General features: G+C 71.5%; 42 protein-coding genes and 1 pseudogene (1 of these 43 running past the window's edge). 12 read left to right on the top strand and 31 right to left on the bottom strand.

Features of this window, described 5'->3' with window-relative positions; all coding sequences use genetic code 11:
* The 3 genes from KUA19_RS39900 to KUA19_RS39890 form a co-directional block, all read right to left on the bottom strand.
* Positions 1 to 671: the 5' portion of a carbohydrate ABC transporter permease gene (locus KUA19_RS39900; protein WP_308167916.1), read on the bottom strand. The gene continues 292 nt to the left of window position 1, outside the view; 671 of the gene's 963 nt are visible here — the first part of the coding sequence; it begins with the start codon at positions 669 to 671; its stop codon lies off the left edge, out of view.
* Positions 672 to 674: 3 nt separating this feature from the next.
* Positions 675 to 1,937 carry an ABC transporter substrate-binding protein gene (locus KUA19_RS39895; RefSeq protein WP_217404845.1) on the bottom strand — a complete coding sequence of 421 codons (1,263 nt, stop codon included), beginning with the start codon at positions 1,935 to 1,937 and terminating at the stop codon, positions 675 to 677.
* 169 nt (positions 1,938 to 2,106) lie between these two features.
* The gene (locus KUA19_RS39890) at positions 2,107 to 2,604 is read right to left on the bottom strand and encodes a glycoside hydrolase family 6 protein (RefSeq protein ID WP_254550861.1); all 498 of its coding nucleotides are present in this window, start codon (positions 2,602 to 2,604) and stop codon (positions 2,107 to 2,109) included.
* A 130-nt stretch (positions 2,605 to 2,734) separates the two neighbouring features.
* On the opposite strand from KUA19_RS39890, the gene KUA19_RS39885 reads away from it, so the two are divergent.
* The gene (locus KUA19_RS39885; protein WP_217404842.1) at positions 2,735 to 3,733 is read left to right on the top strand and encodes an RNA polymerase subunit sigma-70; all 999 of its coding nucleotides are present in this window, start codon (positions 2,735 to 2,737) and stop codon (positions 3,731 to 3,733) included.
* Between the two features lie 50 nt (positions 3,734 to 3,783).
* On the opposite strand, the gene KUA19_RS39880 is transcribed toward KUA19_RS39885, so the two are convergent.
* The 3 genes from KUA19_RS39880 to KUA19_RS39870 all read right to left on the bottom strand — a co-directional run bounded on the left by KUA19_RS39880 (position 3,784) and on the right by KUA19_RS39870 (position 6,169).
* Entirely contained in the window at positions 3,784 to 4,533 is a 750-nt protein-coding gene (locus KUA19_RS39880) for an SDR family oxidoreductase (RefSeq protein ID WP_217404840.1), read from the bottom strand.
* A gap of 168 nt (positions 4,534 to 4,701) precedes the next feature.
* Complete coding sequence (locus KUA19_RS39875) at positions 4,702 to 5,607, bottom strand: NmrA family NAD(P)-binding protein (RefSeq protein WP_217404838.1); 906 nt, start codon at positions 5,605 to 5,607, stop codon at positions 4,702 to 4,704.
* Between the two features lie 91 nt (positions 5,608 to 5,698).
* Positions 5,699 to 6,169: a VOC family protein gene (locus KUA19_RS39870; protein WP_217404836.1), complete on the bottom strand. Its 471-nt coding sequence runs from the start codon at positions 6,167 to 6,169 to the stop codon at positions 5,699 to 5,701.
* 298 nt (positions 6,170 to 6,467) lie between these two features.
* On the opposite strand from KUA19_RS39870, the gene KUA19_RS39865 reads away from it, so the two are divergent.
* The 3 genes from KUA19_RS39865 (at position 6,468) to KUA19_RS39855 (ending at position 8,546) form a co-directional block, all read left to right on the top strand.
* Positions 6,468 to 6,917: a MarR family winged helix-turn-helix transcriptional regulator gene (locus KUA19_RS39865; protein WP_217404834.1), complete on the top strand. Its 450-nt coding sequence runs from the start codon at positions 6,468 to 6,470 to the stop codon at positions 6,915 to 6,917.
* A gap of 168 nt (positions 6,918 to 7,085) precedes the next feature.
* The gene (locus KUA19_RS39860; protein ID WP_217404832.1) at positions 7,086 to 7,610 is read left to right on the top strand and encodes a class I SAM-dependent methyltransferase; all 525 of its coding nucleotides are present in this window, start codon (positions 7,086 to 7,088) and stop codon (positions 7,608 to 7,610) included.
* A 99-nt stretch (positions 7,611 to 7,709) separates the two neighbouring features.
* Entirely contained in the window at positions 7,710 to 8,546 is an 837-nt protein-coding gene (locus KUA19_RS39855; protein WP_217404830.1) for a maleylpyruvate isomerase N-terminal domain-containing protein, read from the top strand.
* Between the two features lie 27 nt (positions 8,547 to 8,573).
* Here KUA19_RS39855 and KUA19_RS39850 read toward each other — a convergent pair whose 3' ends face one another.
* Genes KUA19_RS39850 through KUA19_RS39840 form a run of 3 tightly spaced genes read right to left on the bottom strand, consistent with a single transcriptional unit; the run spans position 8,574 to position 17,058 of the window.
* On the bottom strand, positions 8,574 to 12,299 hold the full coding sequence (locus KUA19_RS39850; protein ID WP_217404828.1) for a beta propeller repeat protein: 3,726 nt from the start codon (positions 12,297 to 12,299) through the stop codon (positions 8,574 to 8,576).
* Positions 12,296 to 16,093 (bottom strand): hypothetical protein, encoded by a 3,798-nt coding sequence (locus KUA19_RS39845; protein WP_217404826.1) that lies wholly within the window; start codon positions 16,091 to 16,093, stop codon positions 12,296 to 12,298. Before KUA19_RS39845 ends, KUA19_RS39850 begins: the two co-directional genes overlap by 4 nt.
* Entirely contained in the window at positions 16,093 to 17,058 is a 966-nt protein-coding gene (locus KUA19_RS39840) for a hypothetical protein (RefSeq protein WP_217404824.1), read from the bottom strand. Before KUA19_RS39840 ends, KUA19_RS39845 begins: the two co-directional genes overlap by 1 nt.
* 134 nt (positions 17,059 to 17,192) lie before the next feature.
* Here KUA19_RS39840 and KUA19_RS39835 point away from each other — a divergent pair, with 134 nt between their 5' ends.
* The gene (locus KUA19_RS39835; RefSeq protein ID WP_217404822.1) at positions 17,193 to 17,708 is read left to right on the top strand and encodes an RNA-guided endonuclease InsQ/TnpB family protein; all 516 of its coding nucleotides are present in this window, start codon (positions 17,193 to 17,195) and stop codon (positions 17,706 to 17,708) included.
* A gap of 9 nt (positions 17,709 to 17,717) precedes the next feature.
* Positions 17,718 to 18,212, top strand: a complete 495-nt coding sequence (locus KUA19_RS39830) for an RNA-guided endonuclease TnpB family protein (RefSeq protein ID WP_308167920.1) — start codon at positions 17,718 to 17,720, stop codon at positions 18,210 to 18,212.
* 38 nt (positions 18,213 to 18,250) lie between these two features.
* Here the strand turns inward: KUA19_RS39830 and KUA19_RS39825 are convergent, their stop codons facing one another.
* The 3 genes from KUA19_RS39825 to KUA19_RS39815 are packed head-to-tail and all read right to left on the bottom strand — an operon-like array spanning position 18,251 to position 31,069.
* The gene (locus KUA19_RS39825) at positions 18,251 to 20,200 is read right to left on the bottom strand and encodes a hypothetical protein (protein WP_217404818.1); all 1,950 of its coding nucleotides are present in this window, start codon (positions 20,198 to 20,200) and stop codon (positions 18,251 to 18,253) included.
* Positions 20,187 to 30,425, bottom strand: a complete 10,239-nt coding sequence (locus tag KUA19_RS39820) for a DUF6603 domain-containing protein (protein WP_217404816.1) — start codon at positions 30,423 to 30,425, stop codon at positions 20,187 to 20,189. The genes KUA19_RS39825 and KUA19_RS39820 overlap by 14 nt, the downstream gene beginning before the upstream one ends.
* Entirely contained in the window at positions 30,422 to 31,069 is a 648-nt protein-coding gene (locus KUA19_RS39815) for a hypothetical protein (protein ID WP_217404814.1), read from the bottom strand. The genes KUA19_RS39820 and KUA19_RS39815 overlap by 4 nt, the downstream gene beginning before the upstream one ends.
* A gap of 174 nt (positions 31,070 to 31,243) precedes the next feature.
* On the opposite strand from KUA19_RS39815, the gene KUA19_RS39810 reads away from it, so the two are divergent.
* Together KUA19_RS39810 and KUA19_RS39805 are read left to right on the top strand one after the other, a co-directional pair.
* Complete coding sequence (locus tag KUA19_RS39810; protein ID WP_217404812.1) at positions 31,244 to 31,477, top strand: DUF202 domain-containing protein; 234 nt, start codon at positions 31,244 to 31,246, stop codon at positions 31,475 to 31,477.
* A gap of 199 nt (positions 31,478 to 31,676) precedes the next feature.
* Positions 31,677 to 33,518, top strand: coding sequence for a DnaJ C-terminal domain-containing protein (locus tag KUA19_RS39805; RefSeq protein ID WP_217404810.1), 1,842 nt, complete (start codon positions 31,677 to 31,679; stop codon positions 33,516 to 33,518).
* Positions 33,519 to 33,638: 120 nt separating this feature from the next.
* On the opposite strand, the gene KUA19_RS39800 is transcribed toward KUA19_RS39805, so the two are convergent.
* Together KUA19_RS39800 and KUA19_RS39795 are read right to left on the bottom strand one after the other, a co-directional pair.
* Complete coding sequence (locus tag KUA19_RS39800; protein ID WP_217404808.1) at positions 33,639 to 34,763, bottom strand: trypsin-like serine peptidase; 1,125 nt, start codon at positions 34,761 to 34,763, stop codon at positions 33,639 to 33,641.
* An 885-nt stretch (positions 34,764 to 35,648) separates the two neighbouring features.
* Positions 35,649 to 35,996, bottom strand: a complete 348-nt coding sequence (locus KUA19_RS39795; RefSeq protein WP_217404806.1) for an ArsR/SmtB family transcription factor — start codon at positions 35,994 to 35,996, stop codon at positions 35,649 to 35,651.
* 195 nt (positions 35,997 to 36,191) lie between these two features.
* Between KUA19_RS39795 and KUA19_RS39790 the strand changes: the two genes are divergently transcribed.
* Complete coding sequence (locus KUA19_RS39790; protein ID WP_372452018.1) at positions 36,192 to 38,018, top strand: phosphoenolpyruvate carboxykinase (GTP); 1,827 nt, start codon at positions 36,192 to 36,194, stop codon at positions 38,016 to 38,018.
* Positions 38,019 to 38,109: 91 nt separating this feature from the next.
* Positions 38,110 to 38,316 carry a DUF2795 domain-containing protein gene (locus KUA19_RS39785; protein ID WP_217404804.1) on the top strand — a complete coding sequence of 69 codons (207 nt, stop codon included), beginning with the start codon at positions 38,110 to 38,112 and terminating at the stop codon, positions 38,314 to 38,316.
* A 142-nt stretch (positions 38,317 to 38,458) separates the two neighbouring features.
* Here the strand turns inward: KUA19_RS39785 and KUA19_RS39780 are convergent, their stop codons facing one another.
* The 5 genes from KUA19_RS39780 to KUA19_RS39760 all read right to left on the bottom strand — a co-directional run bounded on the left by KUA19_RS39780 (position 38,459) and on the right by KUA19_RS39760 (position 42,635).
* Positions 38,459 to 38,797 (bottom strand): hypothetical protein, encoded by a 339-nt coding sequence (locus KUA19_RS39780; protein ID WP_217404802.1) that lies wholly within the window; start codon positions 38,795 to 38,797, stop codon positions 38,459 to 38,461.
* A 6-nt stretch (positions 38,798 to 38,803) separates the two neighbouring features.
* Entirely contained in the window at positions 38,804 to 39,133 is a 330-nt protein-coding gene (locus tag KUA19_RS39775) for a hypothetical protein (protein ID WP_217404800.1), read from the bottom strand.
* Between the two features lie 7 nt (positions 39,134 to 39,140).
* Positions 39,141 to 40,847, bottom strand: a complete 1,707-nt coding sequence (locus tag KUA19_RS39770) for a SulP family inorganic anion transporter (protein WP_217404798.1) — start codon at positions 40,845 to 40,847, stop codon at positions 39,141 to 39,143.
* Entirely contained in the window at positions 40,844 to 41,203 is a 360-nt protein-coding gene (locus KUA19_RS39765; protein ID WP_217404796.1) for an ArsR/SmtB family transcription factor, read from the bottom strand. Before KUA19_RS39765 ends, KUA19_RS39770 begins: the two co-directional genes overlap by 4 nt.
* Before the next feature lie 745 nt (positions 41,204 to 41,948).
* A complete protein-coding gene (locus KUA19_RS39760; RefSeq protein WP_217404794.1) occupies positions 41,949 to 42,635 on the bottom strand; it encodes an alpha/beta fold hydrolase in 687 nt (228 codons plus the stop codon).
* A 181-nt stretch (positions 42,636 to 42,816) separates the two neighbouring features.
* Here KUA19_RS39760 and KUA19_RS39755 point away from each other — a divergent pair, with 181 nt between their 5' ends.
* Positions 42,817 to 43,548 carry a DUF899 family protein gene (locus KUA19_RS39755; protein WP_217404792.1) on the top strand — a complete coding sequence of 244 codons (732 nt, stop codon included), beginning with the start codon at positions 42,817 to 42,819 and terminating at the stop codon, positions 43,546 to 43,548.
* Between the two features lie 442 nt (positions 43,549 to 43,990).
* On the opposite strand, the gene KUA19_RS39750 is transcribed toward KUA19_RS39755, so the two are convergent.
* Both KUA19_RS39750 and KUA19_RS39745 read right to left on the bottom strand, forming a co-directional pair.
* On the bottom strand, positions 43,991 to 45,793 hold the full coding sequence (locus tag KUA19_RS39750) for a cellulase family glycosylhydrolase (RefSeq protein ID WP_217404790.1): 1,803 nt from the start codon (positions 45,791 to 45,793) through the stop codon (positions 43,991 to 43,993).
* A 908-nt stretch (positions 45,794 to 46,701) separates the two neighbouring features.
* The gene (locus KUA19_RS39745; RefSeq protein WP_217404788.1) at positions 46,702 to 46,938 is read right to left on the bottom strand and encodes a hypothetical protein; all 237 of its coding nucleotides are present in this window, start codon (positions 46,936 to 46,938) and stop codon (positions 46,702 to 46,704) included.
* 126 nt (positions 46,939 to 47,064) lie between these two features.
* Between KUA19_RS39745 and KUA19_RS39740 the strand changes: the two genes are divergently transcribed.
* A complete protein-coding gene (locus KUA19_RS39740; RefSeq protein WP_217404786.1) occupies positions 47,065 to 47,265 on the top strand; it encodes a hypothetical protein in 201 nt (66 codons plus the stop codon).
* Between the two features lie 142 nt (positions 47,266 to 47,407).
* Here the strand turns inward: KUA19_RS39740 and KUA19_RS39735 are convergent, their stop codons facing one another.
* The 10 genes and pseudogenes from KUA19_RS39735 to KUA19_RS43580 all read right to left on the bottom strand — a co-directional run.
* Entirely contained in the window at positions 47,408 to 48,109 is a 702-nt protein-coding gene (locus KUA19_RS39735; RefSeq protein ID WP_217404784.1) for a response regulator, read from the bottom strand.
* The gene (locus tag KUA19_RS39730; RefSeq protein ID WP_217404782.1) at positions 48,106 to 50,682 is read right to left on the bottom strand and encodes a sensor histidine kinase; all 2,577 of its coding nucleotides are present in this window, start codon (positions 50,680 to 50,682) and stop codon (positions 48,106 to 48,108) included. Before KUA19_RS39730 ends, KUA19_RS39735 begins: the two co-directional genes overlap by 4 nt.
* Before the next feature lie 92 nt (positions 50,683 to 50,774).
* Positions 50,775 to 51,653 (bottom strand): potassium-transporting ATPase subunit C, encoded by an 879-nt coding sequence (locus KUA19_RS39725; protein WP_217404780.1) that lies wholly within the window; start codon positions 51,651 to 51,653, stop codon positions 50,775 to 50,777.
* Positions 51,653 to 53,812, bottom strand: a complete 2,160-nt coding sequence (kdpB, locus tag KUA19_RS39720) for a potassium-transporting ATPase subunit KdpB (protein ID WP_217404778.1) — start codon at positions 53,810 to 53,812, stop codon at positions 51,653 to 51,655. Before kdpB ends, KUA19_RS39725 begins: the two co-directional genes overlap by 1 nt.
* A 32-nt stretch (positions 53,813 to 53,844) precedes the next feature.
* Positions 53,845 to 55,521, bottom strand: a complete 1,677-nt coding sequence (gene kdpA / locus KUA19_RS39715; RefSeq protein WP_217404776.1) for a potassium-transporting ATPase subunit KdpA — start codon at positions 55,519 to 55,521, stop codon at positions 53,845 to 53,847.
* 22 nt (positions 55,522 to 55,543) lie between these two features.
* Positions 55,544 to 55,630: a K(+)-transporting ATPase subunit F gene (gene kdpF, locus KUA19_RS45160; RefSeq protein WP_217404867.1), complete on the bottom strand. Its 87-nt coding sequence runs from the start codon at positions 55,628 to 55,630 to the stop codon at positions 55,544 to 55,546.
* 283 nt (positions 55,631 to 55,913) lie between these two features.
* A complete protein-coding gene (locus tag KUA19_RS39705; protein ID WP_217404774.1) occupies positions 55,914 to 56,204 on the bottom strand; it encodes a hypothetical protein in 291 nt (96 codons plus the stop codon).
* A gap of 291 nt (positions 56,205 to 56,495) precedes the next feature.
* Entirely contained in the window at positions 56,496 to 56,780 is a 285-nt protein-coding gene (locus tag KUA19_RS39700) for a hypothetical protein (protein WP_217404772.1), read from the bottom strand.
* Between the two features lie 135 nt (positions 56,781 to 56,915).
* Positions 56,916 to 57,473 (bottom strand): alpha/beta fold hydrolase, encoded by a 558-nt coding sequence (locus KUA19_RS39695; RefSeq protein ID WP_302563799.1) that lies wholly within the window; start codon positions 57,471 to 57,473, stop codon positions 56,916 to 56,918.
* A gap of 72 nt (positions 57,474 to 57,545) precedes the next feature.
* Positions 57,546 to 57,671 (bottom strand): annotated as a pseudogene (locus KUA19_RS43580) (ABC transporter permease); the annotation flags it as partial.

The raw sequence follows: 57,671 nt of genomic DNA, 5'->3' as shown, positions 1-57,671 counted from the left end.
AGGGTCGCGCCGTCCGACCTGGCGGCGTCGAGCAGGGCCGGGTCGAGTGTCGCGAACCCGGACAGGAACACCACCAGCGCCATGCCGAAGGTCGCCCAGACATGGACGCCGACCACGGTGAACATCGCGACGTGCGAGTCGCCCAGCCAATCGACCGGGCCGGCGCTCAGCACGCCCAGGACACGGTTGAGCGGGCCGTCGAACGACAGCAGGAGGTTGAAGATGGAGCCGACGATGACCGGGGAGAGCACCGCGGGGAAGAAGTAGACACTGCGGTAGAACCGGTGGCCGGGCACCCGCAGATAGATGAAGGTCGCCAGGATGCCGGGGATCGCCACCGCGACGGGCAGCAGCAGCACCAGCCATCCGACGTTGCGCAGCGCGCCGAGAAACAGCGGATCGGCGAACAGCTCGACGTAATTGTCCAGGCCGACGGCGACTCCGTTGCGGTCGCCGTCTCCGGTCAGCGAGAAGTTGACTCCCAGCAGCAGCGGCCACAGCCTGAACAGCACGATGACGAGGATGGCGGGGGCCATCAGCACGAACGGGGACAGTCGCTCGCCCGACAGCAGACCGGCCCGTCGAGTCTTGCGATGCGCGTGCCCTGCTCCATCGGCCCGCCCCAGCGGGGTGGGACGGGCCGACAGCGGCGGAGATTCACCGAGCTGCACGTGTCAGCTCCGGTCCGATTCACCGAGCTGCTTGAGCGCGTCGTCGACGCTGACCGTGCCCTCGAGGATCTGCTGGGACAGCCGACCCATCAGCTCGATGGTCTTCGACGACAGTGCGACGTGCAGGGCCGGCTTACCGGTCTTGAGGTCGGCCACGATGGCGCTGATCGCCGCTCCGCCGTTGGAGGTCTGCACGGTGGTGTCGGAGACCACCGCGCCGGCGTCGGCGTAGAACGCGGTGAGGGCCTCGGTTGAGGTCAGCGAGCGGACGAGGTCGGCGGCCAGGGCCGGGTCCTTGGTCCACTTGGCGACGGCGTAGCCGATGCCGCCGTCGAACGGCAGGCTGGGAGTGGTGCCGTCGGTGATGACCGGGGATTTCAGGACACCGACGTTGTCGGGCCCAAGGAACTCGTTGAAGTCCTTCCAGTGCCCGATGTCGGACATCAGGCCGATGATGTTGGTGGCCTTGCCCGACTGGAAGATGCCGAAGGCGTCGGTGAACAGCGTGGTCGAGTTGCCGCCTTTGCTGTTCAGGCCGCGGTCGTCGACGTCCTTCCAGAGCTGGAAGACCTGCTTGACGTGCGGGGAGGTCCAGTCACGCTGTCCGGCGATCCAGCTGTCGTACTCCTGGGGGGTGAGGATGCCCGACCCGAACGCCGACAGGAAGAACTGGATGCCGATGCCCTCCTTGTTGCCCAGGGCGAAGCAGCTGGCCTTGGTGGCCTTGGTGATGGTGGCACAGTCGGCGGTGAACCCGTCCCAGGTGGTGGCCGGACGCTCAGGGTCGAGCCCGGCGTTCTTGTACAGGGTCTTGTTGAAGTAGATGGGGTACCCCTGCAGCGTGACGGGTGCGCCGTAGGTCTTGCCGTCCTTGGCGAACGCGTCCCATCCGGTGAGGCGTTGCTTGTCCGAGGCGACGAACCCGTCCAGGGGCACGAGGGCGTCCACCCGGTCGCGGATCTGGCCACCACCGTTGAACATCATGACGTCCGGGCCCTTGCCTGCCTGGATCGCTGCGCCCAGCAGCGTGTAGTACTGATCGAACGGCTGGGCGACGAATTCGACGGTCACCCCGGGGTGCTTCTTGACGAAGTCGGCCTTCGCCTTCTCGACGTACGCGGTCGCGGTCTTGTCACCGGACTTCCAGTCCCACACGACGAGCTTGCCGCTCGCGCTGTTGGCGGAGTCTGTGCCAGTGGCACTGCCGCAGCCGGCCAAGGCCAACGTCGCCGCCACGGCGACCGACCAAAGTGCTCGCTGCTTCATCGATGCTCACTTCTCGGGAAGGGGCCGACGGGCCCGGCCCTCGCTGAATGCAGCCAAAGCTAAGTCATATGATGTGTGATGTCAACGAACTTCAAGGTCCGCCCACCGGTCCGTCGATGAGCCGTCGGCGGCGCGACCCTCTGTCCCTATTGGTGATATCGACCTCAATCTATTCTTGTGTCGACCTCCACGAACGGCGATCCATGACGCGGTGGCGGGACGCCCTGGGGCGTCCCCCCCCCCCCCCCGCTGTCCCGGGGGGGGGGGCGGGCCCCGCCGGGGCCCCCCCCCCCACCGCGTCATGGCGGCAGGTCGGGTTTAAGGTGAGGGTGGGTGCGGCGTTCTTGGCCAGCCAGTGGGCCATGTCGGGCCACCAGGCACCGGCAGCGGGGTCGATGGTGCCGTATTCGGGGTCGGCGGGTCCGGGAGTTCCGCGCTTGCAGCTGCCGTCGGATTCGCCGATGGTCTTGATCCACAGGAAGGCGTCGGTCAGTGACAGGTCGGTCTTGGCCGTCGGCCGCCGCACCTCCCGTCCACGGCGTACCGCTGCCCGCGGTCGCCTCCAGCAATGGAGTAGGCCGCCATCGGCGGCAGCTTCGCCGACAACTTCAACTCCCTCAACACCAGCCGCTGGTACAAGTCCGACGGCTGGGGCCAACGGCAGCATGTTCAACGTCGGCTGGCGCGCCTGCCGGTCGAGATCCCGTCCACCGCTGCGGCGGGGTATGTGGTGATGAGTTGTCGCGCCCGCTCCCGTCATACCTACGACGGGACACGACGAGCGGAAGGACGACGTGATGAGTGCGGACACATGGCTGGAGGAGCTGGGCGTGGGCGGGCTGGGCGAGATCGACGAGCTGGCGTTCTCTGGGCTGGCGGAGCGGCACCGGCGGGAGCTGCACGTGCACTGCTACCGGATGCTCGGGTCGTTCGATGACGCCGAGGACACCGTGCAGGAGACGTTCCTCCGTGCCTGGCGGCGGCGGGAGACCTTCGAGGGGCGGTCCACGTTCCGGGCCTGGCTGTACCGGATCGCGACCAATGCCTGCCTGGACCTGCTCGCCAAGTGCCGCCCGGAGCCTGCGACCGGCGGCGAGGTGCTGTGGCTGCAGCCCTACCCGGACCGGCTGCTCGACGAGCTGCCCGCCGGCCACGCGGACGAGCCGGAGACCGTCGCCGTCGCGCGGGAGACGATCGAGTTGGCGTACCTGGTCGCAGTGCAGCACCTCGCGCCGCGCCCGCGGGCCGTGCTGATCCTGCGGGACGTGCTCGGCTGGCCGGCGAAGGACGTCGCGGAGCTGCTCGGGGACTCCGTCAACTCCGTGAACAGCGCGCTGCAGCGGGCCCGCGCGGGCATGCGGGAGCACCTGCCCGCCGAGCGGCAGGACTGGACCGGCGGCGAGCAGAACGCAGGGACGCGCGAGCTGGTGCGCCGCTATACCGACGCCAGCGTGGCCACCGACATCGCCGGGCTCGCCGCACTGCTGCGCGACGACGTCCGCTGCTCGATGCCGCCCACGCCGGGCCTGCACGTCGGCCGTGACACGGTGGTCGGCGACTGGGTCGAGAGCGGCTTCGAGGGCATGAAGGGCCTGCGCACCGTCCTCACCTCCGTGAACCGGCAGCCCGCTGTCGCCTTCTACCAGTGGCAGCAGCAGGAAGGCGCGTACCTGCCGCTGACGATCGACGTCCTGCGCGTCACCGGCGGGGCGATCAGCGAGATCGTCACGTTCCACAACGACCGGTTCCCGCGGCTCGGGCTGCCGGTGTGCCTGCCTGCGGACGGCATGGAGTAGGCCCGGTGTGGCACGGCCGGTCCTGGCAATCCCGCCCCCTTCGGGTTCGCTCATCGCTGCTGGCTGGCCAGCCACTGGTCGAAGGGGGTGGGTGCTATCTCCGCATCGGCCGCGGGTAGCAGGACGTCACCGGCCGCGGTCTCGTCGAAGATGCCGCCGTGCCAGGTGGGCACGAGCCGGATGTTCTTGCCCTGGGCGGTGAGCGTGCGCCGGGCCATGTCGATCATGTCCTGCGGCTCGGGTCCGGCGATGTCGCGGTGGCGGCCCTGTGGGCTGCCGACGGCGACCCGGGCGAGGATGTCGGCGACGTCGGAGGGCGCGATCGGCTGCATCAGCAGCGGTGGCAGCTGCGCTACCCCGTCGCGTTCCATCCAACCGGCGACCATCGCGGGAAAGTCGTGGAACTGTGTCGCGGGCACGATGGTGTACGGGATCGGCCCGGCCTCCACCGCGGCCTCCTGTGCACGCTTGCCCGCCATGTGGGCGTTGCCGGGGACGGTGCGCACCCCCGTGATGGACAGCACGACATGGTGGCCGACCCCGGCGCGCTGTTCGGCGGCGAGCAGGTTGGCGGTGGCGGTGGTGAAGAAGCTGACGGCCTCGGTCGCTGACGTGGTTTCGGTGCTGGTGGTGTCGACGACCGCGTCCACTCCGGCCAGGGCTTCGCCGAGGCCGGTGCCCGCGACGACGTCTACGCCGTGGGACCGGCTGATGGGCACGACGTCGTGCCCATCGCGTTGCATGGCGGCGACGGTGAGGGAGCCGATCCGTCCGCTCGCTCCGACCACTGCTATTCGCATTTCGTAACTCCTTGCGTATTTGCCGGGTATTTGCCGAGGTCAGGGAACAAGGTTTCGCGTGGTCGGTCTGTCCGACCGTATGGTTGCTCCGGCCGCCGATGCCCACACGTTCTGTCTGCGTCCTGCGCGTGAGCACGTGCGAGGTCGGCGAATGTCCGCCGTTGCGTCTCAGCCGAGGTAGAGCTGCCTGCGGGCCGCCACGAAGGCTTCGATCGACTGGGCAGGCAGGCCGGTGACGCGTTCGACGTCGGCGGAGGTTCGGTCGTAGCGGTTCTCGTGGTGCAGCCGGGCCATGGTGGCGATGTGCTGTTCGGTGTGCGGGGGCAGGCCGGCCTTGGCGAGCACCTCGGTCCGCCACCAGGCGAGGGGGACGTCGGTGTAGGTCACCGGTCGACCGAGTGCCCGGGAGAACTGCTCGGCCAGTTCGGTCATGTCCACCGAACGCGGCCCGGTCAGCTCGTAGACGTGGCCGACGTGGCTGGTGGGGTCGCGAAGCACGGTGGCGACCACTCTGGCGACGTCGTCCACGGCGACCGGCGATGTGCGGCCGGTCCCGAACGGCAGGGCGATCGTGCCGTTCCGCCTGATCGACCGCGCGGCCAGCGTGGTGAACAGCGGGTTGTCGAGGAACGACGTCGGCCGGACGTGGACCACGGGCAGGCCCGACCAGTTGAACACCTGTTCGGCGAGCCAGTGCAGTCGCTGTTGGTGCGACTCGGTGGTGCTGGTGGCGGTCATCTGGGACACCGTCATCTGCGACATGTCCACGAGGCAGTCCAGGCGGCCGTATTCGCGCGCGACGCTGGCCACGACGGCCGCGGCCAGCAGGTGGTCGGGTGAGACGGGCATGGCGAAGTAGACACGTCCGGCGCCCTCGATCGCGGCCGCGACGGTCTCGGGCCGGGTCAGGTCGCCGAGTACCACCTCCGCGCCGAGCGTCCGCAGCTCGGCGGCCCGGTCGTCGTCGCGGCGGACCATCACGCGCACCGGCACGTCCTGTGCACGCAGTCGTTCGAGAACCGTGCGACCTACGCCGCCGGCGTTGGCGATGAGAACGAGTTCGCTGGCAACCATCAGTTGATCTCCTAGGTCAACGGTAGTCGAGCCGCCACGGACGTACAGGCTGTCGCGCAGGTTGGGCGCCTGCCCGTCCGAACAGGCGGTGTCAGCGGCCGGGGGCGCGCTTCTTGACCTCCTGGAGCACCCAGCCGTTGCCGTCGGGGTCACTGAACGTGCTGAAGGAGCCGTAGTCGGCACGGTCAGGGTGCGGCCCGGCGACCCTCGCCTGGCCGGCGCGGTGGACGACGTCTGCGCCGTCGTGGCCGTGGTAGAACAGCCCGCCGGCATCGTGGAACACCTCGCTCACCTCGATGCCGCGCTCGATGAGCTCCGCGCGGGCCCGCTCGATGTCGGGGACGACGAGGTACAGGCCCTGGGCCGAGCCTGGTAGGGCGGAGGTGAGGCCCCTGCCGAACATGATCGAGCATGTCGACCCGGGCGGGGTGAGGTGAACCGCGCGCCAGTCGTCACCTGCCGTCCTGTCGAGGTCCAGGCGGAATCCCACCGCTTCGTAGAAGGTCTTGGCCCGATCGACGTCGGACACGGGCAGCACGATGAGTTCGAGCTTCAGATTCATGGGGTCCTTCTTCCTTGCGCCGGCCACCCAGCGGTCCGGTCTGCTGATGTCATTCGGGACGACGCCCTCGCCGTCGCGGCCACTCCTCCGTCGCGAGGAACCGGCCCAGCCGTACCGCCTGGGCCCCCCGTGTACTGCGGGGATGCCCGGCCGAGGCGATACGAGCATATGCTCGTATATCGAGGTCGACAAGGGTGGGGCCGGTCACGTTCGGCCAGGTCATCCTGGGTATGAATCGCGCCTGCGTACTTCGGCGCGGGTGCTCCTACCCTTGAACCGGGACGCGGAGGAGGCGAAGATGACCGAGGCGGCGGCAGACGTCGAACTGTGCAACAACCTGGCGCTACGCAAGGCGGCCCGCTATCTCGGCTCGACCTACGACAAGGCGCTCGCGCCGGTGGGCCTTCGCGCCACGCAGTTCAGCATCCTGCAGAAGCTCAGCGCGCACGAAGAGATGACCATCAGCGGACTCGCCGACATGATCGCCATGGACCGTACGACCATGGCCACGAACCTCAAGCCGCTCGCGCGGGAGGGCCTGGTGACCATCGAGTCGTCCGCCGCCGACCGCCGCGCCCGCAGCGTGAAGATCACCCCGGACGGCCTCGCCCGGATGAAGGCGGGTCTGCCACTGTGGCAGGAGGTTCAGGCACGGTTCGAGGGCGCCTTCGGCGCCGGCGACGCGGCGCGGTTGCGCACGTCCCTCGAAGCCGTCCTGCGCACAGGCTTCGAGCCTTGGGCCGAGTGACCCACCGATCCAGGCGGCCGGATCACGCGACTGCGCTCAGCTCGTCGTACCGGACGAGCCCAGCCACGGTGCCCATGCCACCTCACCGCCGGCGACTCCGAGCAGAGTGATCTGATGGTCGACGAAGGCAGGAGACGCTCACATGACCGAGATCTCACGGCGTACGCCGTGACCCGGCACCGGTTCCACGGCGACGAGGCCCGCTTCGACGTGCTCGCCGAGTTCATTACGGCACGATTCCCGCAGGCCCGGTACGTCGCCGACGTGGCCGGCGGGCAAGGGATGCTGACCCGGCTGCTGCGCAAACGGTTCGGCCTGGAGGCCGAGGTCGTCGACCCCCGCGGCTGGACGCTCAAGGGCGTTCCGGCCCGGGCAGAGCCCTACTTGGCGACGCTGGCCGACTACTACGACCTGATCGTGGGCCTGCACCCGGACGAGGCGCTACGCGAGGTGGTCGACTCGGCCCGGATACGACCCGTGCTGGTCGTACCCTGCTGCAACTTCTGGGACCGGGACCGCAAGCTCGGCCGTGACGAGCTGCTGGCCGCGATCACCGCCCAGCACCGTGCCCTGGGCGGCCAGGTCGAGCATGTCGAGCTGGCGTTTCGCGGCCCGAAGAACCGAGCCCTGGTCCTGCTGCCGCCGGTCCGCAGTTTCGCCTGTCCAGCGGCATCTGGGAGCCGGATGTCCTGACCGACAGGCATGCGTCGTTCGGTTCAACGGGATAGCAGCGTCGTAGGCTGCGGCGGCGGAATCCCGGCGGCGGGCTACTTCGCAGTAGCATGCCGCGTCATGACCCCACTCGACCGTGACTCCGTTGTACTCGAACTGCGCGGGCAGTTCGCGGGACTGGCGGACGTGATCTGCGCCGGCCGGTCACTGGAGCGGCCCGTCCCGGGGCTCGCCTGGACGGTCGGGCAGGTCGCGATGCACCTGTTCACCGTCTACGGCGTCTTCGCCGCCGCCCTGCGCGACGAGGACGTCAGTAGCCTGTTCACCGAGATCGGCGTACACGACACGCTCCCGCAGCAGGTCGCCGCGACGAACGCGAACGTGGTCAGTCAGTATGCGTTCGCCTCGGCGACCGAGGCCGCCGAACAGCTGACCCTGGCGGGTGAGGCGCTGCTGTCAGCCATCTCGGCGGCCGACCTCGACCGGTCCGTCCCCGCGCCCTGGTACGGGCCCTCGGTCATGCACGCGGGCGCGACTCTCGCGGCGCTCATCGGATCCGAGACACTGGTACACAGCGGCGACATACACCGGGGGCTGGGCGTCGCGTACCGGCCGAACCGGCGCCTCGCGGCGCTGATCACGCCGACGGTGATGATGCGGATGCTGCCGCTGGTGGTGGACCAGAAAGCGGCGGCGACCATATATGCCGTCTACGACGTCAGGTTGCGCGGCGCCGGCAGGTTCACGATGGCCTTCGCCGACGGCGACGTCCGTGTCGGCGAACCCGGACAGTTCGGGCGCAGCGACTGCGCGCTCTCGTTGACACCGGTGGCCGCGTTGATGATCGCGTTCGGCCGGGCACCGGTCTGGCGCATGATCGCCACCGGGCAGGCGCTGTCCTATGGGCGGCGACCCTGGCTGGCGCTCAGGTTTCCCCGGCTCTTCCTCAGGCCGTGAATGGTGGACGCGACGCATCCTCGGCGGCTACGGGGTGCCGGTCGGGCGGTCGTGGACCCGGACGATCCGCATCGCCGCGTACGGCCAGCGCTGGACCAGGTCGGCGACGCTGCCGCCGGCGGGCAGCGCGGGGAACGGCGCGACGGTCGCCGGGTCGACCGGCGAGAACGTCACCGCCACGAACATCACGTAGTCGTACAGGCGCTCGGTCGTCAGGTTCACGTCGACCGACACCGCGCGGGGCATCCGGGCGCTCAGCTCCACATTCAGCGGGTGCGTCACCGGGCCGACGGACGGTTCGACCCGCCAGCCGGCCGGTACGGCGGGCGTGCCGCCGGAGATCACCGACGCGATGTAGCCGGGGATCCACGACCCGTCCGCGCTCAGCAGCGCCGCCGACGTCGACGCGGACAGCCGGAACAGCACCACCTTCGCGGCCCCGATGCCCAGCGGCACCGTGTCGCGGTGGTGCACCAGCACGTCGACGACGCTGGGTTCGCGGTAGACGCGCCAGATCCGGTCGGCGGTCACCGGCCGGATCGGGTGTACGTGGTCCATCAGGTCGAGTTCGGTGCCGAGCGCGTCCATGGCGCCGGGAGAGTGCCAGGGCGCCCGGTACACCGCGAGCGGGTCGCCGGGGCTGCTGCTGAGCGCCCCGGTCGAGGTGAGCCGGGTGCCGCCGACGACGAGGTCCCACAGCTGCCGGTTGATGCGGGTGCCGGCGCCGAGGCCGTTGTTGGCGCGGTGCAGGCTGATCAGTTCGGCCAGCGCGTCGTTCCAGACCCCGTCGGCGGTGACCGATGGGAAGTGCCACCGGAACGCCGTCTGGAACGTCCACAACTCGTACACGGGGACGTTGTGGACGGCGGCCCAGTTGCTGGTGGCGGTGATGACGCCGGTGCCGAACTGCCAGCGCGGGGCGGTGGCAGGCACCTGGGGCCGTACGGTGATGTCGGGGCTCTCGACGACCTTCAGCGGATCCAGCAGCGGGCTGATCCGCGGGTTGGCCATCGGGGTCGGCAGCTTGCGCCGGTTGTCGAACGAGTGCACCCGCAGGTAGGTCCGCATCGGCTCCTGGTCTGCGGCGAGGTCGACCTCCCAGACGCCGCGCGACTGCAGCCCGGCCCGCAGCAGCCGCGGGCTGTCCGGGTCGCTGCTGGTCCACACCGACAGGTCCTGCACCACGGCCTGCGGCAGGTTGCTGACCATCGGGAGCCAGGTGACGGTCGCCCCGGCGCGTTCGCCGTGCCAGACGCCGGTGATGGTGCCGACGTATACGTGGGCCGCGTCGGTGGGGTCGACGGTGACGGCCTGGGCGGGATCGATCGGGCCGATGCTGGCGCCGGGCGGCGGGGGCAGCTGAGTGCGCAGTCGTGTCGGCACGAACGTGCGGGTGGCGTTGTCGAACCGGTAGCAGGTGTCACCCGGCGGGGTCGCGGTGTCGCCGGAGCAGGTCAGGTAGAAGTCCTGGCTCTCGGGGATGGGCGCGATGTCGGTCAGCGTCGTGACGCTGACGTCCAGGCGCGGCTGCGGCGGACCGGGCGGGGCGGGTGGCAGCGGCGCAGGGGTCAGCAGCGGGTCGGCGGTCCACTGCCCGGCCGGGTTCTGCTTCCAGCGCACGACGCCCTTCTCGAACAGGGCCAGCAGCTCGGTGGGCGAGGCCCACTTGACGGTGAGCACGGGCCCGAACGGGCCGACGCCGCCGGTGATCGGGCCGAGCACGCCGCCGCCGGGCACTCCGAAGGCGGGCATGAGGTCGGCGCCGGCGGGGCGCGGGTCGACGTCGGGCGCGGGGGCGGCGGTCGCGAACGGCAGCACCCGCCAGTTGTTGTACGGCATCGCCGCCAGGTTGTCGGTGATCCACACCCGGTTGGTGCCCAGCGCGATCCGCCCCGAGGTGGCGTTGCGTTTGACCGCCGACGGTCCGGAGTAGAACGCCGACGCGTCGTTCTCCCGGTCACGCGGCGGCAACTGCGGCCAGAACCACCTGGTCAGCGGGTCGGCGTAGCCGGCGAGCGGGCGGCAGTCCCAGGACCCGAAGACGTACTGCGCCATGATGTACTGCGACTGCACCGGGTGGAACACCACACCGCCGCCGTCGCCGCCGAAGGTGTCCTCCCACACCATCTCGCCGACGCGCATCAGCCGCCCGTTGTCCTGCACCCCGGCCGCGCCGAAGTGGCTGCTGGTCGGGTGCTGCACCAGGAAGTTGACCTCGAACGCGGCCAGGCCGGTCACCCGGGGCCCGAAGCTGTTGGCCCGCCCGGCCTGTGGGGACACGAAGACGCCGCCGTCGCAGCCGACCCACACCTGCCGCACGCCGTCGACGGTGGCCAGACGCAGGCAGTGCACGTCGGCGTGCACGTTGTCGCCGATCAGCCCGGCGGGCCGGTGCGGGGTGCCCGCCCGGGAGATGTTCGGCGCGGGCTGCAGCGCGGAGCCGTTGACGTCCAGGCACCACAGCGACGACGCCAGGCCGTCCGGTGAGGTGGTGGGCGGCAGCTCGACGTAGGCGCCGCCGAGGTAGAGCCGGTCGATGTCGGGGTTGGGCGGGTTGCTGACCACGTCCACGACGATCGCCTGGTCGTAGTCGCGCTGGCTGCGGTGGCCCGGGTCGGTGATCCACACCGGCGGGACGGCGCTGAGCGTGGTCGCGGCGGGGCTGGCCGCGGCGATGTCGGGGATGCGCCAGATCGTGTTGACGTTGTTGGCGCTGGCGCTGGGCACGATGTCGCCGAGCACGTACACGCGGCCCCCGGCGGCGGTGGCCAGGCTCATCCGGCCCTGGATAGCCGGGGCGGCGGCCGAGGAGGCCAGCCCGCCGACCCACTGGAACGTGGCGCCGAGGTCGTCGCTGAACGCCACACCGCTGCCCAGCGGCGCGGCGGCGGCCGGGGTCTCCAGGCCCAGCGCGAGGGCCACGACGATGCGTCCGTTCGGGTTCGGGCCGGGCACCCACAGCACGTCGGTGACGACCGGGCGCGGGTTGGCGGCGTACAGGTTGCTCGGCAGCGGCACCAGGGCCCAGGTGAATCCGGACGGGCCACGGGTGCCCAGGAACAGGCCCGAGGTCGTGGCGGCGGCCACCCGGTCCTGGCTGGGTCCCGATGCCGCGCCGGGGGTCGCGGCGGGGTGGCGGGCCAGCCGGAACGCGCTGACGCCCTCCATCACCGCCAGCCCGGACTCGGTGTCCCACGGGTCCGGCAGGCTGCTGTCGGCCGGGCCGCGGGCGGCCAGCACGCCGAGCCCGGCCAGCGCCGGGCGGCCGGGGCGGCTGAACATCATCGACTCGCCGGTGCCGACCATCACGAAGTCGTCGGCGGCGGTGGCACCGAACGCGACCAGGATGCTGCCGCACGCCTTGGCGGAGTTGGGGCCGCCGGTGTTCGCCGAGCGGGCCGCCGCGTCGCCGACCGGCCGCCAGAACTGGCCCGCGTCCTCGGTGTACCACAGACCGCCCTTGCCGGTGCCCGCGTACGCGCGCCGCCCGTCGGGGCTGACCGCCAGGTCCCGGACGCGGCCGGTGGTACGCACATAGTTCGACTGCCCGCTGCTGCGCGCCACGGACGGCCCGATCGGCACCCACCGCCGTACGTGTCGGCTGACCGGCGGCAGGCTCGCCAGCAGCTGCCCCATCGCGGCGGCCAGCAGACCGGCGTCGAAGTCGCCCAGGCGCGCCGACGCGAAGCCTTCGCGCCGGGCGGCCATGCCGCGGCGGCGGGCCCGGCGGTCCTCGCGGCTCTCCCCGCTCACGCTGTCTCCCCCTCGTCGTCGGGCGTCACCCGGATCCAGCCCTCCTGCGCCTCGTGCGGCAGCCGGGGCAGGTACGCGGTCTGCGTCGCCGCGACGATCGGGTCGTCGCGCCAGGTCAGCGGGCCGGTGCGCCGGGTGAACGTCTGCTTGTCGCCCAGCAGGTTGACCAGCGGCAGCCGGATCTCGGCCGGGTCGACCAGCACCGGCCCGACCCGCACCGACGGCACGAGGCGCCGCAGCCCCGGCGTCACCCAGTGGTCGGACAGGGCCAGGTGCTTACGCGGCAGGATTCCGGACGTCAGGTGCACCCGTCCCAGCGGCAGCATCAGCAGCGTCAGCCGCACCGTCTGCCCCGGCCGCACCCGGATCCGCCCGTCGGGCACCAGGTACGGGTGCGCCAGCGGGTCCAGTCCTGGCGTCGTCACCGCGCCCAGCAGCCCCAGGTGCCCGCGCAGCCGCCCGCTCTCGCGTGCTTGCGCGGCGACCACCCGGTCGACCAGGTGCAGCCGCGAGTAGTCGTCGTCGACGTAGAAGCCGAGCAGCGCGTCGTCGGTTCGGGTCAGCTCCCCGAGGCTCACCTCGAACCGCTGCCCGGCCAGCTTCGCGAACGCGTCCCGGCGCGCCTGCGCGCCGCCCGCCTCGGTCACCTCGACCTCGGCGGTGTCGTCGGGGGCGTCCAGCCGCAGCACCGCCCGCACCACCGCGATCGGCCGCCCCACCAGCCCGGCCACCGTCGGCGACCCGACCGCCGCATAGGTGTCGACCGTCCACAGTGTCGTGTCGACGGCCCTTAGCAGCGCCGACAGGGCACTGTCGGCCGGGGCGGGGCTGAGCGCGCGGGCCCGCGCGTCGGCGACGACCAGCCCGGCGGCGATCTCACCGGTGATCCGCGCCGCCGACGGCAGGTCGGCCAGCGGGCCCGCGTCCGGCGGCACCGGCCGGCCCGGCGCGGGTTCCCACGTCACGGCACCGGTGACCGGGTCGTGACCGAGCTGCCCGATCGCCTGCCCGCCGACCGTGAACGCCTCGAGCTCCTCGTCGATGTGGTCGGGCAGCAGGAACCCGGCGACCGGGTTGACCCCGCCGGCCGGATCGAGCTGGTCGACGTATGCCTCGTGCAGGTCGTCAGGGTCGGTCGCGGCGGGCTGCGCCGGGTCGACCAGCCGGAACAGCCAGCGGGCGCTGTGCTGCAGCCGCGGCCGCAGGCACATCCCGCCGGGCAGGTCCACGGCCAGGTCCAGGGTGGTCGCGGCGGCCGCGATCGCCTCGGCGGGGATGTCGAGGGTACGCCCGAACGCGTCCACCAGCCGCAGCCGCTCCACCTGCACCGTGCCCCCGAACAGTGGCACCGGCAGCCCCGACGCCTGCGGCCGCCCGTCCGGGCCCCGGTGCACCACGCCCACGTAGTCGATGCCCAGCAGCTGCTCGCGCAGCCCGTCCAGCGACGCCGACACCAGGTCCATCGGCGCGACGAGGTCACCGAGGCGCTGCAGCGCCTGCTCGTCGGCGCTGGACAGGGTCGACGCGCCGCCGGTCGCCTCCCGCTGGTGTTCGGTGTCGATCCAGCGCCGGATGCCCTCCCGCAGCGCCGTCGCCGCGCCCTGCCCGATCGGGGCACGCCCGGCGCAGGTCAGCCGCACCGGGTTGCCCGGCTCGGGCGGCGCGTCGGCGTCGGGCTGCAGGTCCAGGTCGGACAGGTGCCAGCCCGATACGCTGTCGTGGCCGTCGGCGCTGGCACGCCACTCCAGCCACAGCGGCACCCACGGCTGGCGCCACGTGGTGACCGCGATCGGGCTCGGCGGGGTCCCGACGTACAGGGAGTGGCGGGCCAGTTCCTGGGCGATCTGCCGGTCCACGAGCTGGTCGCGGCTGGACGCCCAGGTGCCGGCCGCCGGCTTGGCCGGGGCGGCGGCGGTGTTCGTGGGAGACAGGGACAGGCCGCTCAGGCCGTCGTAGCGGCCGTCGGCGCCGTACAGCCGGACCATCTCGGCGGCCAGGCGGGTGCGGTACGGCCCCGTCGCGCCCGTCGGCGGCGCCCCGGCCTCGGCCAGCCACCGGTACGCGTACGGGTTGAGCAGCACCGCCTCGCGCACCACGGTCAGCACCTCGTCGGGCACCGCCCCCGACCCCAGCGACGGCACCACGGCCGCGCCAGCCACCACGCCCTCGATCGCGGTGACGGCCTCGCTCGGATACCGGCAGCGCAGCCGCCCACCGTCGTCGAACTGCCCGTCGTGGTGGTGCCGGTGGCTCGGCCGGGCCCCGCGCAGCGCCAGCATCGGCGCCTGCGGCCGGAAGTAGCGCGGCGCGGGCCGCACCACCTCCCGCGCATCGGCCCGGTCCCGCCCACCGCCGGCCAGGCGCACCTCCTCGGTACGCACCGACCGCGCCTTCTCTGCCCGACCACCCAGCAGCATGTCCGACTTCAGCGACCAGCCGAGCTTCGTGCCCAGCCGTGGCGACGGCGCTGCGGCCCGGCCCTTGCGGCCCACGGTCAGCGGACCCGCCGACGCGCTGTCCTCACCGTGCAGCCGGTCCGGCTTCGCCGCGGCCAGCGGCGCACCCGGCAGCGCCCAGAACCCGTCGCCGTGCTCCCGCTCGGCCAGGTCCGTCAGCCCGTCCGGGCTGCCCAGCTGCTCGATCAGCCCGCTGGTGAACGCCGCGACCAGCGTCTCGGCCTCGCGCCGGTGCTCGGCGTCCAGGCCCAGCACCGCCGCGCCGAACGCGGCGACGACGTCGTCGAGGTCCAGCCCCAGCGCCACCCCGAGCGCCGCCGGGTCGGGCCGGTCGTCGGCGCCCGGCAGCGGCCCGGCCACCGGCACCCCCAGCACGCAGCCGTGCAGCAGCGTCGCGTACCGGGCCAGCGCGGTGGTCACGATGACCTGCTCGACGGCGGCGACCGGCAGCGCACCCAGCATGGCGACCCCGTCCAGGCGCCCGGTCAGCACGGCCCCGTCGGCCGCCGCGACCGACGCCGGCGGGTCGTCGACCGGGGCCGCCAGTCCCGCGGCCTCGCGCACCTGCGCCAGCCGCGGGTCGGCGACCAGCACCGAGGTGTCGTCATCGTCGTGGACCAGCCGCCAGCCCTTCGCCGCCAGCGCCGCGTCCAGCCGCGCCGGGCCCGCCGCACCGGCCAGCGGATCGGCGCCCAGGTCGCTCCACCAGCCCGCGACCGTGTACACGGCCTGGTCGGCGTGCAGGTCCGGGGTCAGGTCCGCGAGCGGGTCGTGGAACGCGAACCGGTCCGCGCTGGCCGTGTACGAGGCCGTCCACATCAGGGACCCGCCCGCGGCCGCGTCCAGTGGATCGAGCACCGGCCCGGCCGCCGCACCGGGCGTGCCCGGGTACGACTCCAGCGGCGTCACCGTCGCGGTCGCGGCGTCGATCACCCAGCCGCGCAGCAGCGCCTGCCGGGCCCCCTGCGGCGCCAGCGCCCGCACCACCACCCACCGGTCGGGCAGCCGCGGCAGCACCAACTGCCCCGTCTGCGTGTCGTGCCGCCCGGCCAGCAGCGCATCGGGCAGCGCCCAGTGCAGGTGCACCCCGTCCGGGCGGTGCTCCCCGTCCGCGAACGGCGCGGGGTCCTTCGGCCCGCCGGTGACCGCCACCGTCTCCTCGCCGCCCGGCACCACCACGTACGCCTGGACGTCGACGGGGACGAGGATGCGGGTGCGCCGCGACAGCTGCGGGTCCCAGGTGTGGAACGTGGCCGCGTCCACTCCGGACCGGACCAGGTCGGCGTAGCGGGCGTCGAAGACCGCCTTGGACGCCAGCTTCGGGTCGATCGCCGCCATCAGCCACCTACCCGGAACACGCTGGTCACCATGGTCTCGTACGAGATCGTCGGCCGGAACACGTGCGTCACCGGCGTCGCGGCCGGGTCTCCGAACACCTGCCGGAACGGGAACCGCACGAGCTGCAGCGCGTATTCGGAGCTGTCCAGGCCGTCGGCCGCGCCGCTGCCCACCTTCGGCTTCAGGGACCGTTCCAGCTGCTGGATGTCGACCACGCCCGGCGCCCCGGCTCGGAACGGCACGTCGACCGGCGGTCCGGGCAGGTACTCGAACGTGGTCGCGTCGCGCGGCCGCAGGGTCGCCCGCACCTGGTCGTCCTCGCCTGTCGCCTCGAACCCGAACTGCACTCCCTGGCGCGGCTCCTCCACGTGCACCACCTTCGGCACCCCGTCGAACAGGCACAGCAGCACCGCCGGGGCCAGCCGCTCCAGCCGCAGCAGCCGCATCCGGCCCGGACCGTCTTGCGGGATGCGGGCGGTGTCGCCGCCGTCGGGCTCGATGCTGAACGCCCGCACGTGCAGCGCCGGCCAGCCCGACACCGCCCGCGAACGCAGCAGGAACCCGCTGATCGGCCCGGCCGCCCCGGCGTAGCGCCGGGTGCCCTCGCGCCGTCGCAGGTTGCGCTCCTCCTGGTCCAGCTCGTCGCGCACCCCCGGGTACTGGGCGGTCAGCTGCGTGCGGTCGTCGCTGTTGACCGTGCCCACCGCCAGCGCTCCCTGCACCAGCGCGTCGGTCCAGCGCCGGTCCACGTAGAACCAGCGGATCGACTCCGGCGGCAGCAGCTCGCTGTCGGCCACCAGGTAGGCGAACGGCACGCCGTCGAGCAGCCGCAGCCGCACCAGCCACTCGCGCAGCTCGGCCGGGATCGCCCCGTCGCCGTCGTCGGTGTCGGCCAGCACCACCGGCGGCTGCACGGCCAGCGCCAGCGGCAGCTCGGCCAACAGGGCCTGCTTGTCCAGGTTCATCGCGAACCTCCGGGGAGATCCCAGCCTTCAGGCCGGGAAGGAATCGGACTGCCCGCGTAGCGGGACAGGGAAAGGCGATTCGCCTGCCGGGCGGGCCGCCGTCGGCTGTCAGATCCGGCCGCTAGGTTGCGACCATGACGACCAGGCACGTGAAGCGGGCGTTCAAATACCGCTTCTATCCGACGGATGCGCAGGCAGCAGAGCTGTCGCGCACGTTCGGGTGCGTGCGGAAGGTCTACAACCTCGCGCTGGCGGCACGTACCCAGGCGTGGCAGCAGCGGGCCGAGCGAATCAACTACAACCAGACCTCGGCCATGTTGACGGCGTGGAAGAAGACCGAGGAACTGGCGTACCTGCGCGAGGTCTCCTCGGTGCCGCTCCAGCAAGCTCTTCGGCACCTCCAAACGGCGTTCACCAACTTCTTCGCCAAGCGGGCCGAACACCCGCGGTTCAAGTCGCGGAAGAAGTCGCGGCGCTCGGCGGAGTACACGACCAGCGCGTTCCGGTTCCGCGACGGCGAGCTGACCCTGGCAAAGATTGCGGATCCGCTCGACATCGTGTGGTCCCGGCCGTTGCCCGAGGGTGCGTCGCCGTCCACGGTGACCGTGTCGCAGGATCCGGCCGGGCGGTGGTTCGTGTCCCTGCTGTAGGTCGCTAGGATTTATGCGCGTATCGCTGATCGGCGACGCGACAACCTGCACAAATTGTCCGCGCGACTCGTCCGCGAAAACCAAGTGGTCGTAGTCGAAGGACTGGCCGTGTCCAACATGCTCAAGAACCACAGACTCGCCAGGGCTGTCTCCGATGCGGCGTGGGGCGAGTTCCGGAGCATGCTGGAGTACAAGTGCGACTGGTACGGGCGAACGTTCATCCCGCTGGACCGCTGGTTTCCCAGCTCGAAGCTGTGTTCCACCCCGGGGTGCGGCTACGCCAACGAGAAGATGCCGTTGAACGTCCGCGAGTGGACGTGCCCGCGATGTGGCACCACCCATGATCGGGACGTCAACGCTGCCAGGAACATTTTGGCCGCCGGGCTGGCGGTGTCTGCCTGTGGAGCTGGTGTAAGACCTCAACGGGAGTCCTCCCGGACAGGGCGGTCGGCTGTGAAGCAGGAAGTTGTCCCGACCGCACGCTCGCGTGCGGCTCAGCCGTGAGGCTGAGGGGAATCCCCCGCTTCCGGCGGGGGAGGAAGTCAACGCGGCGCCTCTCCCGGGTGGACGTCGACGCGGGGACTGAGCGTGTCGGTGATCAGGGCATCGCGGCGCCGCGCCAGCGTGTCGGCCAGCGCCGTACGTATCGCCGCCGGTGCGGCAAGGTGCACGTCGGCGGTCAGTACCGGCTGCTCGCGCAGCTGGCTCAGCACCGTGTGCGGCTCGCCGGTCAGCAGCTGGGCGGCCAGCCCGAATCCGGCGGCCAGCACTGTCTGCGGTTCGGCGTCGAGCACCAGCGGGCGGCCCGCGTCGACCAGCGGGCGCGGGTCGCCGAGGAAGTCGTGCGGCCGCTGGGCGACCGCCCCGGCCAGTGCCCGTCCGAGCGTGGTGCCGATCCGGGCGTCGACGGCCCCGCCGACGCCGAGGCCGCTCAGGAACGGGGCGAGCTGCGCCCAGGCGGCGCCGCGCCGGTGGAACTGGTAGCCGCTCTGCCGCCAGCGCAGCAGCGCGGCGACCATCGACGGCCGGGCCAGGGCGAGCAGCCGTCCGATCTCGAACGCGGCCGCCAGCGAGATGTCCTCGCGGCCGTCGGGGACGATGATGCGCAGCTGGTCGGCGGCGTGCGCCAGTGCGAGGCGGCCCTCGGGCGGGTCGGCGGTGGGGTGCGGCACCAGTGGGCCGCGATACCAGGAGCGCACCTCGTCGCCGCGGCGCAGCTTGTGGGCCAGGCCGGTGTGGCCGGTCTCGACGACCTCCAGCGGCGGGCGCCCGACCGGTGCGGCCGGGGTGTCGGTGACCGTGCCGAGCAGCCCCGAGTCCAGGCCCTCCATCAGGCTACGGAACGTGGTGGCGCCGTATGACGTGAAGCTCCAGTGCAGCAGCACCGGGAACCGCAGTGACGGGTCCAGCGGCAGTGCGACGCTCACGTCGACGGCGGTGTGGCCGAAGTCGGCGGCCATCTCGGCGTACACGTCTGCGTGCGAACGTGCCGCCGAGGCCGTGCCCCAGGTCGGGGCCGCGCTGTAGGGCGCCGCGGCCGCGCTCGGCGTCGCGATGACCGCCCCGGTGGCCGGATGCGATGTGGCGGCCGAGGCCGCGGCGGCACCGGTTACGGCGCCCAGGAACAGGGTCGGTTCGGTGCCGAACGCCGTCGCCACCGGCTCGGCGGCCACGTGGGCGCCCGCGGCGGAGGCGGGGGACGCAGTGGTGCCCATCCGCAGGTGGTCCCACGCCGCCCCGTTGACCGCCGTGGCCGCCACTGACAGCGGGGCCATCGTGAACGGCCGTGGCGGCGGCGCCTGCGGCAGCAGTCTCGTGAACTGGCCCTCCAGGTTCACCAGGCAGGCCAGGTACTTCACCGGCACCGCCTCGCCGTGCTCGTCGCGGCCGGGCAGCGGCAGCCGGTTGGCGATGACGACCGCCAGGAACCCGTCGTCGTCGCCCATCATCAGCTCGGTGTCGTGGATGTCGACCTCGCGGGCGTGCGCGAGCAGCGGCACGTCCTTCTGGGTCGGGAAGATCCGGTCCACCATCGACTTGCGGATCAGCAGGTAGTTGCCCAGTTCCGCCTCGGCCTTGCCCTCAAGGTGCACGCCTGGGGTCACGCACTGGGCGGTCGGCTGGTTCAGTTTCAGTTCGGCTTCGCCCTCGGCGATGAGCACCAGCGCCAGCCACGGCGTGGCCCGGGGCACCCCGGTCTCGACCAGCCGCTCCCACGGCAGCGTACGGCGGCGGATCACCACCTGAGGCAGCCGCGACCCGTACGAGCCCTCCCCGCCCGCGGGCGGGAACGTGGACAGCACCTGGTCGGGCGGCAGCCCGTACCGGGGCGAGCGGACCGTGACGTAGGTCGGCAGGTCGTCGACGGGCAGGTCGTCGGCGTCGTGGCCGGTCGCGGTCAGCGTCTGGCTCGCCGTGAACCGGTAGTCGCCGGCCTGCAGCGGCGGTTCGATGCGCGAGTACAGCACGAACTTGCCCTCACCGACGGTCATGCGACGCCTCCTGCTGCTGGTCGAGGGCGGTCCAGGTGATCCGGCAGCCGTCGCCGCCGGTGGTGAGCAGCCGCGCGGTGGCCGCGACCAGCCCGTGCCGGACCAGGATCGCGGCGATGGCGGCGGGGGCGCGGCCGCTGCCGAGCACCCCGGTGACCCGCCAGTCGCCGCCCGCACGCACCCGCACCCCGACCGGCCCCGAGCCGGGCTCGACGGCGTAGAGCAGCACTGACTGGCCGCCGCTGTGCACGACCGTCGGCGGCAGCTCGCCGCGCGCGTCGCGGGCCCGCAGGGCGCCGGTCAGCTGCAGGGCCAGGCCGTCGAGCCGCTCGGCGTCCGCGGCCTCGACGGCGATCGCGACGGTGCGCACCGGACCGGAGAACCGGGTCAGCGAGGCGGCCGTGCCGTCGAGCAGGTCGGCGGCGGTGCTCCAGCGGATGCCGCTGCCGGTGGGCAGGCCGTCGCTGGTCAGTACGCACCCGGCGGCCAGGGCCGCGTGGCCGCCGAGCGCGCACAGCCGCGACCGCGAGTGCCAGCCGGCGAGCCCTTCGGCGACGGTGGTGGTGCCGTCGGCCTGCACCGCGACCAGCGCCGCCGTTGCCGGAACCGGTACCGGGCCGTGGGCGTCCGCGTCGGCGAGCACGTCGCCGCCGCCGTTGAGGATCGCGACCCGGGCCCGGCCGCTGACGTTCAGCGTCCCGCCACCGGTGGCCGTCGACGCGTCCGGAAACGTCAGCACGACCAGGTCACCGGACCCGATGACCTGCCCGCCGGCCTGCGCCTGCGCGGGCGGCGACTCTCGGCCGGCCGGCTGGGCGGGCACGTGCGGTACGGCCGCGTGCGCCGAAACCCGGCCCAGCGGCAGCGCCGCGGCCCGCGCGCTCGTGCCGGGCTCGCCGTGCGTCTCCACCCGGGCACCGGGCTGGGCGCCGAACCGGTCGGCGGGCGCCGCCCTGTCGCCGCCGTGCGGGTCGTGCGCATTGCCGGGTCGGTCGTCGCGCGTCCCGTGCGGATCGCGCGCCTTGCCGGGCGGACTGTCGGGCCTGCCCGGCAGGTCGTGGGGCTTGCCGTGCGTGTGGTCGGGCTTGCCGGGCAGGTCGTGCGACTTGCCGGGCTGGGTCGGCGGGACGTGGGTGAGCGGACCTGGGTCGGGCAGGGACGTGCCGGGCGGAGTCTGCGGAGCGCGGGGGTCCGGGACCGGTTTCGTGGCGGACAGGCCGCCGACCAGCGCGGACAGGCCGGCGGTGCCGTAGCCGTACGAGCGGGTGGTGCCGGGCACGACCGTACGCGGCACCGACGCGGCCACCAGGGTGCCCTCGCGGGGCACCGACGGTGCCGCGGCCAGGTGCAGCTCGACGGGCAGCTGGGTGGCCAGCCGCACCCGGGCCGCGTCCAGGGTCGGCGCGACCCGGCGCGGCGGTTCCCGGTCGGCCACCGTGGTGATCGCCGCGCGGGCGGCGGCACCGGGACCGGCGGTGAGATACCCGGCCACGATCGGCGCCCGGTCGACCCGGGCCGCGGGCGGGGGCGGCGGCGCGACCCGGGCCGCGGCCGCGTCGGCGCCGTTGGCGACGGCCAGGCCGTCGGCGAGCGTGCCGAACAGCGGCGGCGCCGCGACCTCGCCCCGGTATGACGCTCGGGCCAGGGCGCTGCGCGCCCCGGTCGGCAGCAGCCCGTCGGCGGTGGCCGCCGGGGCGGCGAACAGTTGCGCCTGCGCCGCGTCGAGGGCCTGCGCCACGCTGGCCACGGTCGGGGACACCACGGTCGCGGCCTCGCTGAGCAGCACGCCCCGGTCGGGGCCGGAAGCCTGCAGCGGCAGCGGCCGCCGCGACGCCTCCACCCGGTAGTAGTCGATCTCGGGGCCCCGGTGCAGCGACTGCGCCTCGGCGACCAGTTTCACCTGGTTGCCCGCGTTGATGACATCGCCCTGCGGCAGGGCGGCCGGGGCGGTGCCCGACAGCTCCGGCTGGCCCCAGGCGCCGATCGGGAACGCGTCGCGGCTGAGGTTGCTGCCGTGCTCGGTCGGCGCCGAGGCGGCCAGGTTCGCGCCGAGTTGCCGCAGCGGCTCGTCCAGCGGCACCCAGCCGCCGGAGGTGTGCTGCTCCAGCCGGATCGCCAGCACGGAGGCAAGGTCGGCGGCCTTCATCGGCTTGAGGCCCAGCGGCACCACCGCCCCGTCGGAGCGGGTCACCCGCACCGGGACCTGCCCGGACGGCAGGCCGACGTCGACGGCCGTGGTGGGCACGGTGGTGACGACGGTGAGTTCGAACTCGGCGTACACCTCGAACGGGCGCTCGCTGCTGCCGTCGGGTGTCGGCGCGGCGCGGTCCCCGCCGGTGGCCGCGGGCAGCGACCCGGCTCCGGTGATCGCCGACAGCGCCCGCGCCCGGCCGCCGCCGGCGTCCTCCAGGTACTTCGCGACGAACTCGTCCCAGTGCAGGGTGCGCGGCTCGACGCGGTGCTCGCTGCCGAACCCGACGGTGAAGCTGCACGGCCCGACCTCGAGGGTGGCCTCGCCGGAGAAGTCCGGTCCCCAGACCTTGACCTGCGCGCCGAGGGAGATGCTGAAGCTGATCGTGCCCAGGAATGTGTCGATCTTTATACCGGCGGAGATGCGGGCGTACGCCATGACCTCGAACCAGAACGGGTCGAAGTAGACGATGCCGTGCGCGCCGAACGCGATGCGCGCCCACGCCCAGCCGAAGTCGGCGCTGACTTCGACGTCCACGCCCGCCATCAGCGCCTCGGACGTCAGCGCGAAGTACGACCCGCCCTTGATCACGATCTCGTCGGTGATGCGCCACATCAGCCCGAGCCGCGCCACCTCCGGGTAGCCGTCGCGGTGGAAGTCCGGGTGGTAGCCGCCCAGCGTCAGCACGAACTGGCCCGACAGCGGCCCCTTCCACCAGGTCGCGAACGCGAACCCGCCGGTCAGGCGCACCTCCGGGTACAGCAGCCACGAGTTTTCGGTCAGGGCCGCCCGGATGATGAACAGGCCCTCGCGGGTGGAGAACCGGGCCAGCAGCCCCAGTTCGATCGAGACCAGGGCCGCCTGTGGGCGCGGCAGTGCCATGCGCGCCAGGCCCAGCAGGTCGATCTCCAGCCCGTCGCCGAACGACACCGCGATCACCGCGATGCCGTCGACCAGGCTGAACGAGTTGAAGCTGATCCCGGCCGCGAACCAGAAGTTGCCGCGCTGCGGCGGGAAGTAGTCGGTCAGCCGCCGCAGCTCCGCCATCGGGTCGGCGGGCGGCTGCGCCGCCGGGTCGAGCGCCTGGATGAACGGGAACTCGGCGAACCGGGTGACGTCGTCGGGGATGCGCAGGCCGCGGTTGATGCCCAGGCCGCCGCCGATGCCGGTGAGGAAGAACGCCGGCGGCCCGCCGATCGGGCCGTTGAGCGCGCCGAACACGAAGAACGACGGGTTGCCGGAGTCGTCGGTGTAGCCGCCGAACACCGACAGGCCGTACACGCCGAAGCGACCCAGCAGCATGCCGACGTACGACACCGGCCCGTTCTCGGGCGGGCCGACGGTCTTGAGCATGCCGCCGGCCAGCGACACCCCGGACAGGTCCGCCGACACGGCCAGGCCCATCAGGTCCGCGGCCCAGCTGTGGATGTCCAGTACGTCGCCGCCGAGCCAGCTCAGCGACAGCCGGTCCACCGCCGCGGTCAACCCGAAGATCGACACCCGGCCGTCGAACATCAGCGAGATCCGGCTGACCGTGCCGCCGGTCTCCACCGTGTCGAACCCGATCCGCTCCAGGTACAGCGGCCCCAGCTGGCGCTGCACCACCAGCCACCACGGCCCCGGCGGCGGCCCGGCGCGCAGCGAGAACTCCAGGCTGTGGCCCGGCCGCTGCTGGATGGCCAGCGCGGGCGAGAACGCCGGGCGGCTGCCCTGGCCGGCACTGCCCGAGTCGGACAGGATGCCGTTGGCGACCCCGTTGCCGCCGCCCGCCCCGGCCGGCGAGATCGCCAGCCCGGCCAGCTCGACCTGCACACCGCCGCCGATCCCGGCCGCGGCGGCCTCGCCGTAGACGTGCACCGCGATGCCGTCCAGCGACACCGCGCCCATCGACAGCAGCGGGCCGGTCGTCTTGGTGAACCGCAGCCCGAGGCCGGACACCGACACCGCCGGAGCGATCTGCAGCGCGGCCGCGGACGTGCCCGACAGCACGTACACGGTCAGGCCGGGTGCGACGGTCGCGTGCACCCACGACGCGTCGACCTCCAGCTCCACCTTGGTGTCGCCGTCGGCGATGGTGAACCGGCGGCCGGGCGCGAGCGAGATGTTGACGCCCAGGGCGCGGACGCTGCCGCTGTCGCTGCCGGTGATCCCGACCGTGACGATCCCGTCGATGGTCAGCACCAGGCCCGGACCGGCGGCCGCGTTCCACAGCAGCCGCTTGAGCCGGCCCAGCAGCGCCTCTGGTTCCAGCAGGTCCAGGGCCAAGCCCGGGTCGATCTGGGTGGAGCCGTCGGTGTCGGTGAAAACGACGCCCTGCAGGCACGCGATCGCGCGCGGCGTCAGCATGGTGCGCAGCTCGTGCACGGCGACCCCACCGGCCAGCGACACCGCCTGCGCCAGCAGCCACAGCGCCGCCTGCGCGGCGTCACCGACCGTCTCTCCGGACGGGCCCGCCGTCACCGCGGCCAGCGCCGGGGCGGAGGCGTCCAGTGCCCAGCGGACCTGCACGCTGCGCGTACCGGCGTCGTCGAGCGCCAGCCCGAGCGCGGCCAGGCGGGTGCCGCCCGCGGCCGATCCGGCCCGCACCAGCAGCAGCGGCCGGAGCGCGAACGGGCCCACGTCCGCGAGGATCGGTCCGATCCGGACCGCGACGTCCACCCCTGCCGTCGACAGCCGCAGCCGCTCCACCACGAAGTGGCCCACCCCGGCGACCGCTACGTCGGCGCGCAGCTCGACGGCGGGCACCGGCCCGCTCGCGTCCAAAGTCAGGTGCACCGGCTGGCCGGTGCCGAACCCGAGCGTCACCACACTGCCGACCGGACCGGACACGGTGACCAGGGTGTGTCCGGGGTCGAGGGCGTTGGCGAGGCTCGCCACGGCGGCGGTGATCAGCTGCGGCAGCCGGGCGGTCAGCGCCGCCGCCGGGTCGGCCGCGAACGCCTCGATCCGCGCCCCGCTGAACGCGGTCCCCTGGCGCAGGTCGAGGGCACCGCCGAGGTCGTAGACGGCATGGCCGACGTCGCGCAGCACCGACGCGGTGAGGTCACCGCGGTGGGCGGCCAGCGCGTCGAGCACCGGCGGCAGCACCGTGCCGCCGATCGCCGACAGGGCCTGCCCCAGGCCGGGCCCGTCCGGGTACAGCGTCAGCGCGGCCGCCGGCGCCGGGCGCAGCAGTTCCAGGCGCACCCCCGGATCCACCGACAGCCGCAGCCCGCGCCCGTCGATGTCCACACTGCCCGACACCGCCGGCTGCGGCAGCCCGTCGGCGCCGATCAGCAGCCCGCCCGACAGGTGCGTCGTCACGGTCGTGCCGCCCGCGGCGGTGTGCAGCGCCACGTCGAGCATCAGCCGCAACCGGTCCCCGGCCGCGACTCCGTACGACACGGTCACCCCGTCTGCCAGCGGCCACCCCGCCGCCGACCCGCGCCCCGGCACCACCAGCGGCGCCAGCGCGTCCAGCAGCGCGACCGCGCTCGCCGCCGGGCTGCTGCGCCACCCGGCGCTCGCCTGCCGCAGCCACCCGCCCGGATCGGCCACCAACCCGACCGGCACCACCACGTCCCGGCCACCGGAGGCATCCGCCGGGGTCAGCAGACCGACCGCGTCCAGGGCCAGGTCCAGCGCCGGCCGGGCCTCGGCCGACACCGCCCGCCGCAGCGCCGTCAGCAGCGCCTGCGCGGTGACCGCAGGCACCGCGACCGTCGCCAGCTCGCGCAGCCCCGCCGCGTCCGGCACCGGTAGCAGCGCGACCGTGCGCGTCGCCGCGTTCGGGGCGGCCCATTGCACCTCGACCGCCGCGCCCGGCGCGGTCCGCCCCACCAGCCGCAGCCCGCCGGTGTGCGGGTCCAGCTCGCCCAGCGACACTGTCGCCGACGCGCCCGCACCGGTCAGCGCGACCGCCGCCTCGATCAGCGGCACGCCCGGCTCGGCCAGCCGCCACGTGATGTCCAGACCGCCCGCGGCCAGGTCGAACCCGACGGTGGCCGGTCCGATCGTCCAGTCCAGCGCAGCACCGGTTCCGGTGCACCCGGGCACCAGCGCCCGCAGGTGCGCCGCCACGTCGGCCGGCGCGGCCGCGACCGCGGCCCGCACCGTCGCGGCGGTGTCGTGCAGCAGCCGGTCCAGGCCGTCAGGGTCCAGGCCGCCCGCGCGGACCACCCCGAGCAGGTCCAGCAGCGCCGCCAGGTCCGCCGACGCGGCCCGCAGCCGCGCCAGCACCCCGCCGACCAGCACCCGCACCTCGGGCACCGCGCCGGTGACCTGGTCGGCGGTGACGTCGAACGCCGCCCCGGCCGGGTCGGCGCGGACCACCCACCGTTCCCGGTCGATCCCCAGTCCGCGAGCCTCGTGCAGCACCAGCTCCGCGTCGCCGGGCCGCCCGTCGAGCGGCACCTCGACCCGGGCCGACATCCATCGCACCTCGGGGTCGCCGGACGTGCCCGGCCCGCCCAGCAGCCACCCGTCGTGCACCCCCAGGTGCACGTCCACGATCACGCCGCGTACCAGTTGCGCGGACAGGCCGCCGCCGGCCCGGCCGATCCGGCACAGCTCCACGGTCGCGCCGACGCCGACGAGCAGTCCGCCGATGTTCAGGTCGATCACCGGCAGGTCCACCCCGGCGTGCAGCGCCGTCACCGGACCGGCGGTGAACTCTGCCGCCGCGGCCGCCTCCAGCCGTGCCGAGATCCCGTCGGCGACGTACGCGCCCAGGCCGTGGGCCAGCGACTCGGCGTCGGTCGCCCCGAACACCGCGCGCACCGACAGGTCCGACCGGCGGGCCTCGGCGGCCGCCGACGGCAGGTCCAGCGGCGCGGCCGACCGCTCGACCAGCCCCGCGACCCGCATCCCGGCCGTCATCTGGTGCGCCAGCATCACCTCCGGCCACCCCGGCGCATCGGTACGGCGCAACCGGTGCAGCAGCCGCAGCGCGTCCCCGCCCAACCCGGTCTGCAGGCTGTCCACGGCCACCGCCGACCACGGCGCCCCGACCGTGATCACCTCGTGCACCATGGCGATGCCCGCGGCGGCCCGGATCGCGGCCGCGCCGCAGGCCCCGTACGCCACCACGGTCACCGACTCGGTGCGCCCGGCCAGCACCGCCGCCAGGCGCGCCGCCTGCTCGCCGACCCCGCCCCGGTCCGGCCGGGCCGCCGCGGCCGCCGCCGGGGCGGGCAGCCGCACGAACCACGTCCCGTCGCCGGTCGCCGGGATGCTCCCGGTCTGCGGCGCGTCGGCGGCCGACCGGTCGAACACGGTGCCGTCGGGCCGCCCCTCGGTCCAGCTCTGTTCGCAGCCGACGTGCACCACCGCCTGCGGCACCGGGCTCACCACCTCGGCGACCAGCAGCCCGGCCCCGCCCGCGGCGACCAGCTCGGCATAGCCCAACCCGTCCAGCACGGTGCCGGTGACCCCGTCGGGCAGGGCCGAGGGCTGCCCGACCAAGCCGTCGGTGCCCGCCCAGCGGGCCGTCAACAGGTCGAACCCGGAGGCCAGCGAGTCGCGGCCCACCAGCAGGTCGGCGACGTCGGGCAGGTTGTACGCCGCGTCGTGCAGCACCGACACCACGGTCGCCGACTCCGGCGCCAGCCCCGACGTCAGGTGCCCCACGCCCGGGGTCACCCCGACCACCGGGGCGCAGCCCGGATCCAGCCACACCGCCAGGCCGGGGGCCCGCGGCTCGCCCGCGACCGGGCACCGGTACGGGCTGCGCGCCGTGCCGCTGCCGTACGGCGCGGTGATCCGCCACCCGCTCAGCAGCGCCGCGACCGGCCCGAGCGCCGCCCGCACCCGCCCGCAGTCCAGGATCAGATCGGCCAGCCACGCCTCGACGGCCGCGGTCGGGTCCGCGCCGAGCAGCCCGCCCAGCGACAGGTGCGCCCCGCGCCCGTTCCAGCCCAGCAGCCCGACGATCGCGTCCACGGCGGGCAGGCGCAGCTCGGCCAACAGCGCGGCCAACACCCGCTCCACCACGTCCCAGTCCGGCGCGGGCAGCACCAGCCGCCCGTCGCCGCCGATCGTCGGCAGCGCGAACGGCACGCGCAGGCCCTGGCCGCGTTCGAGCACGACCGCGAGCCCGTCAGCGGCCAGCACCCCGCGCAGGCCCCTGCCCGCAGCCCAGCTCACCGTCGCGGCGAGCCGGTCGAGCTCCAGGCTCAGCCCGGCCAGGTCCAGCCGGGCGGTGTGCGCGTCGGCGCGGGCCAGGCTCAGCGTGCCGCGCACCTCGGCGGCGAACACGACCGTCCGGGCGGCCAGGTCCAGCCGCAGCAGGCTCAGCCCGACGCTCGCGGCGGCCTCGAAGTCGGTGAGCACCTGGGTGCGCACCGACCCGGCCAGGTCGACAGCCAGCACGTCGCCGGTGCGCGACAGCAGCAGGTCGATCCCGGCTGCCAGCTGCATCCGCCACGGGTCGGCGCCGGTCCCCGCACCGAGCACGGCCGCGACCGGGGCGCCGGTGATCAGGTGGCGCAGGTGCCCGAGCACGTCGGTGATCGCGGCCGGGGCCGCGGTGAGGTCGCGCCAGTAGCGCATCACCTCGGCGAGCGGGTCGGCCAGCAGCGCCGTCACGTCCAGACCGGTGACCCCGGCGGGCGGGTCCAGGCCCAGCAGCCGGTTGACTGCCGCGCCGAACGGGCCCAGCGCCGCGATCGCCGACGCGATGGCGCCCTCGACGACGTCCTCGGCGGCCTCCACCGCCGCCTGCGGCGACGACAGGTCCAGCAGCGCGTGGGTTCGCCCGGCCACGGTCACGTCGTGCAGGGTGAGGGTGAACGCCGGGCGGCCGGTCGCGTCCAGGCGTACGCCGGTGTGCAGGCTGCCGACGTGCGGGTCGGTGCCCGGCAGCAGCGCCGTACCGCCCGCGTCGGCGCCGAACACGGCCTCCAGCCGCGCGTCGGGCAGCGCCGTCACCGCACCGGTGCCGGTATCGGCGCGCAGCAGGTCAGCGGCGAGTCTGGCCCGTACCCCCGTCTGGGTCTGCAGCGCCAGCTCCACCCACGGCACCAGCACCGGATGCCCGCCGGTGCCCGGCTGCACCCGCACCCCGATCGAGAACAGCGCCGGCCCGAACGCCTTGGTCACCGCGTCACCGGCGCCGTTGACCCCGCCGTCGATCAGCAGCGCCAACTGCCCCAGCCACGCCCGCCGCCGCGCCTCCTCGGAAAGCACGTCCTCGACCCAGCCGACCAGCGCGCCGATCCCCGCCGTCGGCAGGTCGGCCAGCGGCAGCCCCGGCAGGCCCGGTACGTCGCGCAACCCGGCCAGACCCGCCACGGCCGCGAACGCCCGCAGCTCCGGCCGACTCAGGTCCAGCGCGTCCGCCTGCGCGCGCACCAGCCCGACGACCAGCTCGAACACGTCCGAGCCCAGCTCGTCGAGACTGTGCGCGTCCAGCGTGAACGTCCGCGGCGCGCCCGCCCCCGGCAGCTGCAGGTCACGCAGCTCGACCGCGACCGACAGGTCGTCACCGGTCGCCGTCGGCACCCCCAGGGTCAGCGACAGCCCGCCCAGCGACGCGGCCCGCGGCGGTGGCGCGGCCTCGGTGAACACCGCCTCCACCCCGACCGAGATCCGGCCCCCGGGACGGCCCAGCACCAGCCAGCCCGGCAGGCTGTCGTCGGGCACCACGGTGCCGCCATCGCGCACGAACCGGAACATCGGCACGTGCACCCGCGTCGCAACCCGGGGCGCGCCGCCGCTGGTGTCGTGCTCCAACCCGGCGCCGAGCACGACATACCCGGCGAACTCCTCGACCACCGCGAACACCGTCACGTGCGGGTCGGCCTCGGCGAACAGCGGCACCCACGTCTGGCCGCCCCGCGTTGCCTTTTCCGGCGGCCCCAGGATCTCGTCGACGAACCCGAGCAATGCCCGCCGCTGGTCGTCGTCGGCCATCAGGTCGCGCAGCCCGTGCTCGTTGCCCGAGCCGCCCACCGGATCGCCGAACCACGACGCGTTGGCGCTGCCATCCGGCGCCACGATGCCCAGCGCCTTGGCCAGGTCGCCGAACGAGCCGAGCGTGTCGGAGCCGACGGTCACCGCAGTCCTCGCTTCACTGGATCCGGCGTGCGGTGCCGGGCCATCGGCTGCAGCAGCAGCACGTCCCGCGCCGCACCGATCGCCCCGGGAATCAGCGGGTCGCCCGCCGTGTCGTTGCCCGTCGCCGCGCACAGCGACTGCGCCAGATGCACCAGCGCCTCCCACGCGAACGCGGTCACCGGCCCGGCCCACCCGTCCACCACCACCGCCGGACCGGCCGGCCGCGTCAGCGCGGACATCACCAGACCGGCCGGCAGTTGCTCACTGCCGACCGCGAACGGCACCGCGATCACGGCACCCTTGGGCAGCTGATCGCAGCCGACCGGCACGCCGACCGTGACCACACCGGACTCGCAGGTCAGCTCCAGCGCCGCCGACCGCACCCGCAGCTCGCTTACCCCGGCCGTCCACACCACGTCGCCGTTGCCCTTGGGCGGGGCGTCGGCCACCGTCCGCGCGGTCTGCCGCAGCAGCCGCTGCGCGTCGCCCACCGGCACCTTCAGCCGCTCGGGCGCGGGACGGCCCGCGACCAGGTACACCCCGCGGTCCAAAGCGTGGAACCAGTCCGCGTGCGCCACCGCGATCCCCAGGACCTGTGCCCCGGCCTGGTCGGGATGGTGCTGTGGCCGTGCGGCCTCCGTCATGACGACTCGACCCTCCTGCCCCGTCGCGGCCGGACCGATGCCCCGTCCATGTTCGACCACGTATCGAGGCAGGGAAAGAGCCGAATAGACCTTCGGGTGTCCGCTACCCGTCAGCGCCACCCGTACGCTGGACGACTAATCTGCGACCTGTCACCGAGCCGAGGGAGATCGTCGATGGCGCGTATCCGCATGTGGCTGGAGGCTGGACTCGCCGCGGCCGCCGCGGGGCTGGCCGTGCTGACACTGTTCATCCCGGACTGGATCGAACGGTTCTTCGACGCCAAACCCGACAGCGGCGAAGGCGAGGTCGAATGGCTGCTCGCGGCCTTGTTCGCCGCCGCGGCGGCGGTGCTGGCGCTGCTTGCCCGCCGCGACTGGCGCCGGCTGCACGCCGCCGCCGACCACTGACCACCGACAGCCCGAGAGTGGCGGCGGACCGGTCCCGGTCCGCCGCCTGCGCCCGCATGGAGCTTCCCGTAGCTGGCACCGTCATCGACGGGCTCTACTCGGCCGGAACCAACTCGGCATCGGTGCCGGGCCACAAGATCGCTCGCAGCGTCGCGAACCCGACAGGCAGCCCGCTTATCGGCGGCCCCATCATGTGTTGGTGCTCACAGACGGCTCCGAAGAGGACGGTCTTCCCGTCGTCGACCTGTACCCGTGGCAGGCACGCATCGGCACGGTGAAGCCCATCGTGGCGCGGGTGGGCGACCGGGAGCGGACCGTGCGGGTCCGCATCCCGGCCGGGGTGACCAACCGCGCCAAGCTGCGCCTGCCCGGCCAGGGACTGCCGGATGCGACCACCGGACGCCCCGGCGACCTGACGGTGCGGGTCCGAATCAACACCCGCCGGCCGGTGGCGCACCTGATCGTCGCGGCGGTGGTGCTGGCCGGGACGTCCAGCAACGCGCAGCTGGTCTCGCTGCTGCTGGGCACGATCTGGGTCCTGATCACCCTGGCCGCGGGATATCTGCGGGCCACCGCGGGCCAGACCCGGGCCAAGCCGTCGTTCACCCAGGACCTGCGCCACAACATCTGCGCCTTCGGCATCCGGTACCTGGCGCCGGTGGGCGCCGCGCTCGCGTTCTTCGTACTGCTGGCGATCTATCTCACCCTGTTCGGGGACTCGCTGAGCCTGTCCTGGCTGCGCGACATGGAGCGGCTGTTCAACGACGTCTCCGCGTTCTTCTCCGACGAGCTCCAGCTCAGCGAGGCGGGCGTGCTGCTGGTGCTCGGCGCGGTGTACCTCGTCAGCGTTTGGCTGCTGTCGACCTGGTCGCGGTGGCGGCTGCGGCTGGCCCGGATCCTGCGGCGCGTTGTCGACGCGTACTGCGACTGGAGCGGGCCGCTCGGGGCTGGACTGGCGACCCTGGCGGCGCTGACCTTCTTCGGCGTGCACCTGGGCCAACCAGCGGCGGACGTGCAGCTGCGCATCGACGCGACGCAGGACGGGTATGCCGCCGTGGCGCAGCGGGCGCAGGCTGAGCTGTCCCAGCGCGTCACCGAGCAGCTGCTGTCCAAGGCCAAGGACTCGCTGCCGCCGCCCTACCGCGACGCGCTGAACCTGCCGCCGCATGTCAGCACGGCGGTCGCCGGGATCGCGGCGCATCCGCAATACCGGCTGAGAACCAGCAGCGCGCAAAACATGTTCATACGGGAGTCGACCCGGGCGCAGCAGGCCGAGCAGGTGCCGGAGACGCTGCGGGTCGAGGAACCGGCCACAACGCCATACATTCCGCCGGACACGACACCGGGCGAGGTGAGAACGGCGCGGGAGGCCTTCGGCCAGGTCTCGCACCGTGCGGGCACCGACCTGATCGACTCGGGTCGCAAGAAGTTCGTGCTCCAGGTGCAGAAGCTCGTCTCCGAGCAATTGCGCGCCGTCACCCGCCCGCTGACCGACGCGTACCCGATCCTCGACCCGCTGATCCAGGTGGTCACCGAAGCCGTCGACCAGTCGGTGCAGGACCGGCTCGGCGTCTCCTACGACCGGATCATGGACACGGCGCTGCACGACCCGGATCAGCTCGGTTCGATGGTGAGCTCGGAGGCGGAAGCCATCGTCTCCGCGACCGACCTGAGCGGTCCGCTGAGCCGGGCCGGCCCCTACGCCGAGCAGACCAGCACCGACCTGCGCAACACCCTGAACACGCTGCAGGCTGGCCAGGCGGACATCGAGCGGCGGGCACAGGCCGACAGCGCCCTCATGGACCGGCTTATCCCCCAGCTCGGCGCCCCCAGCGAGTACACCCGTGTCTGGGCGTTGGACCAGCTGCTGGACCTGGGCCCCCGGGTCGATGCCACGCACCTCGGGCAGCTGGTGACGAACATGCGGGGCTTCGGGCTGGATCACCAGTACGCGGCCTACGTCGTCGGCCACCTGGACTCGCCGCTGGTCGACGCCGCGCTGCGCGGCGAGGCGAGGCGAATCTGCGGCTGCGCCCACTGACCGACGTGGGTTCGCGGCGAGTGCGCGGTGGACGCGGACAGGGCACGGTCACCTCGCTGAGCGAGGCGACCCCGTCGACGGGACCAAGCGCGAGGCCATCGAGGTGATGGCTGCGCGCTGCTATGGATGGTCGCTTCGAGCCCGGATGGCGAGATCGACGAGGTCACCGCCACCGCTTGCCCCGTTGCTGTCGGTGTCTTGCCACGACTGGACCGCTACCGCTCTGGGACCGACGTCGCCCGCCCAGAACCCGAACATGGGTCCGCCTGACTGACCTGGGAAGACGTCGGCCTGGTGGTAGAGCACCTGATGGGCGTCGTCTTGCTCGTCATCACCGTTCATGGTGAATCCGCGCTGGTAGGTCGGCCGGGAGACGCTGGTCAGATCTTGTGGGTAACCGATGTGCCACCAGTTCGGGTTCGTGTCCCAAGCGTCGGTGTAGCGGCGAGTTCCCAGCCACCCTGTGCGGTCTCCGATCCTGTCGTTGAGGACCAGGACCGTGTAGTCGTACTGGCCCTCGTCGCCGTTGCTGAACCCGTCGTTGTCGTCCCGCTTCACTGAATACACGTGGGTGGCATAGGTCGCTCCGAATGGAGCGTCACCGTCGTAGTACGAAGGCGTGAAGGTGAGCCAGTCGGCTGCGAAGCCGGGAGGTGGGGTCCAGTCGATGCCGTGGTTGCAGGTCAGTAGGTGCCGTGGGCCGACCATGACACCGCTGAACGGACCGAGGTTGGTCTCGCACCGACCGAAGGCGCTCCAGGGGTAACTCGTGTCCCGGAACACGCGCCGGTCTTCGTCTCCGAAACTCGTCGTGTTGTACCGGAGGTCGGGGTCGAGCCGCCTCGGAATGCGATTGCGTGCCTGGATGAGCTGCCGCGGCTCGACGTCGAACCCGAGATGATCAGGGATGTGGGCGTCCATGAGGTCGCGGTACCGCTCCTCGTCCAGCCGCTCCCGGACCTCGACGACCTCGATACCCGGAGGGGAAGCACGCAGGCCGAGACGCGTCCCGCCCACCTCGAGCCGGATCTCGTAGATCTGCGCGTCCTCGGTCTCGTGTCGCCGCTCTACCGGGATCACCCTGGCCTCGACGGTCAGGCCCTCGGGACCTCCGGTCACGAAGAGGGATCTCGACAGCGTCCCCAGGTCGCTCAGTCGCGCCGGTCGACCGGGAAAGTGACTGGACAGCTCCTCGTAAGGAAGAGGCTCCGTCATCGCGTCTTCGCGAGGAAGAGGCTCGATCATCGCGCGTCTCCATCCGCCCGAGGTCCCGGTTGGACCTGCGCCAAGGTCGCCCGCATCTGGCCACTGATCAGGCCAGATCCTGCTCAGACCGAGCGTAGGCGAACTCGATTGCGGCGCGCGCGGTTTCGTCCAGCACGGCACCGCCGCGCTGCCCGTCCTGGCGTGAGGGTTGGCTGCTAACCTGCGGCAGCGCCGGGACGGCCGTCAGCCGCCTGTGCGGCGCCGGCCGCTGCGGAGCCAAGGCTACGTACCGCACGGGCGAGCGGGAACGCCAGCAGCAGCAATGCTGAGGCGATCGCGAGTTGGACCACGCTCAGCCGCTGCCAGCCCGTGGTGTCCAAGGGCGCGGACCAGTGCAGTATCGCGGGAATGTCCGGACCGGGCAGGACGTCGAAGAGATGCCACCAGACGGTCTCGTACGCGGCGGTACCCAGGCACGCCGACTGATGTCGAGGATCAGGGCAGCCAAGCACAGCAGTATCAGCACCAGCACGCCCATGCCCGTTCCGGTGCAGGCCAGAAATGAGTACTCGGACACGAGCCCAACGATGGCGGTGACCGACGGCTTTGATTGACCGGAGAGTCCCGCCGCTAGCGTGATCGACGCGGCACCGAAGACGATCAGCAGTGCCGATGCCGTCCATGCCGAACCGGCCCCACCACCCGAACACCGGTTTGTCGGCCAGTCATGTGCCTGCCGGGCCGCGCGGATCACTTACGGTGAGCAGGGCGGTGGTCAGCAGCCCGGTTGCCCGGCGGCTCCGGCGAATGCCGGTATCACTCGCCGCCGGGCGGGGTGTGCCGGGCGGGTACGAGAGATGGGAGCCCCACCCGGCATCCCCGTCCTGCCTGACACGGCGCGGCGCGGCTGCTCGCCCGCTGCGGCTACCGGCGAGCGGTGGCCTGCTGCGCCTCGCGTAGGTCGTCCAGCAGCCCCACCTGGTTGGCCAGCACCTCGGTCAGGATCGTGCGGGCGACCGCGAGCAGTTCGGCGACGTGTGGGCTGACCAGCGAGTAGTAGACGTTGGAGCCTTCTTTGCGGGTGACGACCAGGTTCATCTTGCGCAGCACCGACAGTTGCTGCGACAGATGTGCAGGTTCGAGACCGACCTCGGGCAGCATCTCCGAGACGGCGTGCTCGCGTTCTGATAGCAGTTCGAGTACCCGAATCCGGGCCGGATGGGCCAGTGCTTTGAAGAAGTCCGCCTTGGCCTGATACAGCGGTTTGCTCACCGGTCCACCCCCTTCGCCGCCCGAAACCGTACCCGACTGCGGCCGCGCCCCCGCTGGCGTCGTTCACCGCATGCCTGACTGTGATGTTGTCGCACCACCCGCCAACTTTACCAGACATCATCACTTGCTAAAGTTAGCAACTTATTGAGGGCTGTGGGTAGAGACACACCCCTCGCACAGAAAGGCATGCAGCTGATGACTGTGGCAACGACGCCCGGCCTGAACTCGGCCCCGACCACCCACCCCCGGCTGCTGGCCTGGGTGCGGGAGGTAGCCGAACTGACCACTCCCACGCAGGTCGTCTGGTGCGACGGCTCCGACGACGAATGGCAGCGGCTGACCGGCCAACTGGTTGACGCCGGAACTCTGGTGCGGCTCAATCCCGAGCGCAAGCCGAACTCGTTCTGGGCCCGCACCGACCCCTCCGACGTGGCGCGGGTCGAGGAGCGCACCTTCATCTGCTCGGCCGATCCCGACGGCGCCGGTCCGACCAACAACTGGATGGCCCCGGCCGAGATGAAGCAGCTCATGACCGAGCTGTACCGCGGTTGCATGCGCGGCCGGACCATGTACGTGATCCCGTTCTGCATGGGGCCCCTCGACGCGGACGACCCCAAGTTCGGCGTCGAGATCACCGACTCGGCCTATGTCGCCGCCAGCATGAAGATCATGACCCGGATGGGCACCCCGGTCCTGGACGTCATGGGCGAGGACGCGGACTTCGTCCCGGCGCTGCACTCGGTCGGCGCCCCGCTCGGCGAGGGCCAGGCCGATGTCAGGTGGCCGTGCAACGACGCCAAGTACATCGCCCACTTCCCCGACACCCGCGAGATCTGGTCCTTCGGGTCGGGCTACGGCGGCAACTCGCTGCTGGGCAAGAAGTGCTACAGCCTGCGCATCGCCAGCGTGATGGCCCGCGACGAGGGCTGGCTGGCCGAGCACATGCTCATCCTCAAGCTCACCAACCCGACCGGCAAGGTCCACTACGTGGCGGCGGCGTTCCCGTCGGCGTGCGGCAAGACCAACCTCGCCATGCTCGAGCCGACCATCGACGGCTGGAAGGTCGAGACCCTGGGTGACGACATCGCCTGGATGCGTTTCGGCTCCGACGGCCGCCTGTACGCGGTCAACCCCGAGTACGGGTTCTTCGGCGTCGCGCCGGGCACCGACTGGACGACCAACCCCAACGCGATGCGCACGCTCGAACGCGGCAACTCGCTGTTCACCAACGTCGCGTTGACCGATGACGGCGACGTGTGGTGGGAGGGCATGGGGACCCCGCCCGCGCACCTGACCGACTGGCACGGCAACGACTGGACCCCGGACACCGGCCGTCCGTCCAGCCACCCGAACTCCCGCTTCTGCACCCCGATCAGCCAGTGCCCGATCCTGGCCCCCGAGTACGACGGCCCCCAGGGTGTGCCGATCTCGGCGATCCTGTTCGGCGGCCGCCGCAAAACCACCATCCCCCTCGTCGCGCAGTCCCGCGACTGGAACCACGGCGTGTTCATGGGCGCCACCCTGTCGTCGGAGACCACCGCCGCCGCCGTCGGGCAGGTCGGCGTCGTGCGCCGCGACCCGATGGCGATGCTGCCGTTCATCGGATACCACGCCGCGGACTACCTCACCCACTGGACGAACATCGGCAAGAACGCCCCGGACGCGGACAAGCTGCCGAAGATCTTCCAGGTGAACTGGTTCCGCCGCGGCGCCGACGGCCGGTTCCTGTGGCCCGGCTACGGCGAGAACTCCCGCGTCCTCAAATGGATCATCGACCGGCTCGACGGCGGCGCCGACGCCGTCGACACCCCGATCGGCTACGTGCCTGCCCCCGGCACGATCGACACCACCGGCCTGGACGTCACCGGCGACGACCTGACCGCGGCGCTGCGCGTCGACCCGGACGAGTGGGCCGCGGAGATCCCGCAGATCGACGAATGGTTCACCAGGTTCGGCGACAAACTGCCCGCGCAACTGCGCACCGAACTGGACACGCTACAGACCCGCCTCCACGCGGTGTAGCAGCGCACAGACCGGCGTGGCCCGCCGTTTCGCCTTCCCTCGGGCGGCGGGTCACGCCCACCATCCACCACACGCGAAGCCAGGAGAACCGGTGACTGTCACCCGCACCGAACTCGCCAACCACATCGAGACCGCCTTCACTGACGGCCCCGCCACCCGCGACCGGCTGCTGGCGCACGCTGCCGGCAGCCATGCTCGGCCCGAGGTCATCGACGTCCTGCACACCCTGCCCAACGGGGTCTACCAGACCATGCGGGACCTGTGGAACGACCTGGCCCACGTCCCGATCGGCGGCTAGCGCCGCAGTCGGGCAGCAGGCGGGCCTGGACGTTCGGCAGTGAGCCGACTCTCAGGGACGAGGTGAGGACAGTGACACGCCACGACAAGCAACGCTGAGCGGCGCTCACCGACAAGGCGATGCGACACCAGTACCCGGTGGATCACCTGGCTACTCCCGGCGGTCGAGGCCCTCCTCCGCCCGCGTTCCCCGAAGCGGTGGGGCTCGACAGCGCGAACAGTCCTCTGGCCAGCCCCTGTAGCAGTGATAACGCCTCGGCTCGGTCGCTGCGGCGCAACATGACCTGCGCGCCGGTCGCGACGGCCAGCAGCCGTATTCCGTCCAGCCCCCACGACACCGCGTGCGCGTCCAGATGAGCGTGCAGAGCGGCGAAATGCCGCGATATGACCGGCTCGACTACCTGATCACGGCTCACCGCCGGGATCAGATCATTGATCACCAACAGGTACCCCTGCCACGCCGAGCGCTGGATCGGTGTCACGACACCTCACGCCCCTGCTCCGTCGCCCTCGCTGCGACCGCTCACCGCAGTAGGCGCGGGTCTGGACAGCGCGAACAGCCGCCGGGCCAGTGCACCCAGCAACAGCGCGGAACCGGCGAGATCTCCTGTGCCGAACATCGTCTGGGCACGCCTCGCGATCGCGAGCAGCCGCGGCCCGTCGGCACCCCACAGCCCGCCATGTTCATGCAGCAGTGCGATCAGCACCGTGAACTCGGCCTGCGCCTGCCGATCGCATTGCCACCCGCGGACAGCCGGCATCAGTCCGACGGCGATCACCAGATAGCCATGCCACGCCACGCGCTGGTGCGGTGCCACCGGCCGTTCACACCCCTTCCCGCGCGGCGCTGACGGGTGCCAGCACCCCGGTGTGGTGCAGGTGCGTCCGGGCTACGGCGATGGCCTCGCCGGTGTGGGCGAACACGCGGCCGTCACGGCGCAGCCGCGGCAGGACACCGATCGCCGCCAGGGCCTTGTCATGCTCCGGGCGCACCCCGGACAGGTAGACCTCGATGCCGCGATGCTCGAGCCGTTCGATCGCATCACGCAGCACAGTGGCTCCCGTGCCGTCGACGGTGGACACCCCCGACATGCGCAGAATGACCACGCGCACGTCGGCGACCTCGGACAGTTCGAGCAGGAACCGGTGCGCGGCGGCGAAGAACAGCGGACCGTCGAACCGGTAGGCGACGATGTGCTCGGCCAGCAGGCTGGCCTCTTCCGCATGGTGGTCGGTCACGTCAAGGGGCACCCGCTCCAGCGTCGCGGCCTGGGCGATCTTCCGTACCGCGAGGAATGCGGCGAGCACCACCCCGATCCCGACGGCGGCGACCAGGTCAAGGGCGAGCGTCGCCGCTGCGGTCAACACCATCAGCAGCGCGTCGGAGCGGGTCGAGCGGGCCAGCGCAAGCAGGGAGCCGACCTCGACCATGCGGATCGCGGTGGCCAGCAGCACCCCTGCCAGCGCGGCCAGGGGAATGTGGGCGACCAGGGGCGCGGCCGCGAGCATGATCACCGCGAGGACCAGGGCGTGGGTGAGTGCGGCCAGCCGCGATCCGGCGCCGCTGCGGACGTTGACCGCGGTACGGGCGATCGCCGCGGTGGCCGGCACTCCGCCGAACAGCGGAGCGGCCAGGTTCGCGATGCCCTGGCCGAACAGTTCCCGGTCCGGGTCGTGGCGCTGCCCGACGGTCATCCCGTCGGCGACCGTGGCCGACAGCAGGCTCTCCAGCGCCGCGAGGGCGGCGACGGCCAGCGCTGAGGTGAGCAGCATCGGCACCGCGGCCCGGTCCAGGAACGCCAGCGACGGCGCGGGCAGCGTCGAGGGCAGCGCGCCGATACGGGCGACGTCCAGGTGCGCCAGCGCCGCCAGCACCGTGACCGCGCCGACGGCGAGCAGGGAGAACGGCACCGCCGGTTTCCAACGCGCCCCGGTCAGCATCGTCACGGCGACGCCGAGCGCCACCGCGATCGCCGGCCAGTTCGGCGCTTGGGCGAATTCGACGACGGCCTGCCAGGCCACCGCGGCGACCTTCTCCCCGTGCGGGGTCGGCACGCCGAGTGCGGCCGGGACCTGCTGCAGGAAGATGACCGCCGCGATGCCGACGGTGAAGCCCTCCACGACCGGGGCGGGCACGTACTGCATGTAGCGGCCGGCGCGGGCGGCCGCGAGCAGCACCAGGATCACCCCGGCGAGCAGGCCGACGGTCAGCACCCCGGCAGGGCCGAAGCGGTGCACGATCGGCACCAGCACCACCGTCATCGCCCCGGTCGGCCCGGACACCTGTAGGTTCGACCCGCCCAGCAGCGCCGCGAGCGCCCCGGCCACAATCGCGGTGGCCAGCCCGGCCGCCGCGCCGAGTCCGGAGGACACCCCGAATCCCAATGCGAGGGGCAGGGCGACCACGGCGACGGTCAGCCCGGCGATCAGGTCCTGGCGCGGCCGGCGGCCCATCGTGGCCAGGTCCTGGCGGCTGGGCAGCAGCCGCAGCAGGTGAGCCAGTCGGGAGATTCCCGTCGCCGTCGTGTTCATCGGTGCCCCACCGTCGCGCCTTCTTCGGCCTCCGCATCGCTCAGGGCGTCCAGCAGCTGCGCCTGGCTGGTGATCATGTCGGTGAGGAAGCGGCGTGCCGCGTGCATGACGTCGGCCACGTCCGGGCCGGCCAGCGCGTACATCACCGCGGCGCCGTCACGGTAGGAGACGACGATCCCGGCCCGGCGCAGCACCGCCAGCTGCTGCGACAGGCTCGACGCCTCGATCTCGACGTCGGCCAGCAGGTCCCGCACGGCCAACGGCCCGTCGCCGAGCAGTTCCAGCACCCGGATACGCACCGGATGGCCCAGCGTACGGAAGAACTCTGCCTTGCGCTGATACAGCGGTACCGGCACCGCCAACCACCCGCTTCACCTTGACGCAACCCTGCAATTGAACACCTCTTCAATTACTGCCATCATGCAACCGGCCCGTCAAGTGGCTGACGTCACCCGAGACGTGTCCACGCCGCTCGCCGGCACACAGCGAGACCGTGAGGCCGCATCGCCGACACCCGCAGAGCCGCCCCGATCAGGTCGATTGCCGAACCCGGCCCCGACGCTGCCGCCTGCAGGGCGGCTACTCCGAGACACCGCGCACCCGGCGGGACTGTCAAACCCACGAATGGCTCCGTCTCACCCAGCGGGCGGCCTAGTACGGCAGCAGTAGGTTGGTTCTATCTGGCTGGGTCGATGGCCGTGCGCCGTCGGTAGTGGTAGAAGCGTGCTCAGGCTTGGTGGCGTAGTCGCCAGGCAGTCCAGGCCAGGGCGTGGTCCATCGATTGCTGGACAGGTTTGATGATCCAGTGCGGTAGGCGGCGGACCGCGGGCAGGCCTGTCAGTGCATGCGGGAGGTCCCCGAAGACCTTCGCGACATTGAGAGTCGCCACTTTGCGCCTTGCCCAGTCAAGCGGTCCGCCAACCGTGCACTCGACTTCGGCCGACGTTCCTGGTACGCAAGAGAGGGTCTCCATGGTCTGTGACCAGCGAAAACCCTCTTCGCTGTCGGGCTGGCCGGAGTCGAACCGACGGCCCCTTGCCCCCAGGGGTTGTTGCAAGAGGCTCATTCATTCGACAAGACTCGATGACGTGGGCGGAAGCTTCACCGCGGCAGGAAGGCCCGCAGTGCGGCAAGGAACTCGTCCGGGCGTTCGCGGTGCACCTGGTGACCGGCCTCGATGGTGACCAGCCGGGCGTCGGGGATGCGTGCTACCGCGCCGGCCATCAGTTCCGCGGGCAGCGGACTGGTGGCGCCTCCGCTGATCATGAGGGTGGGTACGGTGATCTCGGTCAGTCGGTCCCACCAGGCCGGATCGGGGTTGTTGACCTGTGCGAGCAGGCTCGGAAGCACCGGCCAGTCGAAGTCCGGCTCTTGCTCGGGCCGGGGCGGGATGGGAATGGTGACCGAGCCAGGGCGGGTCGGTGGGGAATCTTCCACCACGAGCCTGGCCAGCCATGACGGGCGCTCCTGTGCGACCAGGCAGGCGACGGTACCGCCTGCGGAGTGGCCGACGAGGGTGACCTCCCGAAGCCCTAGTTCGTCGGCGAAGGCAAGTACGTCGTCGCGCATCAGTTCGAACGAGTACGACCCCGGCCGGTCGCTGTGGCCCTGCCCGCGCTGGTCCAGCGCGGTGAGGTGGTGCGTTTCGGCCAGTCCCGCCATGGTGTGCGCCCAGGTCGTCGCGTCGCTGGGAAGCCCGTGTAGCAGTAGCACAGCGGGTTTTCCTGGCGTGCCTTCCTCCAGGTAGGACAGGCGTATCCGGTTGGCGATCTTTTCTCCCCGTGTCATGGGCGACAGGGTAACGGCTGTGAACGTGGATCGGCGATCGTCGCCTGCGATCAGGATCGAAGGTCCGAGATGATGGTCTTGTCCGGTCGGCCCGCTGACGAGTCACGTGCCGCATCCGGACTAGATTGGTGAAGCCTGGTCCGAGGGTTGGACGTCAGGCACTGTAGAAGAAGGAGCGACTGTGCGCCACCTCCCCACCGAGCCGCTGGCAGTCTCCGCGCTGCCAACCGTCACCGGCCGCGACGAGTACGAGGCCGCCCGCGCCAGATTGCTGGTCAAGGAGAAGGCGCACAGCCGCGCGGGCGACGCGATCGCCGCAGAGCGCCGCCGGCTACCGATGATCGAGATTCCCGGGTCCGTCACCGTGGTCGGCGCGAAGGGCGAGGTTCCGTTTCTGGACGCCTTCGAGGGGCGACGGATGCTCGTCGGTTACTTCCACATGTGGCATGACGGCCAGCCGGCCGAACGGCAGTGCATCGGCTGCACCTACTTCGCATCCCAGGTCCAGGGCCCGCTGGCGCACCTGCATGCACGCGATGTGACACTGGCCTACTTCTGTGAGGGCACTTACGAGGAGAGCCGGCCGTACGCGGACTTCATGGGCTATACGGCACCCTGGTACTCGGCGCGCGACGCAGGCCACGGGCTGCTGGCCGACCGGGATTTCGGCTGGCTCGGCTGCTACGTGCGCGACGACCATGGCCGCGTTTACGAGACCTACTGGGCGACCGACCGCGGCAACGAGGCGGGCTTCTGGTCCTACAGTCTGCTGGACCGGACCGTGTTCGGACGTCAGGAGGCGTGGGAGGACTCTCCTGACGGCTGGCCAAAGATCCCGGCCGGCCAGCACCAATGGCGTACCGACAGTCGTCCGCTGGCGCAATGGGGCGTCACCGACGAACCCGCCGTGTAGGCAGGCGCCGCTACGCCCGCCACTTCATACCAGCGATTGACAGTCGGCGCGACACCGCCGGTCAGCTGGTGTCAACGTGGCCGCCCCGAGTCGTCAGGACGCCACCATTTCTCGCCTGACCGAAGTATCCATCTGGCCCTGATAGTCTGCCGGCACGTTCGTAGTCCTCCCCAGTCGCGCCGGGGGACTGCCAAACGAACGGCGCTGGATCACACCTGGGCCTGGGCGGTCTGCGGCACGTTCGAGGCGTGTTTGACCACGGCGGCCGTTGCCGGCCATGAGCGCCGGCGCGGCGAAGCGGACCACCTGCCACAGCGGGAAAGTTCCACGGCATGACCGCGAGCACGGGTCCGGACGACACGATGTGTGCGGGTCGGCCGACTGCCTGGCGTGGGTGTGCGTACGGCGCACCCACGCCAGGTCTCGGCTGCTGAGCCGTGTGCTACGGGTTCTGGGTGAGCAGGTGTGCCTTGAACCCTTCACCGAAGGTGGCGGTCGGGGTGCCGGTGTAGTCGTTGATGAGGACGTTGCCCTGGCCGCAACCCCATGGGTTCCAGGTCCATGCCAGGTATCCGACACCGTGCGTGTCGGCCCAGGCCATCAACTGGTCGATGTAGTCGTGGGCGCAGGTGTTCTGGCCGATCTCGCCTGCCACCACCGGCACCTGCGCGGCGACCGTGCCGATCTGGCTGTCCCAGCAGGAGACGGTCACACAGGCGTTGAAGTTGTACGAGTGCCACGAGGCCATCAGATTGCCGGTTGAGTCGGTCGGCTTGTAGGCCAGCCACTGGGTCAGGTCGTTGGTCCAGGTGAGGCCGGCGACCATGATCACGTTGGTGGCGCCGGTGGCGCGTACCGCGTTGACCAGGCTCTGCATACCGGCCACTTGGTAGCCGATGCCGGTGCAGGTGCCACCGTCGCGCAGGCAGGTCCAGGCGGCGGTCATGTTCGACCAGTTGTTGGCCGCGTCCGGATAGGGCTCGTTGAACAGGTCGAAGATGACCGCGTTGTTGCCCTTGAACGCGTTCGCCACCTGGGTCCAGAATGTCGGCGCGTACTGCGCGTCGGGCATCGGCTTCTGGCAGGTCGCGTTGGCGTCCGAGCAGGCCGACGAGGTGCCGGTGTACACGCCGTGGTTCCAGTGCATCTCGACGATCGGGTTGATGCCGTTGGCGACGAGCAGCGTCACGTAGTCCTTGACCGCCTGCTGGTAGGTGCCGCCACTGGGCGTGCCGAACGTGCCCAGCCAGCAGTCCTCGTTGAGCGGGATCCGCACCGCGTGGATGTTCCAGGCCTTCATCGCGTCAACGCTGGCCTGGTCGGGTGTCGGGCTGTCCCACATGCCCTTGCCCTGCACGCAGGCGAACTCGGCGCTGGCCCGGTTGACGCCGAGCAGCCGGTACGTCGCCCCACCCGCGGTCGCCAGGTGGTTTCCGGACACATGCAGTGCCGGGGCCGCACCGCCGGTATTGGCAGGGTTGACCGTGATGGAGATCGGGGTGGTGGTCTTGGCCGCGCCGAGGTTGTCCACCGCGCGGGCGCTCACGGAGTATGTGCCGGCCGCCACGCTCGTCCACGCGTACATGTACGGGGACGTGGTGTCGGTGCCTACGATCGTCGAGCCGTTGAGGAACTCAACCCGGGCCACGGTGCCGTCCGGGTCGCTCGCAGTCGCCGCGAAGTTGACCGTAGCCGGTGCGGTGAACGTCTGTCCGGCCGTCGGGCTGGTCAGGCTTACCGTCGGCGCCTGGTTCGCGCCGGGCGAACTGCTCGCCGACGGGCTCGGGCTGGACGACGTGCTGCCGGTGCACGCCACGCCGTTGAGCGTGAAGTTGGTCGGCTGCGGGAACGGGCTCGGCGGAGTGGAGCCGGCCGCCGTCCGGGTCCAGTCGCCCTGCAGGCCGACGCTGGCGTTGGTCTGGCCGGTGCCGATCGAGCCGTTCCACCCGATGTCGGTGGCGGTGACGGCGGTCGTACCGGTAAAGGCGGCGTTCCAGCCGCCGGTGCGGGTGTGGCCGGAGGGAAGTGTGAACGTCAGGGTCCAGTGTGCGATCGGGTCACCGAGATTGGTAATCGCGAGGGTGGTGTTGAACCCGCCGGACGTCGGCGTCGACTGCCACGCGTTGACGTTCTGGTACGTGACCGCACAGCCGGTGGCTGCCTGTGCGACGGTGGGCACGACGATGCCCAGTGCGATACACGCCGCCGCGGCGACGGCGGAGATGAGAGCAGAGCGGTGTTTCACGGCGCCTCCTAGACGCATCGAGATGCATGGGAAACGCGTGCCTGCCCTGGCTCACCGCTGGAGAACATTGAATCAGATAACATCCCGTTTGCAAAACCGGTTAAGTGTCTGCAGCTCTCCGACTCAAGGCCGGCTCACCGGCTGATGCCGCTCCACAGCGCCCACCGCGCGCCCGCGCCCCTGAGCGCCGCGTAGGCCTCGGTGCGGCCTGCCGCATACGCTGCGGGCGGAGGCAGCATAGACCCAGACGACCCGGCTGCCCCCACGGCCATCACCGGTGCCACTCTGTCCTGCCTCCTCGCCGCCAAGACCACAGGGGTCGCCACAGGCCAACCCCTCCGCTCGGTGAGCTGGGCGTGTCGGTCGTCCATACAGGACTCAGGGCCCCCGGTTGATGAGAGATCGGCGACGACCCACATCTGCCCAGGAGCCCTGTTGTCCACCTATCCTGCCACCGTCACCCTGTCCACCCGCGCCGACCAACCTGTCGGATCTGCTGCGCGCCCACCGCAACAGCTTGCGGTCGAGGTGGCGCAAGCTGACGGTGCGACGCCAAGCGCTGCCGGTCCTGGCATGGCTGCGCAACGGCGACACCTCCGTTCAAGCGACGCCCAGGCCATGACCTGTCGGACAACATGCGGGAGGTGAACAGCGCCCACAACGCCATCCGCACCAGGTGCGAACGCACCCTCGCCGCACTCAAGACCTGGAAGATCCACGCCAGAATCCGCTGCGAACCCCGGCTACACCACCACCATCCCGCAAGCCGTCACCGTGCTCCAACACGTCGAAGACCAGCCCTTGTGAGATTGGAAAATGCTCCCGGTGGCCCAACGTGCGGTAGCTGAGCCAGCAACAGATGCTCCAGGCCGCTGCCCGACTCGGTCCGTTGCTGCGCACGGTGCGGGTCAGGCGTAGATGAACCAGTAGCCAGGGGGGTAGCTGCCGCTGGTCGGGTACCAGACGCACTGGAGCGGACCGGTCCAGCCGTAGTTCTGGATGCCGTAGTTGCCGATCCGGACGCATTCCGAGTAGTCGTAGACGACGCCGCGAAGGATGGGTGTGGCGTGCGCGGGCGTGGCCCCCACGAACACCGTCGAGCCGGCCAAGGCCGTCGCCACGATCGCCATCTTGAGTCTGCGCATCTGACCTCCATCGAGAGAACGATGGAGGTCACAATAGAGACAGTTCGATCGATGAGGGATCGCCCGTCCCGGCAGTATGTGTCGGCCACCGACAGGAGAGGCCGCGTCGCTGCCCAGCCTCGTCGTATGCGCGTCGCCGAAGGACCGACAGCCGAAGTCCAGCAGTTGGGGAACCAGGCAGGACTCCTCGCCGAACGCCAACAGCAGGTGCACGACTATCTCGCCGCGTTCGCTCGGCTCGCAGCACGCGGCGACATCCCGCGATGGCGGCACGAGAGGCGCGCGGCCGGCCCGTCGGCGTGTCGGCCGGTGGACTTCGGCTGGTGACGGAGGAACGGCTGGCCGTTCGAGGTCGCCGTCCACGAGCGGCATGGGCGTCTTCACCGAACAGTCGCCGACCGGTCTCCGGGGATGCCGGCGCCCCACGACTGGCAACGCCCGGCCGCGGCGCGGTCGGGATCATGCGTGCCTACGGGGTCTCCTCGGTGGGCACGAACCGGTAGCCCATACCGGGCTCGGTCAGCAGCTGGCGGGGGTGGGCGGCGTCGTCCTCCAGTTTGCGGCGCAATTGCGCCATGTACTGGCGCAGGTAGTTGGTCTCGGTCGCGTACTGCGGCCCCCAGATCTCCTGCAGCAGCTGCCGCTGGCCGACCAGCTTGCCCGGGTTGCGCACCAGCGCGGTGAGCAGGTGCCACTCGGTGGGGGTGAGCCGCACGTCGGTGCTGCCGCCGGCAACGGCCCGGATCTGGTGGTCTGCGACATCGACGTGGTATCGGCCGATCCGCACCAGGCTGCGAGCCTCCAGGGCGGCTGAGTGCCGACGGGTCACCGCCCGGATGCGGGCCAGCAGCTCGTCCACGCCGAACGGTTTGGTGACGTAGTCGTCGGCGCCCGCGTCCAGCGCCTGCACCTTGTCCTCGCTGCCGGTGCGTCCGGACAGGACCACGATCGGGGTCGCCGACCAACCGCGCAGGCCTCTGATCACGTCTACGCCGTCCATGTCGGGCAGGCCCAGGTCGAGCACGACCACATCCGGGTGGTAGGAACTCGCGGCGCGCAGCGCGGCGGCGCCGTCGGCGACCAGCTCCACCTCGTAGCCACGGGCCCGCAGATTGATCCGCAGCGCGCGCAGGATCTGCGGCTCGTCGTCGACAATCAGGATCTTCGTCATACCAGTGCGTCCTTCCCCGCCGTGCCTGGTGCCGTACCGTCGAGAGGCTGCGCGATGGGCAGTGACAGCACCATGGTCATCCCCCCGCCGGGGGTGACCTCCGGCGTCAGCGCGCCACCCATCGCCTCACTCAGGCCGCGGGCCAGAGCCAGGCCCAGCCCGAGGCCGGTGTCGTTGCTGCGGTCGCCCGAGCGCTGGAACGGCAGGAACACCCGGTCCCAGTCGGCCTCGGGGATGCCCGGACCGTGGTCGACGATACGCAGCTCCACCCGGCCGTCGTGCGCGCTGGCCTTGACCAGCGGCGGCATGTCGGGTGGGCTGTGCCGCAGCGCGTTGCCGATCACGTTGACCAGCACCCGTTCCAGCAGCCCGGGGTCGGCACTGACGGCGGGCAGGTCGGCCGGGATGCGGATGCGTACGTCGCGGGCGCTGTCGCCGAGCTCGTCCAGCGCGTGCGGGACGACCTCCTCGAAGCCCATCGCCCGCGCGGACACCCCAAGCACCCCGGCCTGCAGGCGACTCATGTCGAGCAGGTTCTCCACCAGCCGGTTGAGGCGTTCCAGCGATTCGGCGGCGGTGACCAGCAGTTCGCGCCGGTCGTCCTCGCCGAAGTCGATCTCGCCGCTGGCGAGGCTGTCGACCGCGGCCTTGGCCGAAGCGAGCGGCGTACGCAGATCGTGGCTGACCGCGGCGAGCAGCGCCGTACGCAACCGGTCCGCCTCGGCCAGCGGCCGAGCCGCGGCGGCCTGCTCTGCCAACCGCTCCTGCCGCAGCGCCAGCGCCGCCTGGGACGCGAACGCCTCCAGGATGCGCCGGTCGGCGGCCGCCAGCGCCCGGCCGCGCAGGACCAGGGTCAGATCTTCGCCGACGGAGACGTCCGTGTCGGCCTCGCCCGGGGCGAAGCAGGGCTGCCCGCCGACGGTGGCCGCGACCCGCCACATCGACATCTCGTGGCGGCGGTCGGGGCTGTGCGAGGCGCCTTCGCGTGCTTCCAGCAGGGTGACCGACTCCAGCCCGAAGGTCTCCTGCAGGCGCTGCAGCAGTGCGGTCAGCGGCCGGTCGCCGCGCAGCACGCTGCCGGCGACGGTGGCCAGGGTCTGGGCCTCCGCCCCGGCCTGCGCGGCCTCGCGGGTGCGGCGGGCGGCCTCGTCGACGGTCGCGCTCACCGCGACGGCGACGATGACGAACACGAACAGCGCGAGCAGGTTCTCGTTCTCGGCGATGGTCCACTTGAGTATCGGTGGGGTGAAGAAGTAGTTGAGCAGCGCCGAGCCGCCCAGCGCCGCGACGATCGCGGGCCACATGCCGCCGACCAGCGCCACCGCGACCACAGCGGCGAGGAACAGCAGGATGTCGGTGCCGAGGTTGAGGTCGCCGCCGAACTGGTACAGCAGCAGGGTCAGCAGCGGCAGGCCCAGTGCGGCCAGCGCGAACCCGGCCAGTCTCCGTCGCGTGGACAGCGCGCTGCTCGCGGGGCGGGCGAACCGGCCGCGTCCCGCCTCGGTATGTGTCACCAGGTGCACGTCGATGGGCCCCGACTCGGCGGTGGTCGTGACCCCCACACCGCGGGAGAACAGCTGCGCGAACCGGCCGCGGCGGCTGGCGCCGAGCACCAGCTGCGTAGCGTTCACGCCGCGGGCGAAGTCCAGCAGCGCGGTCGGGATGTCGGTGCCGACGACCTGGTGGTAGGTGCCGCCGAGGCTCTCGACCAGCATGCGCTGCTTGGCCAGCAGCGCCGGGTCGGCACCGGCCAGGCCGTCGTTGCGCGCCACGTGTACGGCCAGCAGGTCCGCGCCGCGTGCCCGGTCGGCGATGCGGGCGGCCCGCCGGATCAGCGTGTCGCCCTCCGGGCCGCCGGTCAGCGCCACCACGACCCGTTCGCGTGCCTCCCACATCGTGTCGATCTTGTGCTGGGCGCGGTACCTGTCGAGTTGTTCGTCGACCTTGTCGGCCAGCCACAGCAGGGCCAGTTCCCGCAGCGCGGTGAGGTTGCCGACCCGGAAGTAGTTGCCCAGCGCCGCGTCGACCTTCTCCGGCAGGTACACGTTGCCGTGCGCCATCCGCCGCCGCAGCGCCTCGGGCGTCATGTCGATCAGCTCGACCTGCTCGGCGCGGCGGACGACCTCGTCGGGCACGGTCTCGCGCTGCGGCACGCCGGTGATGGTCTGCACTACGTCGTTGAGCGACTCCAGGTGCTGGATGTTGACGGTCGACAGGACATGGATGCCCGCGTCGAGCAGCTCGGCGATGTCCTGCCAGCGCTTGACGTTGCGGCAGCCGGGCACGTTGGTGTGGGCCAACTCGTCGACGAGGACGATGTCCGGGCGGCGGGCCAGGATCGCGTCGAGGTCCATCTCGGTGAAGGTGGCCCCGCGGTAGTCCATGGTGCGGCGGGGTATCAGCTCCAGGTCGCCGATCATCTGCATGGTGTGCTTGCGTCCGTGGGTCTCCACGAACCCGACGACGACGTCGGTGCCGCGTTCAACGCGGCGCTGCGCCTCTTCGAGCATGGCGTACGTCTTGCCGACACCCGGTGCGGCGCCGAGGTAGATCCGCAGCTGGCCTCGCGACATCTACGGCAGTCCTTTCCGATGCGGACGGGCGGGCGGCCCGGTGACCTCCGGAGGGGTCTCCCGGCCGCCCGCGGTTCCTCGCGGCCGGGCCGCTACCTGCGGTCCAGGGCCAGGTTCAGCTCCAGGACGTTGACGCCGGGTTCGCCCATGAACCCCAGCGCCCGGCCGGTGGTGTGCTCGTCGATCAGCTTCTCCACCTCGCTCACCGGGATGTCCCGCGCGGCGGCGACGCGCTTGGCCTGCAGCTTCGCGTACGCGAGGCTGATGTGCGGGTCGATGCCGCTCGCACTGGCGGTGACCGCGTCCGCGGGCACCGCCGACTCGGCCGGGGCGTCACCGCGGACCGGCACCAGCACGCCGCCGCCGTAGTCCTCGCCGAACTTGCCGCACTCGACCGCGACACCCTCGTACGTGGCGATGAACGGCGTCGCCGGGCAGGGCTGGTTGACGCTGACCGCGCGGGTGACCTTGCCGGACATGCCGTCGCGGTAGAACACCCGCAGCACGGCGCCGATGCCGTCGTCGGTGCAGTACGGCCGCCGCCCGTCGACGCCCTCCAGCTCGCCGACGGCCTTGCTGCGCGCGCAGACCTGTGTCAGCAGGGCCTGCTTGCTGCCGTCGCCGTCGGGAGAGTCGGCCAGGGCCGGGTCGCCGAGGGTGTCCTGGACGCTCTCCGGGCCGAGGTTACTGGCCGAGGTCGCGTCGAGGCGGTATCCGGAGGCCGACGGGCGGCTCTGGAAGTACTTCTTGACCGGGTTGCCGTCGGCGTCGGTGAACGCCTGGCCCACGAGCGAGCTGCCGACCGGCTGGCCGTTCACCTCGACCAGCGAGCCGTTGGCCTTGTCGCGCAGCCCTGGAATCTGGGCCACGCCGGTGATGACCAGCGGGTAGGCGATGCCGACCAGCACCGTGAAGACCAGCAGCGCGCGCAGCGCCGCCATGTGTTGTGAGATCCAACCAGGAGTACGCATCAGGAGATCCCAGGGATGAGCGAGATGATCATGTCAATGATCTTGATACCGATGAAGGGGACGACCACGCCGCCGAGACCGTAGATCCACAGGTTGCGGGTCAGCAGCTTGCTGGCGCTGCTGGGCGTGTAGGGCACGCCGCGCAGCGCGAGCGGGATCAGGGCGATGATCACGAGGGCGTTGAAGATGACCGCGGACAGGATCGCCGATTCCGGGCTGGACAGTCGCATGATGTTGAGCTTGTCCAGGCTCGGGTAGACCACCGCGAACATCGCCGGGATGATCGCGAAGTACTTGGCGATGTCGTTGGCGATGGAGAAGGTGGTCAGCGCCCCGCGCGTGATGAGCAGCTGCTTGCCGATCTCGACGATCTCGATCAGCTTGGTGGGATCGGAGTCCAGGTCCACCATGTTGCCGGCTTCCTTGGCCGCCGACGTGCCGGTGTTCATGGCCACGCCGACGTCCGCCTGGGCCAGGGCCGGGGCGTCGTTGGTGCCGTCGCCGGTCATCGCGACCAGGCGGCCGCCCTCCTGCTCCTTGCGGATCAGGGCCAGCTTGTCCTCCGGCGTCGCCTCGGCCAGGAAGTCGTCGACCCCGGCCTCGTCGGCGATCGCCTTGGCGGTCAGCGGGTTGTCGCCGGTGATCATGACGGTACGGATGCCCATCCGGCGCATCTCGTCGAACCGCTCCCGCATGCCCGACTTGACCACATCCTTGAGGTGGATGACGCCCAGGGCACGGGCCGTGCCTCCGGTCACCAGCTCGGCCACCACCAGCGGCGTGCCACCGGTGCCGGAGATCCCGTCGACCGCCGGGCCCACGTCCGCCGACGGGTGACCGCCGTTGTCGCGGACCCACTTCATGACCGCCGACGCCGCGCCCTTGCGGATCTGCCGGGCGCTGCCACCCTCCTCCATGTCCACGCCGGACATGCGGGTCTGGGCTGTGAACGGGATGAAGGTGGCGTGCGGCATGACGCCCTCCTCGCGGGCACGCAGACCGTACTTCTCCTTCGCCAGGACCACGATCGAGCGGCCCTCGGGCGTCTCGTCGGCGAGGCTGGACAGCTGGGCCGCGTCGGCCAGCTGCTCAGGCGTGACACCGGCGGCGGGCAGGAACTCCCACGCCTGCCGGTTGCCCAGCGTGATCGTGCCGGTCTTGTCCAGCAGCAGCGTGTTCACGTCGCCGGCGGCCTCGACCGCCCGGCCGCTCATCGCCAGTACGTTGCGCTGCACCAGGCGGTCCATCCCGGCGATGCCGATCGCCGACAGCAGCGCCCCGATCGTGGTGGGGATGAGACACACCAGCAGCGATACGAGCACGATCCCGCTGATGCCGTTCGCACCGAACGAGGCCGTGTCCAGCGCGGCTGCCTGCCACTGCTTGGCGTAGATCGCCATCGGCTGCAGGGTGACCACGGCCAGCAGGAAGATGATCGTGAGTGCCGCGAGGAGGATGTTGAGCGCGATCTCGTTCGGGGTCTTCTGCCGGTTGGCGCCCTCCACGAGCGCGATCATGCGGTCGATGAAACTCTCCCCCGGCTTCTGGGTGATCCGCACGACGATCCGGTCGGACAGCACCTTCGTGCCGCCGGTGACCGCGCTGCGGTCACCACCGGACTCGCGGATCACCGGCGCCGACTCGCCGGTGATCGCCGACTCGTCGACGCTGGCGATGCCCTCGACGACGTCACCGTCACCCGGGATGATCTGCCCGGCCTCGACGACCACGAAGTCGCCCTGGGCGAGGGTGGTCGCCGCGACGGACTCCTCGCGGACCTGCGCGGCGTTGGCCCCCTCGGTCCAGCCGATCACGCGGCGGGCCATGGCGTCCTTCTTCGCGCTGCGCAGCGTCGCGGCCTGCGCCTTGCCCCGGCCCTCGGCCACCGCCTCCGCCAGGTTGGCGAAGACCACGGTCAGCCACAGCCATACCGTGATGGCCCAGGCGAACCACGACGGCTGCGCGATGGCGAGCACCGTGGTGAACGCGGCGCCGACCTCGACGATCAGCATGACCGGGTTGCGCCACAGGGTGGCCGGGTTCAGCTTGCGCAGCGCGTCCGGCAGCGACTTCCACAGCTGCTTGGGGTCCAGCAGCCCGCCGCCGACCCGCTTGGGCCGCGGCCGGGCACTGGTGCTTGCCACTGATGTGACAGTCATTTCTCGTTCCTTGTCTGTTTCCGCGGCCGGGCTCACAGGCCCTCGGCCAGCGGGCCGAGGGCGAGCGCGGGCAGGAAGGTGAGGGCGATCAGGATCACCACGACGCCGACGACCATGCCGATGAACAGCGGTTTGTGCGTGGGCAGCGTGCCCGCCGAAGCGGGGGTGGCCTTCTGGCGGGCCAGCGACCCGGCCAGGCCCAGCACGAACACCAGCGGCAGGAACCGGCCCAGCAGCATCGCCAGGCCCAGCGCGGTGTTCCACCAGGGCGTGTTCACGGTGATGCCCGCGAACGCCGAGCCGTTGTTGTTGGCCGCCGAGGTGAACGCGTAGACGACCTCGGAGAAGCCGTGCGGGCCGACGTTGAGCTGGGTGCTCCAGTTTCCGGTGGCCATCGCCGCGGCGACGCCGATCAGCACGATGGTGGGGGTGACCAGGAAGTAGACCGAGGCGAACTTCATCTCCCGGGCGCCGACCTTCTTGCCCAGGTACTCAGGTGTGCGCCCGACCATGAGACCGGCCACGAACACCGTGATGACCGCGAGGATGAGCATGCCGTACAGGCCCGATCCGGTACCGCCGGGCGCGACCTCACCGAGCATCATGTTGATGATCGGCATCATGCCGCCCAGCGCGGTGTACGAGTCGTGGAACGAGTTCACCGAACCGGTGGACGTGAGCGTCGTGGCCGAGGCGAAGGTGGCCGAGTCGGGAATGCCGAACCGGATGTCCTTGCCCTCGAAGGCCGCGCCCACCGCCTGCGGCACCGTGCCCATGTGCTGCAGCTCGAACACGTTGGTCAGTGCCACGCTGGCGATCGCGATGATCGCCATGACCGCGAGGATCGCGTACCCCTGGCGGTTGTCCTTGACCATCCGCCCGAACACGCGCGGCAGCGCGAACGGGATGACCAGCAGCAGGAAGATCTCCAGCCAGTTCGTCCACGAGGTCGGGTTCTCGAACGGATGCGCCGAGTTGACGTTGTAGAAGCCGCCGCCGTTGGTGCCGAATTCCTTGATCGCCTCCTGGCTGGCCACCGCGCCGCCGGTGATGTGCTGCTCGGCGCCGGCCAGCGTGTGCAGCAGCGTGCCGTCGGACAGGTTCTGCACCGCGCCGCCAAGGATCAGCAGCAGCGCGGCCACCGCACTGAACGGCAACAGGATCCGCAGCGTGATCCGGGTCAGGTCGACCCAGAAGTTGCCCAGCTGCTCCGATTGGCGCCGGGCGAACCCACGCACCAGCGCGACCGCCACCGCGATGCCGACCGCCGCGGAGGCGAAGTTCTGCACCGCCAGCCCGGCCATCTGCACGACGTGGGTCATCGTGTTCTCGCCCGAGTAGGCCTGCCAGTTCGTGTTGGTCACGAAGCTGACCGCGGTGTTCCAGGCCAGGTGTGGGAAGACCCGGTCGTTGATGCCGGCCGACAGGGCCGGCCCGGCGCCGGGGAAGACGTAGTCCTGCAGACGCAGGAAGGCGTACAGGAACAGGATCGAGATCAGCGAGAACGCGAGCACGCTGCGGGCGTAGACGCCCCAGGACTGCTCCACGTTCGGGTCGACGCCGACCAGCTTGTAGATGCCGCGCTCGACGCGGTTGTGCCGCTCGGCGGCGACCGCGCGGTACATGTAGTCACCGAGGTAGCGGTAGGCCACCGCCAGGGCGGCGATGAGCGAGAGGATGAAGATCACTCCCGCGACGGTCGTACTCATCTGAGGACAACTCTCCGAATCGTCAGAACTTCTCGGGGGACAGCAGCGCGTAGACCAGGAAGACCGCCAGCGCGCAGGCGATCACCAGGCCGACCAGGTTGGCGGTCACAGTCGCTCAGCTCCTCGTACGACGAGGGCAAGGACCGCGAACAGACCCACCGTGAGCACCACGAAGACCAGATCGGCCACCGTGCGCCTCCTTCATGAGTTGGGGCGTTTCGGCAATTTGCCCGAAATCTTCCCTTTGGCGGGTAGCGGCCAACGGGAACGGAGGTAATCCAACTCCCGAAATGTCGGCACGGGAGATCTCTTGACGGCATCGCTACGGCGGCTGCGGCATTCTTTACGCGGCCTTGACGGCGGTGTGAGCGTCGCCGCAGCGTCGGGCGACCTCAGCGGGGATCGGGCGCGGCCAACGGCCGTTCGCCGAGCGCGGCCAGGGCTTCCTGCGGCCGGTCGACGCTGATGGTCAGGATCCGCCCGGAGTCGAGCACCAGCTGCAGGACGGGACCGGAGCGCGCCAAGTGATGCCCGCGTAGCGGCGGCAGCAGCACCACAGCAGCACCCAAGTCCCCGACCGCGCAGCTGCCCGAGCGGCGCTGGCTACGAATCCGGCGCAACAACCGCGGCAACGTCCTGGACCGCGCGATGCGCCGCCACACCGGCGCGATCGTGTGCCGCATGCGGTTCCCCGTACCGTCCTGATAGGGGCGACAAACCGGCCGGGGTCGGGCGAACCCGGAGTGCGCCCCGGCTGCGCCGCGAGGTGCACGGCGTCGACGAGAATGTCCCGAGCAAAGCGAACGCACGGCCACCGGTCGAGGATGTAGGCGGGGGTACCGTACTCCTGCTCGATGGTCATCAGCGGCACGCCGCCGATGCTCATGCCGCCGCGTGCTGTCACCGCGGCCGCGTACCGCAGAGTCGTCCAGGTTCGCGTACCCGGCTATGTGGCGGTACCCGTACGCCGACACCTACCGCCGGTAGCAGCGCCGGTCTTCGCTGGTCAGCGACACGGTCAGGGTCTGCTGCGAGGAGTTCCAGTAGGCGCTGGCGAGGTTGGCCGCCCATGCCTTGTCTGCGAACCGCGACCGCAGCTCGGCCAAGGTTGCCTGATCGTTGCGAGGTGGCTGCATCTCGATACGGCGGGCGTACAGGTGTGCACCGACCACTGTCGTGAGTACGAAGAGTACGAAGGCTACCGCCAGGCGAGGCCTGCCCACGTAGAACGAAATTCTCGTTCCTGGCTCGGCTTCCACCCCGGCAGGTTAGCTCTGCCCGGCTCTGTAGCGGGGCTGCGGCAACCGACTGCTCCGCGTCTCGAAATGATGTCCTTCCACCGAGAGCAGGTCAGGCGGGCCGCTGCGGAGTCGCGTGTTCCGTCTGCTGACGGTTTATCCGTCCTGGTAGCCATGGCCGGCGGCGAGCGCGCGGATGGTCTGGGCCACGGTCGGGGAGTCGTTGCGCAGGATCTTGCTGTGGTTGCTGGCGACCTTGGCGCTGATCGTGATGTTCGGGTTGCGGGCGATGATCGGCTCGAGGACCTTGCGGCCCTCGTCCATCTCTCCGCCCTTGCTGCCGAGGCTGTCGCCGGTGGCCAGGACGAACCGTACGGGGCGGGTGAGGCGGTCCAGGACCGTGATGCTGGCGGCGGCGAACTCGTTGAGTTCGATGTTGACGTCGGCGTGCTGGTCGGCGGTCATCTTGGCGGCCAGGCCGAGGCGGGCGGCGATCGGGAACAGCCACCGCATGCGGCGGAACAGCTTGCGGATCCGGGCGTGGCCTTCCTCGCCGGTCAGGCCGACGGGGAAGGCGGCCACGGTGACCGCTCTGAGGACGCGGTCGGGGTTGCGGTCGGTCCAGTGCCAGGTGAGGATGCCGCCGTAGGACCAGCCGACCAGTAGTGCCCGCTCCACTCCCCTGGCTTTGAGGACGGCATCGAGGTCGCGCAGGCAGGCTTCCGGGGTGCGGGCGAGTCGGAGGAATAGGCCGCCCGCGCGGTGACGGGCGACCTGGTCGGATCGTCAGGCGATCTTGCGGTGGTAGACCCTCATGGCGAAGGCGTAGGCGACGATGAGGATGCCTGCGCACCAGCCGAGGGCGATCCAGATGTCGTTGCCGACCGGCTGCTGGTCGAACAGTGCCCGGAT

The organism is Catellatospora tritici (assembly GCF_019083965.1).
In the GTDB taxonomy this organism is placed as follows: domain Bacteria; phylum Actinomycetota; class Actinomycetes; order Mycobacteriales; family Micromonosporaceae; genus Catellatospora; species Catellatospora tritici.
The sequence above is the reverse complement of the archived record's forward strand: the minus strand, read 5'-3'. Positions and strand labels throughout refer to the sequence as shown.

Coding starts and splice junctions, on each gene's coding strand:
- KUA19_RS39895 (WP_217404845.1), bottom strand. CDS start 1,937: ATGAAGCAGCGAGCACTTTGGTCGGTCGCCGTGGCGGCGACGTTGGCC.
- KUA19_RS39890 (WP_254550861.1), bottom strand. CDS start 2,604: ATGCTGCCGTTGGCCCCAGCCGTCGGACTTGTACCAGCGGCTGGTGTT.
- KUA19_RS39885 (WP_217404842.1), top strand. CDS start 2,735: ATGAGTGCGGACACATGGCTGGAGGAGCTGGGCGTGGGCGGGCTGGGC.
- KUA19_RS39880 (WP_217404840.1), bottom strand. CDS start 4,533: ATGCGAATAGCAGTGGTCGGAGCGAGCGGACGGATCGGCTCCCTCACC.
- KUA19_RS39875 (WP_217404838.1), bottom strand. CDS start 5,607: ATGGTTGCCAGCGAACTCGTTCTCATCGCCAACGCCGGCGGCGTAGGT.
- KUA19_RS39870 (WP_217404836.1), bottom strand. CDS start 6,169: ATGAATCTGAAGCTCGAACTCATCGTGCTGCCCGTGTCCGACGTCGAT.
- KUA19_RS39865 (WP_217404834.1), top strand. CDS start 6,468: ATGACCGAGGCGGCGGCAGACGTCGAACTGTGCAACAACCTGGCGCTA.
- KUA19_RS39855 (WP_217404830.1), top strand. CDS start 7,710: ATGACCCCACTCGACCGTGACTCCGTTGTACTCGAACTGCGCGGGCAG.
- KUA19_RS39845 (WP_217404826.1), bottom strand. CDS start 16,093: ATGGCGGCGATCGACCCGAAGCTGGCGTCCAAGGCGGTCTTCGACGCC.
- KUA19_RS39840 (WP_217404824.1), bottom strand. CDS start 17,058: ATGAACCTGGACAAGCAGGCCCTGTTGGCCGAGCTGCCGCTGGCGCTG.
- KUA19_RS39835 (WP_217404822.1), top strand. CDS start 17,193: ATGACGACCAGGCACGTGAAGCGGGCGTTCAAATACCGCTTCTATCCG.
- KUA19_RS39825 (WP_217404818.1), bottom strand. CDS start 20,200: ATGACCGTCGGTGAGGGCAAGTTCGTGCTGTACTCGCGCATCGAACCG.
- KUA19_RS39815 (WP_217404814.1), bottom strand. CDS start 31,069: ATGACGGAGGCCGCACGGCCACAGCACCATCCCGACCAGGCCGGGGCA.
- KUA19_RS39810 (WP_217404812.1), top strand. CDS start 31,244: ATGGCGCGTATCCGCATGTGGCTGGAGGCTGGACTCGCCGCGGCCGCC.
- KUA19_RS39800 (WP_217404808.1), bottom strand. CDS start 34,763: ATGATCGAGCCTCTTCCTCGCGAAGACGCGATGACGGAGCCTCTTCCT.
- KUA19_RS39790 (WP_372452018.1), top strand. CDS start 36,192: ATGACTGTGGCAACGACGCCCGGCCTGAACTCGGCCCCGACCACCCAC.
- KUA19_RS39770 (WP_217404798.1), bottom strand. CDS start 40,847: ATGAACACGACGGCGACGGGAATCTCCCGACTGGCTCACCTGCTGCGG.
- KUA19_RS39760 (WP_217404794.1), bottom strand. CDS start 42,635: ATGACACGGGGAGAAAAGATCGCCAACCGGATACGCCTGTCCTACCTG.
- KUA19_RS39745 (WP_217404788.1), bottom strand. CDS start 46,938: ATGCGCAGACTCAAGATGGCGATCGTGGCGACGGCCTTGGCCGGCTCG.
- KUA19_RS39740 (WP_217404786.1), top strand. CDS start 47,065: ATGCGCGTCGCCGAAGGACCGACAGCCGAAGTCCAGCAGTTGGGGAAC.
- KUA19_RS39735 (WP_217404784.1), bottom strand. CDS start 48,109: ATGACGAAGATCCTGATTGTCGACGACGAGCCGCAGATCCTGCGCGCG.
- KUA19_RS39730 (WP_217404782.1), bottom strand. CDS start 50,682: ATGTCGCGAGGCCAGCTGCGGATCTACCTCGGCGCCGCACCGGGTGTC.
- KUA19_RS39725 (WP_217404780.1), bottom strand. CDS start 51,653: ATGCGTACTCCTGGTTGGATCTCACAACACATGGCGGCGCTGCGCGCG.
- kdpB (WP_217404778.1), bottom strand. CDS start 53,812: ATGACTGTCACATCAGTGGCAAGCACCAGTGCCCGGCCGCGGCCCAAG.
- kdpA (WP_217404776.1), bottom strand. CDS start 55,521: ATGAGTACGACCGTCGCGGGAGTGATCTTCATCCTCTCGCTCATCGCC.
- KUA19_RS39705 (WP_217404774.1), bottom strand. CDS start 56,204: ATGCGGCACACGATCGCGCCGGTGTGGCGGCGCATCGCGCGGTCCAGG.